The following is a 57,671-nucleotide window of genomic DNA, read 5'->3' on the forward strand; positions in this document are numbered from 1 at the left end:
TCGCCACGTTCCCGCTCATCCGCGAGAAGCTCGCGCGCATGGCCACGCTCGTCTACGCGGTGGAGAGCATGACGTACCGCACGGCGGGCCTGGTGGACGGGCGGCTTGCGTCCAAGGAGCGCTCGGACGCGGACTACGACGCGCACGTCATCGCCGCGATGGAGGAGTTCGCCACCGAGGCCTCCATCATGAAGGTCTTCGGCTCGGAGGCCCTCGGCTTCTTGGTGGACGACGCGGTGCAGGTGCACGGCGGCGCCGGCTACATCGAGGAGTACCCGGTGGAGCGCGCCTACCGCGACGCGCGCATCAACCGCATCTTCGAGGGCACCAACGAAATCAACCGCATGCTGATCACCGGCATGCTGCTCAAGCGCGCCGTGAAGGGCGACCTGCCGCTGTTCGCGCAGGCGCGCTCCGTGGCGGAGGAGCTGGGCCGCGGCGAGCGTCCCCGCGCGGGCCGCCAGGACGCGCTGGCCCACGAGGAGATCGCCGCGGAGTGCGCCAAGCACTTGGCCATCCACGGCATGCGCCTGGCCGCGGAGAGCTTCGGCACGGAGCTGGACAAGCACCAGGAGGTCATGGCCGCGCTGGCGGACGTGGTGATGGACGCGTACGCGCTGGACTCCATGGTGACGCGCACCCGTCAGGCCGCCACCGGCGGCGTGCTGGACCCGGCGCGCGTGGCGCTGGTGCGGCTGTACGCGATGGAGTCCACCGCCCGCGTCTTCGAGCGCACCCGCCGCGCGCTCTGCGCCACCCTCAAGGGGGACGCGCTCACGCTGGAGTTGAAGCGCCTGTCCGCGCTGGACGCCTTCACGCCGTACGACCCGGCGGAGCTGCGCGAGACCATCGTCACGGGCCTGGAAGAGGCCGGCGGCTACCCGTACAACCCGCTGTAACGGCCTCGAGCGCGGGTGCCCTGGACGGAAACGTCAGGGCATCCGCGACACGGCATCCAGGCCGAAGCTGACCCGGGCCCGCCAGGGCGCGGGCGGCAGGTGCTCCAGCGCCATCAGGTCCTCCAGCCGCTGGAGCATGTCCGGCCGCAGCCGGCCGAACGTCGCGCCGAAGCCCGGCGTCACCGCCTGCGCCACGCCCTTGCGCGGCACGGACGACGTCCACGCCACCTCGCCGTGGAGCAGGAGCGGCCCCTCCGTCATGTCCATCTCCATGAAGAAGGGCGTGCCCACCTGCACCTCGCGGGGCAGGGCGGGGGCGTCCACCTCCAGGCCCACGCCGCCCCGGGAGATGTCGCGCACGTAGAAGAACGGCGCCCGGGGGTCGGCCTCGCGCGCGCGCAGGTGCAGCGGCAGGCGCGGGAAGCGGCGCAGGCCGTTCTGCTCCTCCTGGGCGAAGATGAACTGGAGCACCGCGTCCAGCGCGCTGCGATCCTCCGCGCCGTCGTAGCGCACGGTGAGCATGAAGCGCTCGCCGGGGCGCGGCTCCACCTTGACGACCTCGCCCAGCACCTCCACCGGCCGCGGCATGCCGCCCGCGTGCAGCTCGAAGGTGAAGCGGGTGCCCAGCGGCAGGGCCCTGCGCGTCTCCAGGGTGACGCCGCCCTGACCCACGCTGCGGGTGTACTCGCCGACCAGCGACTGTGGCGTCTTGTAGGCCACCTTCAGTCGAACGTTCGTGTTCACGTGCCCGTCAGTCTCAGCCTGGGAGCGAAAGAACTCAAGTTTACCCCACCCCCCAAGGTAGGCCGCGCGGCGTGTGCCCTGGCGGATGTCCGGCGCCGGGCGCGCCGTGTTCCAGCCTGTTGCGCGCTTTCTTGACCCCCCTGGGGGGGGCGCGTATGTATGCCCGCCGCAGAGGGGTAAGAAGTGGGAAGGAGTGGTGGTCCGTCCCGTGTCGGGCTGAAAAGGTGGATCGTCCCGCGTGTTCCGAGGCGTCTATGAGCACCAGATCGACGCGAAGGGGCGCACCAGCCTCCCGGCGAAGCTCCGGGAGACGCTGGTGGGTGCCTACGACGAGCGGCTCATCGTCACCACGGCCCTGGACCCCTGCCTCCACGCCTACCCGGTGCGGGAGTGGGAGGCGTTGGAGACCGCGCTCGCCCGGCGCAACCCCATGGAGCCGGGGGTCAAGACGTTGATGCGGCTGTACGTGGCCAGCGCGCAGGAGTGCCCGCTGGACAAGCTGGGACGGTTGCTGATTCCGCCGTCGCTCAGGGCGTACGCGAAGCTGGAGAAGGACGTGGTGTGGGCGGGGATGGTGAAGGTGATTGAGCTTTGGAGCCAGGAAGGCTGGGCGAAGGCGCAGGAGGACGCGCGCCAGGAAGCCACCTCCCCGGACGTGTTGCGGGTGCTGGGCGAGCTGCGCCAGCCGTAGCCAGGAAGTCGACAGCTTCAGGTTTCGCAAAGAGAAGGGTGGGCAGGCGCATGGACCAGGTGCAGGAGGTTCGTCGGAACAGGGCGGTGGTGGCGGCGTCCGAGCGCGTGGAGACGTTGATGCTGGAGGGCGAGCTGGAGGAGGCGGACCTGCTCAAGCTGTGCGAGGACCTGATGCACCGGCTGCACCGGGGCACCCGTCAGGTCGTCCTCGACTTCGCGGACGTGTCGCACCTGAACTACCGCGGCGTGCGCCCGCTGATGGCCCGCACGGACGCGTTCCGCCGCGCCGGTGGCGACGTGAAGCTGTCCGGGCTGTCGCCGTACCTGGCCGCCATCTTCCGCGCGGCCGGCGCCCATGACGCCTTCGAGCTGTACCCGCACATGAACGATGCCCGGGCCGCCTTCCAGCTCGCGCGCGCTCCCTTCGTCTGACCCGCACCCCAAGGCCCCCTCCCGTGGACTTCCAGCACCAGACCGTCCTGCTCCACGAGACGGTGGAGCTGCTGAACCCGGCGGAGGGCAAGGTCATCCTCGACGGCACGCTCGGCGGCGGAGGCCACACCCAGGCGCTGCTCGCCCGGGGCGCCACGGTGGTGGGCGTGGACCGGGACCCGGTGGCGCTCGCCGCGGCCACCGCCCGCATGGGCGGCAACGCGCGCTTCCAGGCCCGGCAGGGCAACTTCGCGGACCTGCCCCGCGTGGCGCAGGATCTGCTCCCCGTGGACGGCGTGCTGGTGGACCTGGGCGTGTCCTCGCCCCAGCTGGATGTGGCCGAGCGCGGCTTCTCCTTCATGAAGGACGGCCCGCTGGACATGCGCATGGGCGACAGCGGCATCACCGCCGCCCAGCTCATCGCGGAGACGGACGAGCGCGACCTGGCGCGGCTGCTCAAGGATTATGGAGAAGAGCCCTTCGCCCGCCCCATCGCGCGGGAGCTGAAGAAGGCGCTGCCCCAGCGCACGCTGGAGGCCGTGGAGGTGGTGAAGCGCGCCGTGCCCCGCAAGGCGTGGCCGGACCGCATCAACGTCGCCACCCGCACCTTCCAGGCGCTGCGCATGGCGGTGAACGGGGAGCTGGAGGCGCTGGACGCGCTGCTCGCCGCGCTGCCCTCGCTCCTCAAGGTGGGGGGCCGCGCCGCGGTCATCTCCTTCCACTCCCTGGAGGACCGGAAGGTGAAGGAAGCCTTCCGCGCCCTGGTGGGCGGGTGCACCTGTCCGCCGGGCTTCCCGGTGTGCGTGTGCAACAGCCAGGGTGACTTCGCCCTCGTGTCCAAGAAGGCCGTCGCGGCTTCCGAAGCGGAAGTCGAGGCCAACCCCCGCTCTCGCAGCGCGCACCTGCGCGCGGTGGAGAAAATCCGATGAGCAAGGCCCTCTCGCGTCCCTCCGTGTCCGTGGCCGGCGTGCTGATGCACCTGTTGCCCGCCGTCATGCTCTTCACCCTGTTCGCTGGCGTGGGCATCCTCCACGTCACGAGCCGCGTGCTCGTGGTGGACATGGGCTACCGCCTGTCCAACGCGGAGGGCGAGAGCCGCTCGCTCACCCGGGAGAACGACCGGCTCAAGCTGGAGCTGGCCACGCTCAAGGCGCCGGCCCGGCTGGAGCGCGTGGCGCGTGAGCAGTTGGGCATGGCCATGCCCAGGGGCGGCGCGGTGGTGTCCCTCGCGGACGAGCACGTGAAGGGCTCCAGCACCGCGCAGGCCCGTTCGGCGGCCCCGGCCGTCCGCGTGGCGGAGCGGGGGACCGGGCGGTGAGGGACCTCAAGAGCGCGCGGATCCCGGAGTCGAACACGAAGGGGCTCAGGCTGCGGGTCCAGCTCCTGTTCGGGCTGTTCCTCGCGCTCCTGGGCACGGCGTTCGGCCGCGCGGTCTACCTCCAGGTCTTCCAGCAGGAGAAGCTGCGCGGCATGGCGCAGGACCAGTACGTCCGGCAGATCGACATCCCGGCCCGGCGCGGTGACATCTATGACCGGCGCGGCACGCCGCTCGCGCAGAGCGTGGAGGTGGACTCCATCTGGGTGGACCCGTCCATGCTCCCCGACGTGCCGCAGGCGGCCCGTCAGCTCGCCCGCGCCGTGCACATGGACAGCGGCGACCTGGTCGCGCGCCTGTCCCGCGCCAAGCGCTTCGCGTGGGTGAAGCGCCAGGCGAAGCCCCAGGAGGTGGAGGCGGTGAAGGCGCTGGGCCTGCCGGGCCTGGGCTTCACCAAGGAGCCCAAGCGCTTCTATCCCCAGCGCGAGCTGGGCGCGCACATCGTGGGCATGGTGGGCACCGACGGGCACGGCCTGGAGGGCCTGGAGCTGGCCTTCGAGGACGAGCTGTCCGGGCAGAACTCGCGCACCTCCGGCTTCCGGGACGCCAAGGGCCGCAAGCTGATGGTCCAGGGTGCCCTGGACCCCCTGGAGCGCCAGGGCGCCACCGTGACGCTCACGCTGGACCGCCACCTCCAGTACGTGGCGGAGAAGGCGCTGGCCAAGGCCGTGGACGACGCCAAGGCGGCGGCGGGCATGGCGGTGGTGCTGGACCCGCGCACCGGGGAGATCCTGGCGCTGGCCAACAACCCGCGCTTCAACCCCAACACGCCGGAAGACGGCGTGAAGAACGCCATCCGCAACCGCGCCGCGCTGGACGCCTTCGAGCCCGGCTCCACGATGAAGGCCTTCGTGGTGGCCGCCGCGCTGGAGCAGAAGGCCATCACCGCGGATCAGCTGTTCTTCTGTGAGAACGGCGCCATGCGCATCGGCCGGCACACCATCCGGGACACCCACCCGCACGGCTGGCTCAACGCGCAGGGCATCCTCCAGGTGTCCTCCAACATCTGCGCCGCGAAGGTCGCCGAGGCCCTGGGCCGCGAGAAGTTCGTCGCCGCCTACCACGCCTTCGGCTTCGCGGAGCGCACCGGCCTGGCGCTCACCGGCGAGAGCCGCGGCGTCATCCCGTTTCCGAAATCGGACATCTCCCTGGCCACCCAATCCTTCGGCCAGGGGATGACCTCCACCGCCGTCCAGCTGACGGCGGCCTACGGCGCGCTGGCCAACGACGGCATGCTGATGCGCCCGTACCTGGTCTCCAAGGTGGTGGACCCGGACGGCGTGGTGCTGCTGGAGAACCAGCCCACGGAGCTGCGCCGGGTCGTTTCCCAGAGGGTGGCGCGCCAGGTCGTGGGCATGCTCGAGAGCGTGGTGGTCAAGGGAGGGACCGCGCCCAAGGCCGCCATGGACGACTACCGGGTGGCCGGAAAGACGGGCACGGCGCAGAAGGCGGACCCCGTGGCACGGGGGTATTCCGACAAACGCATCGCGTCGTTCGCGGGCATGGTGCCAGCCGAGGCCCCGCGCGCCGTGATTCTCGTGGTGGTGGACGAACCCAAGACAGACGTATACGGGGGGAACGTGGCTGCCCCTGCCTTCAAGGAAATCGCTACCGCTGCCATGGCCCACCTGGCCGTGCCCCCGTCCCGCACGGTGGCACCCGCCGAGGTGGCCGCGGCCGCCGCGCCCGTGGTGCCCCCTCCGGCACCAAAGGCGATGGCGAAGGCCGTGCCCGTCCGGGCCGGCCTGGAGGATGCGGTGACCGAGACCCCGGAACCCGGCACGGTACGTGTGCCGGACGTCCAGGGTCAGGCGGGACGCGAAGCCGTGGTGAAGCTGCTCGCCTCGGCGTTGGAGCCACAGCTGCAAGGAAGTGGACGAGTCGTATCTCAGACCCCCCCCGCCGGTGCGCTGGTGGAGAAGGGGGCCCGGGTGACGCTGGAACTGGCGACGCGGCAATGAGGCCGTGTCCTTTCCAGGCCCCGCAAGCAATGCGTGTGAAGGGGAAGAGATGAAGCTGACGGATGTCCTCGCAGGGTGTGGAGCCGAGCAGACCTCGGGCGGCCGTTCCGCGGTCGACGTCACGGGAGTGACGCAGGATTCGCGGCGCGTGAAGCCGGGGGATCTCTTCATCGCCGTGCCGGGCCTGAAGGAAGACGGGGCCCAGTTCATTGGTGAAGCCGTGTCGCGCGGCGCTGTCGCCGTCGTGTCGGAGAAGCAGGGGCAGTCTTCGCAGGTGCCGTTCTTCAAGGTGAGCAGCGCGCGCAAGGCGCTGGCCCTCATCGCGGCCAATTTCCACGGCCGTCCCGCGGACAAGCTGACGCTCCTGGGCGTCACCGGCACCAACGGGAAGACGACCACCACGTACCTCCTGGAGGCCATCCTCGCGACCGCCGCCATGTACACCGGCTCTCCGGCGCCGGGCGTCATCGGTACGCTGGGCTACAAGTTCGGCGGCAAGACGACGGAGCTGGCCAACACCACCCCGGACCCGCTGGAGCTGCACCGCATCTTCCGCGAGATGGTGGACGCGGGCGTGGAGACGGTGGTGATGGAGGTCTCCAGCCACGCGCTCGCGCAGGAGCGCGTGCACGGGCTCACCTTCAAGGCCGCGGGCTTCAGCAACCTGTCCCGCGACCACCTGGACTACCACAAGGACCTGGAGGAGTACTTCCAGGTGAAGCGCAAGCTCTTCCTGGAGAACCTGGGCGCCTCCGGCACCGCCGTGGTGAATGGCGACGACACCTTCGCCAGCCGCATCTACACGGAGCTGCGCAACCAGAAGCGCATGGCGTGGAAGTTCAGCCGCACGGGCGCGGGGGAGATCTCCGCCGCGGACGCCAGCTACTCGCTCAAGGGCATCGAGGCCACCCTGAAGACGCCCGCGGGCGACATCAAGGTGAAGAGCAAGCTGCTGGGGCCCCACAACCTGGAGAACATCATGCTCGCCGCCGGCATCGCGCTGGGCGCGGGCATCAGCCGCTCGGACGTGAAGAGCGGCATCGAGCTCGTCACGGGCGTGGCCGGCCGCATGGACCGCGCGGAGAACCACCGCGGCGGCCCGGCTCCGGCCGTGCTGGTGGACTACGCGCACACGGATGACGCGCTCAAGCGCTCCATCGAGGCGGCGCGCGCGCTGGCCAAGGGCCGCGTCATCGTCGTCTTCGGCTGCGGCGGCGACCGCGACAAGGGCAAGCGCCCGCTGATGGGCACGGTGGCCGCCGAGGGCGCGGACCTGGTGATGGTGACCAGCGACAACCCGCGCACGGAGGACCCGGAGACCATCATCTCCGAGGTGACGCCGGGCCTGGAGAAGGGCGGCCTGCGCCGCATCTCCGAGGGCAAGGCGAAGAACGGGGAGAAGGGCTACCTGGTGGACGCGGACCGCCGCGCCGCCATCGAGCAGGTCATCAACCTGGCCAAGGACGACGACGTCGTCCTCATCGCGGGCAAGGGCCACGAGACCTACCAGACGGTGGGCACCGAGAAGCTCAAGTTCGACGACCGCGAGGTCGCCGCGCGCGCGCTGGCCAACCGCATCCCGGGCTGAACCTTCTCAAGGCCACCCCCCCTCCATGGCCGTTCGATTCTCCGATGACGAGGTGGTGCAGGCGACGGGTGCGACCCGGCGCGGGGAGCCCGTGGAAGCGGGCTTCCCCGCGGTCTGCACCGACACGCGGTCGCTCACCCCCGGGTGCCTCTTCGTGGCGCTGCAGGGTGAGCGCTTCGACGCCCACGACTTCGTGGACGGGGCCCAGCGCCAGGGAGCGGCCGGGGCGGTGGTGAAGCGGGGGAGGGCGCTGCCAGCCCTGCCCCCGGGCTTCGCCTTGTACGAAGTGGAGGACACCCTGGCCGCGTTGGGCGGCCTGGGCGCGCTGCACCGCCGCCGCTTCCACATCCCGGTGGCGGCGGTGGGGGGCTCCAACGGGAAGACGACCACCAAGGAGATGGTGGGCGCCATCCTGGCCACGCGCGGCCCCGCGCTGAAGACGGAGGGCAACTTCAACAACGAGGTGGGCGTCCCGCTCACGCTCTTCCGGCTGGAGCCGTCCCACGTGGCGGCCGTCATCGAAGTGGGGATGAACCAGCCGGGCGAAATTGAAAGGCTCACCCGCAAGGTGCAGCCGGACGCCGGGGTCATCACCGTCGTCCAGCCGGAGCACCTGGAGGGGCTGGGCAGCCTGGAGGGCGTGGCGGAGGCGGAAGGCGAGATGTTCCGCGAGCTGCTGCCCCAGGCCACCGCGGTCGTGAACCTGGATGACGCGCTCATCGTGCGCCAGGCCGCGCGCAGCGGCGCGAAGCACCTGACGTTCGGCCGGGCGGAAGGGGCGGACGTGCGCCTCACCTCGGTCCACACGCTGGGCCGCGACGGCATGGTGGCCACCGTGCGCTACCAGGGCAAGGACTGGCCGGTGCGCCTGCACTTCGTGGGGCCGCACAACGCGCAGAACGCGACGGCGGCGTTCGCGACGGCGCTGGCCCTGGGCTACTCCCCCGAGGAGTGCGTGAAGGGCCTGGAGTCCGCGCGGCCGTACGCGCGCCGGCTCAACATCGTGGATGGCAAGCACGGCATCACGGTGGTGGACGACTGCTACAACGCCAACCCGGCCTCCATGGAGGCCGCGCTCATCACGCTGGGCACGCTGGTGCCCGAAGGTGGCCGGGCGGTGGCGGTGCTGGGCGACATGCTGGAATTGGGCGCGGGCGAGGCGGAGGAGCATGCCCGGCTGGGCGAGCTCGTCGCGCGGCACGCGAAGCTGGTCGCGTTCTTCGGCCCCCGCTCGTCGGGCGGCCTGGGCAGCGCGGACATGGGAGATTCCGCCGCCCACTTCACCGAAGTGGAGCCATTGGTGGCGTGGTTGACGCCCCGGCTTCAGCCCGGTGACGTGGTGCTGGTGAAGGCCAGTCGCGGCATGCGACTGGAGCGCGTGGTGGCGGCCCTGACGGGCGCGTCCCCCCCCGGAGGGAGTCACTAGTGCTGTACCTTCTGTACGAGCTCATCCAGAACACCGAGGCCGGGCGCGTCCTCAACTTCCTGCGCTACCCGACCTTCCGCATCATCGCCGCGGGCGTCTTCGCCCTGCTCCTGGGGATGCTCATCGGCCCGCGCCTCATCGCGCGGCTGCGCCTGAAGCAGCACGGGCAGAGCAACGTGCGCGAGGACACCCCGGACAGCCACCAGAAGAAGAAGGGCACGCCCACCATGGGTGGCGCGCTCATCCTCATCTGCATCGCGGCGGGCACGCTGTTGTTCGCGGACCTGAAGTCCCGCGGCGTCTGGGTGATGATCCTCCTCACCTTCGGCTACGGCTTCATCGGCTTCCTGGACGACTGGCTCAAGCTGTCCAAGCGCAACTCCAAGGGCCTGGCCGGGCGCAAGAAGATGGCGCTGCAGACGCTCTTCTTCCTCGTCGCCATCTTCGGCCTGATGTGCACGTGGACGAAGCCGGACGGCTCGTTCGGGCCGCAGCTGCTCATCGACACGCGGCTGACGCTGCCGTTCGTGCCGTCCCATTGGTTCAACCCGGACCTGGGCTGGTTCTACGTCGTCTTCGCGTGGATCGTCATCGTGGGCACGTCCAACGCGGTGAACCTCACGGACGGCCTGGACGGCCTGGCCATCGTCCCCACCATCGTGTCGGCGGTGACCTTCTGCGTGCTCTGCTACGTGGCGGGCACCACGCTGCACATCGCGGACACGGAGACGGTGAACGGCGTCACGCGCCTCACGGCCACGCCGCTGTACCGCTACCTGGGCATCCTCCAGGTGCCGGGCGGCGCGGAGCTGGCCGTCTTCTGCGCGAGCATCGTGGGCGCGGGCATCTCCTTCCTCTGGTTCAACACCTACCCGGCGTCCGTGTTCATGGGCGACATCGGCTCGCTGGCCCTGGGCGGCGCGCTGGGCGGGCTGGCCGTGTTCTCCAAGAACGAAGTGGTGTCCGCCATCATCCACGGCATCTTCTTCGCGGAGGCGCTCTCCGTGATGATCCAGGTGGCGTCCTTCAAGATGACGGGCAAGCGCGTCTTCAAGATGGCGCCCGTGCACCACCACTTCGAGCTCAAGGGACTGGCCGAGCCGAAGATCATCGTGCGTTTCTGGATTGTCGCCATCCTCTGTGGTGGCGTGGCCCTGCTGTCCCTGAAACTGCGCTAGTCGCTTTGCCCCACAAGAGGTCGGCCCGCCCCATGAATCCCTCGCTGTCCGGTCGGAATGTCGCGGTGTTCGGGCTGGCCAAGAGCGGCGTCGCGGCGCTGCGGCTGCTGGTCCAGCACGGCGCGAAGGTGACGGCGCTGGACGCGCGCTCCGAGGACGCGCTCGGCGACGTCGCGAAGGAGCTGCACGCGAAGGGCGTGACGCTCGTCACCGGCGCCACGCCCCCGGGGCTGCTCACCCGCCAGGACCTGGTGGTGGTGAGCCCGGGCGTTCCGCTGTCCCTGCCGGAGCTGGAGGCCGCGCGCACGTCGGGCGTCCCCGTCTGGGGCGAGATTGAACTCGCGGGCCGCCTCCTCACGGGCACGCGCTTCCTGGGCATCACCGGCACCAACGGCAAGAGCACCACCACGGCGCTCACCGGCGAGCTGTACGCGAAGGCGGGCTTGCGCACCTTCGTGGGCGGCAACCTGGGGCGCCCGCTGGCCGAGGCCGCCATGTCCCCCGGGGAGTGGGACGCGCTGGTGGTGGAGCTGTCCAGCTTCCAGCTGGAGGGCATCCACCAGCTCAAGCCCACGGGCGCGGCCATCCTCAACCTCACGCCGGACCACCTGGACCGCTACGCCAACCACGCCGAGTACGGCGCGGCCAAGGCGCGCATCTTCATGAACCAGGACGCCGGCAGCGACTTCGCCGTGGTGAACGCGGACGACGCGGCGGTGATGGGGCTGGCCGCTTCCGCGCGCGCGCCCGTCTACGGCTTCTCCATGACGGGCCGCCCGGTGGTGGACGCGCCGAAGCTGGCGGGGCTGGCCATTGCCCGGCCCGGCGGCTTCGAGCTGGAGTTCGCGGGCGAGTCCTACACGCTCACCAACCGCTCGCTCCGGGGCGCGCACAACGCGCAGAACGCAATGGCGGCGGCGCTGCTGGCGCGGCTGGGCGGCGTGGCGAAGGACGCGGTGCAGGCGGGACTGGACAGCTACCCGGGCCTGGCGCACCGGCTGGAGAGCGTGCGCGTGCTGGACGGCGTGGAGTGGGTGAACGACTCCAAGGCCACCAACGTGGACTCCGTGCTGGTGGCGCTCAAGGCGTTCGCCGGTGACGTCTGGCTCATCGCGGGCGGCAAGGGCAAGGGCGCGCCGTACGCGCCCATGGTGGAGGCGGGGCAGGGCAAGGTGAAGGGCGTGCTCACCATTGGCCAGGACGCGGACGCGCTGGCGCGGGCGTACGCGAACGACGCGCCGGTGCACGCGTGCGCAACCCTGGCCCAGGCGGTGGCGAAGGCGCGCGAGGTGGCGAGGGCGGGGGACACGGTCCTCTTGTCCCCGGCGTGCGCGTCGTACGACCAGTTCAAGAACTTCGAGGACCGGGGCGACACGTTCAAGCGCCTCGTCGGGGCGCTCTGACCGTGATGAAGACCTCTCCTCCGGCCGCCCCCGTGCGGTTCGATCCGATTCTTCTCTGCGCGGTGCTGGCGCTCGTGGCGCTGGGCCTGGTGATGACGTACTCGGCCAGCGCCGTGCTCGCGCAGGACAAGCTGGGCGACAGCCTCTACTTCCTCAAGCGCCAGCTGTCCGCCGCGGGCCTGGGGCTCGTCGCCATGGCGGTGGCCATGAAGCTGGGGTGGCGCAAGCTGGCGCGGCTGGCGTACCCGCTGCTGCTCGTCGCCATCGTGCTGCTCATCGCCGTGGCCATCCCCGGCATCGGCACCACGGCGGGTGGCGCGCGGCGGTGGATCCGCCTGCCGGGCTTCAGCCTCCAGCCGGCGGAGATCGCCAAGTTCGCGTGGCTCGTCTACCTGTCCTATTCGCTGGCGAAGAAGCGGGAGAAGGTGGCCACGTTCTCCATCGGCTTCCTGCCGCACCTGGCCCTGTGCGGCATCCTGGTGCTGCTGTGCATGCTCCAGCCGGACTTCGGCAGCAGCGTGCTGCTGGTGTTCATGCTCTTCGTGCTGCTGTTCGCGGCGGGCACGAAGCTGTCGTACCTGGTGGGCTCCGTGCTGCTCGCGCTGCCGCTGGCCTTCGTCGCCATCGCGACCAGCCCCTACCGCATGAAGCGCATCCTCGCGTTCCTGGACCCGTGGGCCCACCGGCACGACGTGGGCTACCAGGTGGCGGAGTCGCTGATGTCCATCGGCTCGGGCGGCATCACCGGCCTGGGGCTGGGGGACGGCCGGCAGAAGCTGTTCTTCCTGCCGGAGGCGCACACGGACTTCATCTTCTCCATCCTCGGCGAGGAGCTGGGGCTCATCGGCGTGGGGCTCCTGGTGGTGCTGTACGCCATCGTCCTGTGGCGCGGCATCCGCGCGGCCCTGGCGGCGGGGGAGACCTTCGGCACGTACCTGGGCCTGGGCATCAGCTCCATCATCGCGTTCCAGGCCACGGTGAACATGTGCGTGGCCATGGGCCTGTTGCCCACGAAGGGCCTGACGCTGCCTTTCGTGTCCTACGGCGGCACGTCGCTGGTGGTGCTGATGGGCTCGGCGGGCGTGCTCCTGTCGCTCAGCGCGAACACGCAGGGCGCGACGCGGCCGGTGCGCACGGGCACGACGGACCTGCGGGAGGTGACGGCGTGAAGGTGCTCATCGCGGGCGGCGGCACCGGCGGCCATCTGTTCCCGGGCATCGCGCTGGCGGAGGAGGTCGTCACCCGCCACCCCGCCAACGAAGTGGTGTTCGTGGGCACGGAGAAGGGCCTGGAGGCGCGCGTCGTGCCCAAGGAGGGCTACCCGCTGGAGTTCGTGAAGGTGCAGGGGCTCAAGGGCAAGGGGCTCTTGGGCCTCATCAAGGGGCTCCTCGCTCTGCCCCTGGCGTTCCTCGCGTCGTTCCGCATCCTGTCGCGCCAGAAGCCGGACGTGGTGGTGGGCGTGGGCGGCTATGCGAGCGGGCCGGTGGTGCTGGCCGCGTGGATGATGGGCATCCCCACCGCCATCCAGGAGCAGAACGCGCTGCCCGGGCTCACCAACAAGGTGCTGGGCCGCATCGTGAAGGTCGTCTTCACCGCCTTCGAGGAAGCGCGCGCGTTCTTCCCCGAGGCCAAGGTGCAGATGATTGGCAACCCCATCCGCAAGAAGCTGATGGACAACTACCTGCGCAGCAGCTCCGCGCACGAGAAGTTCACCGTCCTCATCTTCGGCGGCAGCCTGGGCGCGCGAGGCCTCAACAACCGCGTGCTGGAGGCGCTGGACTCGCTGGGCGACCTGAAGGAACAGATTTCCATCGTCCACCAGACGGGGAAGCTGGACCTGGAGACCGTGAAGAAGGGCTACGCGGACAAGGGCTTCGCGGACGTGGCGCAGGTGGTGGAGTTCATCGACGACATGTCCTCCGCCTACGCGAAGGCGGACCTGGTCATCTGCCGCGCGGGCGCCACGTCGCTGGCGGAGCTGACGGTGTGCAAGAAGGCCAGCATCCTGGTGCCCTTCCCGCACGCCACGGACAACCACCAGGAGGTCAACGCCCGCGCGCTGGTGGACGCGGGCGCGGCCCTGATGTTCCGCGAGTCGGAGCTCACCGGGCAGAAGCTGGCGCAAGAGCTGCGCGGCCTGATGACGGACCCGGCGAAGCTGAAGCAGATGGCGAAGAAGGCGGGCATCCTCGGCCGCCCCGCCGCCGCGAAGGAGCTGGCGGACGTGTGCGTGGACCTCACGACCCAGGCCTGGGGCCCGGGCGGGCGCGACCGCGGACCGAAGGACGTGAAGAAGGCACCCGGGAGCAAGGCATGAGCAGCAAGACCGTCAGCAACAAGCCCGGCAGCCTCTTCAAGACGCGCCACGCGGCGCACGTGCACTTCGTGGGCGTGGGCGGCATCGGCATGAGCGGCATCGCGGAGGTGCTGCTCAACCTGGGCTACCGCGTGTCCGGCTCCGACCTGCGCGAGAGCGACATCACCCGCCGCCTGGCGAAGCTGGGCGCCACGCTCTACGAGGGCCACAAGGCCTCCAACCTGGTGCACGCGGACGTGGTCGTCATCTCCTCCGCGGTGCGCAAGGACAACCCGGAGGTGGTGACGGCGCGCCAGCGCAAGATTCCCGTCATCCCCCGCGCGGAGATGCTCGCGGAGCTGATGCGCCTGAAGTACGCGGTCGCCGTCGCCGGCAGCCACGGCAAGACGACGACGACGTCCATGGTGGCCACGGTGCTGTCCGCGGCGGGCCTGGACCCCACGGCGGTGGTGGGCGGCAAGGTGAACGTGCTCGACTCCAACGCCAAGCTGGGCAAGAGCGAGCTGATGGTGGTGGAGGCCGACGAGTCCGACGGCAGCTTCCTAAAGCTGCACCCGTCCATCGCGGTCGTCACCAACATCGACCCGGAGCACATGGACCACTACGGCGACCTGGAGACGCTCCAGTCCGCCTTCGTGGAGTTCTGCAACCGCGTTCCCTTCTACGGCCTCAACGTGCTGTGCCTGGACAACCCCAACGTCCAGGCGCTGCTGCCGCGCATCGAGAAGCGCTTCGTCACCTACGGCAGCTCGCACATGGCGGACTACCGGCTGGAGGGCATCTCGCTGGACGGCTTCACCACCACCTTCCGCGCCTTCCGCCGCGACGAGGACCTGGGCGAGTTCCGCGTGCGCATGGTGGGCGCGCACAACGCCTTCAACGCGTTGGCGGTGGTGGCCATCGCGGAGGAGATGGACATCCCGCTGGAGACGGTGCGCGGCGCGCTGGCGGAGTTCGGCGGCGTGCAGCGCCGCTTCACCGTGCGCGGCGAGGTGGGCGGCATCACCGTGGTGGACGACTACGGGCACCACCCCACGGAGGTCATGGCCACGCTGTCCGGCGCGCGCCGCGCCTTCGGCCGCCGGGTGGTGGCCGCCTTCCAGCCGCACCGCTACACGCGCACGCACGACCTGATGAAGGAGTTCGCCACCGCGTTCAACGACGCGGACGTGCTCTTCGTCACCAGCGTCTACGCGGCGGGCGAGGAGCCCATCCCCGGCGCCACCGGCGACGCGCTGGCGGAGGCCATCCGCGCGCACGGCCACCGCGACGTGACGTTCGTGGAGAAGCGCGCGGACGTGGCGAAGGCGCTCCACGAGCGCGTGCGCGAGGGCGACCTGGTGCTGACCCTGGGCGCGGGCGACATCACCCAGGTGGGCCCGGACCTGCTGAACCTGATGGGCGCGGCGAAGGGCGGGTAGGGGATGCAGCCGGGCGAGGTGACACCGCTGGCGGCGCGCGTGGCGCGGCTGCCGGGCCTGGACGTCAAGCCGGGCGAGCCCCTGGCGCCGCTCATCAGCGTGCGCGTGGGCGGACCGGCGGAGGCGCTGGTGCGCCCGCGCTCACCGGACGCGCTGGTGGACTTGCTGCGCCTGGCCCGCGACGAGGGCATCCCCGTGACGGTGCTGGGCGGCGGGGCCAACACGCTGGTGGGCGACGGCGGCGTGCCGGGGCTCACCGTGAAGCTGCCCCCGGATTTGTTCCCGGAAGGCCTGGACGTGGGCCCGGACGACGGCCGGGTGACGCTGGGCACGGGCGCGGCCATTGCGCGGCTGGTCAACGTGATGCGCGCGCAGGGCCTGGTGGGCGCGGAGTTCCTCGCGGGCATCCCCGGCACCCTGGGCGGCGCGGTCACCATGAACGCCGGCACCAAGAACGGCGAATGCTTCCGCGTGGTGGAGGCGATTGAGGTCGCCACCGCGGACGGAGTGGGGTGGCTGACGAAAGCGCAGGTGCCTCACACCTACCGTCACGCCACGCTGCCCGCCGGAGGTATCGTCACCCGCGTGCGCTTCCATCTTCCCAAGGGCGATGTCGTGGCCAGCAAGGCGGCCATGGACGCGGACCTGGGCTACCGCAAGCGCACGCAGCCCTTGAGTCAGCCCAACTTCGGCAGCGTGTTCACCAACCCGCCGGGCGACCACGCCGGGCGGCTCATTGAACTCGTGGGCCTGAAGGGGCACACCCTGGGGCGCGCGCAGGTGTCCACCCTGCACGCGAACTGGATCGTCAACCTGGGCGGCGCGGCCGCTCGCGACGTGCGGGGCCTCATCACCCTGATGCAAGAGCGGGTGAAGGAAGCCTCCGGCGTCGTCATGCACCGCGAAGTCAAATTCGTCGGAGTCTTCCTGCCATGACCACCGGTCCCCGAGGCTTCACCCCCGCTGAGTTGAAGGCCAAGCGCGTCGGCGTGCTGTATGGCGGCCTCTCCAGCGAGCGCGAGGTGTCGCTGCGCACGGGCGCCGCGGTGTCGGGCGCCCTCAAGGGGATGGGCTACGACGTGGTGGAGATCGACGTGGGCAAGGACCTGCCCGCGCGCCTCATCGCGGAGAAGGTGGACGTGGCGTGGCTCGCGCTGCACGGCCGCTTCGGCGAGGACGGCTGCATCCAGGGCCTCCTGGAGGCCATGTTCATCCCCTACACCGGCAGCGGCGTGATGGCGTCCGCCGTGGGCATGGACAAGGTGTACGCGAAGGAGATCTTCGTCGCGCGCGGCATCCCCACGCCGCCCTACCGCGCCTTCGACTCGGCGGAAGCCGCGCTCGCGGAAAGAGACCGGCTGCCGTTCCCCTTCCCGGTGGTGGTGAAGCCCAGCCGCGAGGGCAGCAGCATGGGCGTGCACATCTGCAAGACGCGCGAGGAGTACACCGCCGCCGTCCAGGACGCCGCGAAGTACGCGGGCACGCTCCTGGTGGAGCAGTTCATCAAGGGCCGGGAAGTGCAGGGCGGCGTGCTGGACAACGAGGCCCTGGGCGTCATCGAAGTGAAGGCCGCCCGCGAGTTCTACGACTACGAAGCCAAGTACAAGGCCGGCAGCGGTACTCAGTATCTCTTCCCCGCGCCGCTGCCTCCGGACCTGTACGCGCGCGTCAACGAGGTCTCCCTGGGCGCCCACAAGGCGCTGGGGTGTTCCGGCGGCTCGCGCTCGGACGTCATCGTCACGGAGAGTGGCGACGTGTTCCTGCTGGAAATCAACACGCTGCCCGGAATGACGGCCTCCAGCCTCCTGCCCAAAATCGCGGCGGGGCGGGGCATCGACTTCCCGGCGCTCTGTGAGCGGCTGCTCCAGGGCGCTTCACTCAAGGCCTGAGCCGCTGCGCGTTCTTTCCTGGAGTTCCGGCCTCTTGTGAGGCCGGCGTGTTCCCCCGTGCCGCTACAGCGACGTGCCTGTAGCCAAAAACTGGCGTGGTTCGACGTCCGCACGCAGCATGCGCCTCCCTAGTCATGGCCTTCGGAAAATCCAAGAACCGCCGCCGCCTGGACGCCGCACCGCGCAATGACGCGGTGAAGGGCGCGGTCCGTTCGCACGGGCCGTCGGTGGCGAAGGCGCTGGGGCTGGCGGTGGCGACGGCGGGGCTCATCTGGGGCTCCATGGAGCTGCGTGCGTGGGCGGTGGTGTCGCCTCGCTTCGCGCTGGAGTCGGTGAACTTCACCGGCCTGGAGCGCGCGTCGCGCCCGGAGCTCTTGAAGCTGTCCGGCCTCACGGCGGGCCAGAACCTGTGGACGCTGGACACGGCCGCGCTGGCGCGGGCCATGGGGCAGCACCCGTGGATTCGCACGGTGGAGGTGACGCGGCGGTTTCCGCGCGGGGTGTCCGTGGAGGTGACGGAGCACGCACCCGCGGCGCTGGCGGTGCTGGGCGACCTCTACGTGCTGGACGAGGAAGGCGAGCCCTTCAAGCGCGTCACCCCGGGGGACGGGCTGGATTTGCCGCTCGTCACCGGCATGGAGCGCGATGCGTACGTGGCGGACCCGGACGCGGTGCGTTCGAAGTTCCGCGAGGCGCTGGATGTAACCCGTGCTTATGCGCGGCTGTCGCCGGGGCGATCCGACCGGCTGTCCGAGGTGCGCCTGGAGAACACCGGGCTTGCGCTGGTGACGGCGACGGGGCAGGAGGTGCGCCTCGGTGCTGGCGACACGGAAGTCAAGCTCCAGCGGCTGGCGCGTGTTCGACGCGAGCTCAGCACAAGGGGGCTTGCAGCCGCGATCATTCGCCTGGATAACCGTGCCCGACCGGGTTGGGTGGCGGTGAGGCTTTCGAGTGGGTCCGACTCCGTGCGGAGCGGGGACTCGACGCAGTGAGGATGCTTCCTTCACGAAAGTGAGGGAGCCTGGGAGGAGTCATGGCGAAGCAGAAGTCGGGGGAGATCATCGTCGGCCTCGACATCGGCACGACGAAGATCTGCGCCATCGTCGGCGAGCTGACCGATAGCGGTATCGACATCATCGGTATCGGCACGCATCCGTCGAAGGGATTGCGCAAGGGCGTCGTGGTCAACATCGAGGCCACGGTGTCGTCCATCCGGCGCGCCGTGGAGGAAGCCGAGCTGATGGCCGGGGCGGAGATCTCCCACGTCTACACGGGGATCGCCGGCGGCCACATCAAGGGCTTCAACTCCCAGGGCATCGTCGCGGTGAAGGACAAGGAGGTCCGCGACGCGGACATCGCGCGCGTCATCGACGCGGCGAAGGCGGTGGCCATCCCGCTGGACCGGGAGGTCATCCACGTCCTGCCGCAGGAGTTCATCATCGACGACCAGGGCGGCATCAAGGAGCCCCTGGGCATGGCCGGCGTGCGCCTGGAGGCCAAGGTGCACATCGTCACGGGCGCCGTCTCCAGCGCGCAGAACATCGTCAAGTGCGCCAACCGCACGGGCCTGAACGTCTCCGACATCGTGCTCCAGCCGCTGGCCTCCGCCGAAGCGGTGCTGAGCGAGGACGAGAAGGAGCTGGGCGTGTGCCTCGTCGACATCGGCGGCGGCACCACGGACATCGCCATCTTCTCCGGCGGCTCCATCGTCCACACGGCCGTCATCGCCCTGGGCGGCAACAACCTGACGAGCGACATCGCCATCGGCCTGCGCACCCCCGCGCACGAGGCCGAGCGCATCAAGCAGAAGTACGGCTGCGCGCTCGCGTCCATGATCAACAAGGACGAGACGATTGAAGTGCCCAGCGTGGGCGGCCGTCAGCCGCGCGTCCTGGGCCGGCAGATTCTGTCGGAGATCCTGGAGCCGCGCGTGGAGGAGATCTTCCAGCTGGTGCACCGGGAGATCCAGAAGTGCGGCTACGAGGACCTGCTCGCGTCGGGCATCGTCATCACGGGTGGCTCCACGCTGCTCGCGGGCATGCCGGAGCTGGCGGAAGAGGTGCTGGGCCTGCCGGTGCGCCGGGGCATGCCGCGCGGCATTGGCGGCCTAGTGGACGTGGTGAAGAGCCCCATGTACGCCACGGGCGTGGGCCTGGTGGTCTACGGCGCCAAGCACATGGACCGCCGCATGTTCCGCATCCGCGAGGACGGCAACGTCTACAAGAAGGTGAAGGGCCGGATGCGCGAGTGGCTGGAAGAGATCTTCTAGGCCGGCTTCCGGAAGCTGTAACGCGCTGAGCCAAGGGGCCCCTTCGGGGGCCCTTTCGCGTTTCTGGAGGCCGTGTCCGGGACGTGGATTGACGTGTCAGAGGGAGACGCTGACGCGTCCATCCGGGACGCCGACATTTTCCAGATTCCGGAATCCGGATCCGGCTTCCGGACTCTCGCCTTAGGTACGGGCGGCCAACCGTGCAAGTTCCAGGATTTGGACGGATTGGGAATTCGACAGAGGATGGCTTCCGGCTTGCTACGGGGAGCCCTCGGCTCCCGGACCGGATTCCTCCGCGTTCCCGGTGAGCCTCTGAACCTATGACTCCACAAAAGACTTCGCGGTTGCTGACGCCCCTCACGGGACTTCGCCGCTCCGCCGCGGGCCTGTTGGCCCTGCTGTGTGCCGTGCTGTTGGCGTCGCCCGCCTCCGCGGAACCGGACACCATCGGTCTGGGTGATGGCCACAGCGGCGCGCTGACCGTCAACACGGCCAACACGGTCGTCAACACGTACACGCGACTGACGGCGAACGCGCCCGTCGGCCAGAACTTCGTGACGGTGAGCACCACGGCGGGCTTCGCCGTCGGCGACCTGGTGATGATCTACCAGTCCACCGGTTTCACGGGCACGGTCACCTCCGGTGCGACGGGCCCGTTCGACTTCAACGCGAACGCGGTGGGCAACTGGCAGTTCGTGCGCGTGACGGCGCTGACGGGCACGCGCCTGACCTTCACGGGCACGCCGCTCACGGCGGCGTTCACCGGGAGCTCCAGCACCGCCAACAACGCCGCGCTCCTCCGGTCCTCGGCGCAGGCCATCCGGGTGCCGGAGTATACGAACGTGACCATCAACGCGGGCGGGAGCATCGTCGCCCGGCAATGGTCCGACCAGAACGTCGACTACAACGACCCGCTGGGCGGAATCGTCGTCTTCCTCGCCACGGGGACGGTGACGAACAATGGCGCCATTTCCGCCTCGGGCAGGGGTTTCCGCGGCGCGGAGTACTTCAACGGAAATGGCGACAACTGCGCCGCGACCGGCCTGGATCTGGCTCACCCCGCGGGCGCCATGAAGGGGGAGGGGTTTGTTCCTGCCCGCTACAAGCAGCCCACGGTGTTCTTGCAGACCGCGCAGCTTTCGGGCCGGGGCAACACCTTGAACGCGGGCGGTGGCGGCATCTGCCACAACTCCGGCGGTGGTGGTGGTGGCAATGGTGGTGCGGGCGGCATCGGCGGCCGGACGTGGACCGGTGATACCGGGCCTTCGCGTGCGGTGGGCGGTCTGCCTGGCGGCAAGATGCTGTTCAGCCCTGCGACCCGCCTTCTGTTCGGCGGCGGTGGTGGCTCGGGTCACGGCAATGACGACGTGGGCTCCGGCGGCGGAAACGCGGGCGGCGTCGTCTTCGTGCGCGGCGCGGCGCTCGCGGGAACGGGCAGCATCACCGCGGACGGCAGCTCCGCGGCGGACTCCCAGAACGACGCGGCGGGCGGCGGTGGCGCGGGCGGTACCATCTCCCTGCGGTTCACGGGCGCCCTGGCTTGCAGCGGTACTGGCGCGCTGTCCGCGAAGGGTGGCAACGGCGGCAACAGCACCTTCGTGGAGTCGCCGCACGGCACGGGCGGTGGCGGTGGTGGTGGCTACATCCACATGCAGGCCAGCTCCTACGCCTGCCCCACCTCGGTCACGGGCGGCGCCGCGGGCACCCAGCCCACGGCCAGCGCTCTGGATGGTCCGACCTACGGCTCGGCGCCGGGCAACCCGGGTGTCATCACCCAGGGCCAGGCTCCCACGGTGCTGACTCCGGCCAATGCTTCGTCCACGTCGAACCCCACGCCCCCCATCACGGGCACGACGCCGAGCCCGAACCAGACGGTCCGCATCTACATCGACGGGCAGCCCCAGCCCGTGACGGTGACGTCCGACGCGTTGGGCAACTTCTCCTTCACGCCGTCGACGCCGCTGACCGTGGCCACGCACACCGTCTACGCGGTCACGGTGGCCAACGGCTTCGAGAGCGCCCCGAGCAACACCAACACCTTCACCGTCACCGCCGCGACGACGCCGACGGTGGCCATCACCGCGCCGGCCAATGGCGCCACGGTGACCAACCCCACCAACGTGACGGTGACGGGCACGGCGGCCAACGCCACCTCCGTCACGCTCACGGTCAACGGGACGAACTACGGGCCCATCACGGTGACCGGCGGTGCCTGGAGCCAGGTGCTCAGCCCGAGCCCGCTGCCCAACGGCACCTACAACGTGTCCGCGGTCTCCACGAACGGCACGACCAACAGCACGGCGGCGACCTCCACCTTCACGGTGGCGGGCCCGACGGTGACCATCACCACGCCGGCCAACGGCTCCACGGTGACGAACCCCACCAACGTGGTCATCGCTGGCACGGCCGCGAACGCGACGTCCGTCTCGTTCACGCTGAACGGGACGAATTACGGCCCCTTCACGGTGACCGGAGGCAACTGGACTGCCACGGTGCCGGGACCGCTGGCGAACGGCACGTACACCGTGAACGCGGTGTCCACGAACGGCACGAATAACAGCACCACGGCGACCTCGACCTTCACGGTGAATGTGCCCACCCCCACGGTGGCCATCACCGCGCCGGCCAACGGCTCCACGACGAGCAACCCCAACGTGACGGTGACGGGCACGGCCGCGAACGCGACCAGCGTGACCGTGACGTTCCAGGGCACCAACTACCCGGCCACGCTGACCGGTGGTACCTGGACCGTGGCGCTGCCCGGCCCGCTGGCCAACGGCACGTACACCGTGACCGCGGTGTCCACGAACGCCCAGGGCACCAACAGCACGACGGCGACCTCCACGTTCACGGTGGCGCGTCCGACGGTGGCCATCACCGCGCCGGCCAACAACTCCACGGTGACCAACCCCACCAACGTGACGGTGACCGGCACGGCGGCGAACGCCACCAGCGTCACGCTCACGGTCAACGGAACGAACTACGGCCCCATCGCGGTGACCGGTGGCACCTGGAGCCAGGTGCTCAGCCCAAGCCCGCTGCCCAACGGCACCTACAACGTGTCCGCGGTCTCCACGAACGGCACGACCAACAGCACGACGGCGACCTCGACGTTCACGGTGAACGTGCCCACGCCGACGGTGGCCATCAGCACCCCGGCCAACGGCTCCACGGTGAACACCCCCAATGTGACGGTGACCGGTACGGCCACGAACGCCACCAGCGTGACCGTGACCTTCCAGGGCACGAACTATCCGGCCACGCTGACGGGCAATAACTGGACCGTGGCGCTGCCGGGTCCGCTGGCCGCCGGCACGTACACCGTCACGGCGGTGTCCACGAACGTCCAGGGCACGAACAGCACCACGGCTTCCTCCACCTTCACGGTGGCGCTGCCGACGGTGGCCATCACCACGCCGGCCAACGGCTCCACGGTGACGAACCCGAACGTGACGGTGACCGGCACGGCCGCGAACGCGACCAGCGTGACCGTGACCTTCCAGGGCACCAACTACCCGGCCACGGTGACTGGTGGCTCCTGGTCCGTGGCCCTGCCGGGCCCGCTGGCCAACGGCACGTACACCGTGACCGCGGTGTCCACGGACGGCACGAACAACAGCACCCAGGCGTCGTCCACCTTCACGGTGGCCGTGCCCGCGCCGACGGTGGCCATCACCACGCCGGCCAACGGCTCCACGACGACGAACCCGAACGTGACGGTCACCGGTACGGCCGCGAACGCGACCACGGTGACGGTCACCTTCCAGGGCACCAACTACGGTCCCATCACGGTGACCGGCGGCAACTGGAGCCAGGCGCTGCCCGGCCCGCTGGCGGACGGCACGTACACCGTGACGGCCGTGTCCACGAACGCCCAGGGCACCAACAGCACGACCGCGACCTCCACCTTCACGGTGGACCAGACGCCTCCGGAGGTCGCCATCAGCACCCCGGTGGACGGCTCCACCCTCAACACCCCCAACGTGACGGTGACGGGCACGTCCGTGGGCGCCTCGTTCGTGACGCTCACCTTCGACGGCGCCAGCTACGGCCCCATCCCCGTGGACCCCACCACGGGTGATTGGAGCTACCCGCTGCCCGGCCCCCTGGCCGAGGACACGTACACCGTGACCGCGACGGCCACGGATGCGGCGGGCAACACCAGCACGCCGGACAGCTCCACCTTCACGGTGGACCTGACCGCGCCGGGCGTCGCCATCAGCTCGCCGGCCGACGGCGCCGTCATCGGCACCGACACGGTGACCGTCACCGGTACGTCCACGGGCGCGACGTCCGTGACGCTGACCTACGGCGGCACGAACTACGGTCCCATCCCCGTGGATGCCTCCGGCAACTGGAGCTTCCCGCTGCCGGTGACGCTGCCGGAAGGCCCGAACACCGTGACCGCGGTGTCCACGGACGCGGCGGGCAACACCAGCACGCCCGCGACCTCCACCTTCACGGTGGACCTGACCGTCCCCACGGTCGCCATCAGCGCGCCGGCCAACAACACCTCGGTGAACACCGCCACGGTGACCGTCACCGGCACGACGACCAACGCGACCTCCGTGACGCTCACCTTCGATGGCGCCAGCTACGGCCCCATCACCGTGAATGGTGACGGCACCTGGAGCTACACGCTGCCCGGCCCCCTGGCCGAGGACACGTACACCGTGACCGCGGTGTCCACGAACGGCGCGGGCACCAACAGCGCGACCGCGACCTCCACCTTCACGGTGGACCTGACCGCGCCGACCGTCGCCATCACCACCCCGGCGGACGGCTCGACGGTGAACACCCCCAACGTGACGGTGACCGGCACGTCCACGGGCGCGACGTCCGTGACGCTGAACTACGGTGGCACCAACTACGGCCCCATCCCCGTGGATGGCGCTGGCAACTGGAGCTACCCGCTGCCGGTGACCCTGCCGGAAGGCTCCATCACCGTGACCGCGACGGCCACGGACGCGGCGGGCAACACCAGCACGCCGGACGACATCACCTTCACGGTGGACCTGACGGATCCGGAGGTCGAAATCACCGCGCCGGTGGACGGCTCGACCGTGGCCTCCGGCACGGTGACCGTCACCGGTACCTCCGTGGGCGCCACCTCCGTGACGCTCACCTTCGAGGGCAATGACTACGGTCCCATCCCGGTGGATGCGTCCGGCAACTGGAGCCAGGCGCTGCCCGGTCCGCTGGCGGACGGCACGTACACCGTGACCGCGGTGGCCACGGACGCGGCCGGCAACGAGAGCACGCCCGACTCCGTCACCTTCACGGTGGACGTGACCGCGCCGACGGTGGCCATCACCACGCCGGCCAACGGCTCCACGGTGGGCGCCAACGTCACGGTCACCGGTACGACCGCGGGCGGTGCGACGAGCGTGACCGTGTCCTTCCAGGGCACGGACTACGGCCCCATCCCCGTGGATGCGTCCGGCAACTGGAGCCAGGCGCTGCCCGGCCCGCTGGCCAACGGCACGTACACGGTGACGGCGGTGGCGGTGGACGCGGCGGGCAACACCAGCACGACCGCGACCTCCACCTTCACGGTGAACACGGCCGCCCCGACGGTGGCCATCACCTCGCCGGTCAACGGCTCCACCGTCACCAACCCCAACGTGACGGTGACGGGCACGTCCGCGAACGCCACGTCCGTGACGGTGACGTTCAATGGCACCAACTACGGCCCCATCTCCGTGAACGCCTCCGGCAACTGGAGCCAGGCGCTGCCCGGCCCGCTGGCGGACGGCACGTACACCGTCACGGCGGTGTCCACGAACGGCGCGGGGACGAACAGCACGACCGCGACCACCACCTTCACCGTCAACACGTCGGGGACGGTGGACTCGGACAACGACGGCCTGACGGACGACGAGGAGGTCCTCGCGGGCACCGACCCGAACAACGCGGACTCCGACGGTGACGGCATCCCCGACGGCATCGAGGTCAAGGTCGGCGGCACGGATCCGCTCGACAGCGACTCGGATGACGACGGCATCCTCGACGGCAACGAGGACAAGGACCACGACGGCATCGTCGACGCCGACGAGACCGACCCGAACAACGCGGACACCGACGGCGACGGCCTGACCGACGGCGTGGAGCTGGGCCTCACCGAGCCCCAGGGTGACGACACCGACCCGTCCAAGTTCGTGGCGGACAAGGACCCGTCGACGAAGACCAACCCGCTGGACGACGACTCGGATGACGACGGTCTCACCGACGGCAACGAGGACGCCAACCACGACGGCAAGGTGGACCCGACCGAGACCGACCCGAACAAGAGCGACACCGACGGCGACGGCCTGACGGATGGCCTGGAGCTGGGCCTCACCCAGCCGCAGGGCACGGACACCGACCCGACGAAGTTCGTCGCGGATCAGGACCCCGACACCAAGACGAACCCGCTCGACCCCGACACCGACAAGGGTGGCGTGTTCGACGGCATCGAGGACCGCAACCACAACGGCCGCGTGGACGTGCAGGAGTCCGACCCGCTCAACCCGGCGGACGACCAGGACGCGGACGGTGACGGCATCGACAACGCCACGGAGCTGGAGAACGGGACGGATCCGTTCGACTCCGACACCGACGACGACGGCGTGCCGGACGGCATCGACGGGCTGACCGACACGGACGGCGACGGCGTCATCGACGCGCTCGACCCGGACAGCGACAACGACGGCATCAACGACGGCACGGAGATGGGCGTCACGGTGGAGACCGCTCCCCCGGGCACCGACACGTCGTCCCCCAACTTCAAGCCGGACGCGGATCCGACGACGAAGACGGACCCGAAGAACCCGGACACGGACGGCGACGGCCTGAAGGACGGCGAGGAGGACCGCGACCACGACGGCCGCCGTGACGCCACGGAGACGGATCCGAACATGAAGGACACCGACCAGGGCGGCATCGACGACGGCACGGAGGTGAAGGGCGGCTCCGACCCTCTCGACGCCAACGATGACTTCCTGGTGGTGGGCCACGGCTGCAGCACGGGCGGCTCCGGTTCGCTGGCGCCCTTCGCGCTGATGCTGCTGGCGCTGCCCCTGGTGGGCCGCCGCTTCCGCCGCGCCGGGGAACTCCTGGCGCGCGCGGGTGGGGCGCTGGCGGTGTTCGTCACGGCGCTGTTCGCGGGTGGCACCGCCCACGCGCAGGCCACCGCGGTGTCGCAGGCCATCGATGTGCAGCAGTACAAGCCGGGCCCGGGCGTCGCGGATGTGCTCGCGGTGCACGGCGCGAAGGTGCAGCGGCACCTGGGGTGGAACGTGGGGCTGTCGGTCAACTACGCCGACAAGCCGCTCAACTTCTTCGACCCCCGCTCGGACACGTACGTCACCTCCCTGGTGAAGAGCCAGGTGGGCTTCGACCTGATGGGCGCCGTCGGCCTCTTCGACCGGTTCGAAATCGGCGTGGTGCTGCCCATCACCATCCAGGGTTCGGAGAACTCTCCGGCCGTGGACTCGTCCTTCGCCAACGGGGTGAGCGGGGGCGGCATCGGCGACCTGCGCCTCATCCCGAAGGCGCGGCTCTTGGACGGTGACGACTACGGCGTGTCCGTGGTGCTGCCCATCTCGCTGCCCACGGGCGGCGCGTCGGACTTCCTCGGCGGGTCCGGCGTGTCCGTCAACCCGCGCGTGGTGGCCGAGTACGGCAAGCGCTTCCGCATCCTCGCCAACGTGGGCGTGGACATCCGCAAGTCGGAGCAGCTGCGCAACCTGAACGTCGGCAGCGCGCTGGCGTACGGGGTGGGCGCGGAGGTTCCGCTGGGGGATTCGCCGCTGGCCGCCCAGGCGTCGCTGGTGGGCGCCATGGGCTTCAAGCAGCAGAACGAGGAGGAGCGTCCCCTGGAGCTGCTCGCGGCCCTGAAGTACCGCGCGCCGACCGGTCTGTCCGCGCAGGTGGGCGCGGGCCCGGGCCTCACGCACGGCTACGGCACGCCCACCTTCCGCGTGCTCGCGTCCGTGGCCTACACCGCCCCGGAGCGCGCCGCGGCGCCGCCCCGGCCGGTGTGCCCGGAGGGCCCGGAGGACTTCGACGGCTTCCAGGACCAGGACGGCTGCGCGGACCCGGACAACGATGGTGACGGCATCCTGGACACGGCCGACCGGTGCCCCAACGAGCCGGAGACGGTGAACGGTTTCGAGGACGAGGACGGCTGCCCGGACACGAAGCCCGTGCCGCCTCCGCCCGCGCCGGTGGACTCCGACGGCGACGGCATCCTGGACCCGGACGACAAGTGCCCCAACGCGCCCGAGGACAAGGACGGCTTCCAGGACGAGGACGGCTGCCCGGATCCGGACAACGACAAGGACGGCATCCCCGACACGGCGGACAAGTGCCCGCTGGAGCCGGAGACCATCAACGGCGTGGATGACGAGGACGGCTGCCCGGACAAGGGCAAGGTCAAGGTGCTCGTCGAGGGCGAGCGCATCTTCATCCTGGAGAAGGTCTACTTCGCCACGAACAAGGACGTCATCCTGCCGCGCTCGTTCCCCATCCTGAAGCAGGTGGCCGCCGTGCTGCGCGCCAACCCGCAGGTGGAACTGCTGCGCATCGAGGGCCACACGGACAGCCAGGGCAACGACGCCGCCAACCTGGACCTGTCCAAGCGCCGCGCCGCCAGCGTGAAGACGTTCCTCGTCAACGAGGGCATCGCCGCGGAGCGCCTGGACTCCGAGGGCTTCGGTGAGTCGAAGCCGGTGGACACGAACAACACCGCGGCGGGCCGTGAGAACAACCGCCGCGTGGAGTTCAACATCGTGAAGATGGGCAAGGTGGAAGTGGAGAAGCCCGCCCCGTAGCGCTTCGCTCCCGGAATGAAGCACGGAAGGCCCGGTTCCCCCATGGGAGCCGGGCCTTTTCGTCATCCGCGCCCCGCCCTGTCACGTCACGTGTGCGCGGAAGGTGCGCACAACGGGTCACGGCGAGTCACCGGACGCGAGTCAAGAGGGTGTTTACATCCGCGCGATGTCCGCATGGCCGCTGATGCCATTCGCGTAAGTGGGCGTCAGGACTCGGGCGCGCAGCAGGGCGCTACAGGCTGGTAGCGGAATACTTGCCAAAGCGCCCGACTTCCTGATGATTGTCGAGGGTGGGTGTTTCCGCGGACGGCGCCGCGGTGCTTCCGCCACGAGGACGACATGGACCAGTTCGAGCAGAACAAGCAGGCCGCGAAGATTCGTGTCGTGGGCGCGGGCGGGGCGGGCTGCAACGCGGTCAACACGATGATTCTGTCGAAGCTGGATCGCGTCGACTTCATCGCCGCCAACACCGATGTCCAGGCGCTCGCCGCGAGCAAGGCGCCCACCCGGCTGCAGCTGGGCCAGGCGCTCACCAAGGGCCTGGGCGCTGGCGCCAACCCGGAGATGGGCCGCGAGGCCGCCCTGGAGTCGCGCGATCAGATCGCCGCGGTGCTGGAAGGCGCCGACATGGTCTTCGTCACCGCGGGCATGGGCGGTGGCACCGGCACGGGCGCCGCTCCCATCATCGCGGACATCGCCAAGAGCCTGGGCTGCCTCACGGTGGGCGTCGTCACCAAGCCCTTCCTCTTCGAGGGCAACAAGCGCCGCAAGCAGGCCGAGCAGGGCATCGTGGAGCTCAAGGCCGCGGTGGACACGCTCATCACCATCCCCAACCAGCGCCTGCTGTCGCTCTCCAACGAGCCCATGCCGCTGCTGGAGACCTTCAAGCGCGCGGACGAGGTCCTGCTCAACGCCGTGCAGGGCATCAGCGACCTCATCCAGTACCACGGCTACATCAACGTGGACTTCGCGGATGTGAAGACCATCATGAGCGACAAGGGTCTGGCGCTCATGGGCACGGGCCACGCGTGTGGCGACCGCCGCGCCATCACCGCCATGCAGCAGGCCATCTCCAGCCCGCTGCTGGAGGACGTCTCCATCGACGGCGCCACCGGCCTGCTCATCAACATCACCGGCGGCCGTGACATGACCCTGCAGGAGGTCAACGAGGCGCTGACGCTGGTGCACGACTCGGCGGACGGCGAGGCGGAGATCATCTTCGGGTCGCTCATCGACGAGCAGATCCAGGACGAGGTGAAGATCACCATCATCGCCACGGGCTTCGTGCACCGGGACGCGCCCAAGGTGCGCTCCATGCCGCAGGTGGTGCAGGTGCCGCTGGTGGGCCGTCCCTCCACGCCGCCGTCCGTGCTGTCCTCCACGCGTGAGGAGGTGGCCAGCCTGGTGCCCGCGAAGAGCGCGCCCCGTCCGACCATGTCCTCGGTGGAGGCGCCCAAGTCGTCCATGCAGAGCGCGCGCACGGCCGTGGTGAAGGACGCGGCGCTGCCCCTGGACGAGGACCAGTTCGACATCCCCACGTTCCTGCGCCGCCAGGGCCAGACGGAGCTGCCGTAGTCAGGCAGCGGCGGGGATGCTAGCGGGGGAGGCGGGCGACGCTCGCCGTGCCCCTGCCGGTGAGGCGGTCGCATTTGGTGAACAGTCCGTCCACCTCGTCGTAGAGCGCGTCGATGCGCTCCGACGCGCTGGGGGCGGGCAGCAGCCCGTCTCCGGACAGCTCCTCCAGGCGGGTGCCGGCGCGCTGCAAGAGCTGCAGGGCCTTGAGCAGCGAGCGGCCCTGCTGCGTGCCGTCGGGCGTGAAGAGGGTGCCGCCCTCGTAGAGCGTCACCAGATTGGCGCGGGTGTCCTGCTGCCGCTGGTTGAGCCGGTTCCGGTACAAGTCCAGACGGCGGGCGCGACGGGCACCATGCAGGTCCACGACGCTGTGCGTTCCTGTCGACGGGGGATTCACGTCGGGCAAGGTACGCCAGGCCCTCGCAAGCCCGCAAATTTACGGGACTGTACGGACCTGTTGCGCGACTGCCCGGACGCTTGTCAGTCAAGGGGGTGGGGGTTAGTTTGGCCGCCCTTCGTCAAGCCAGGGTGCCCGCCATGTTCCAGAAGCTGCTCATCGCCAACCGGGGAGAAATCGCGCGTCGCATCGGGGCGGTGGCCCGGGGCATGGGCGTGAAGACGGTGGCGGTGCACTCGGACGCGGACGTGAACCTGCCCTTCGTGAAGGAGGCGGACGAGGCCGTGAGAATCGGCCCCGCGCCCGCGAAGGACAGCTACCTGAGCATCCCCGCCATCCTGGAGGCCGCGAAGAAGACGGGCGCCCAGGCGGTGCACCCGGGCTACGGCTTCCTGTCGGAGAACGGCGAGTTCGCCCAGGTGTGCGCGGACGCGGGCCTGACCTTCGTGGGCCCGCCGCCGGAGGCCATGGCGCGGATGAAGGACAAGAGCCAGGCGCGCAAGCTGGTGTCCGCCGCGGGCGTGCCGGTGGTGCCGGGCAGCGACGGCGTCCTGCCGGACGTGCAGAGCGCCCTGGAGGCCGCGGAGCGCATCGGCTACCCGGTGCTGTGCAAGGCCGCCAGCGGCGGTGGCGGCATCGGCATGGCGGCGGCGAACAACCCCGCGGAGCTGGAGAAGGTCTACCGCCAGTGCACGGACCGCGCGAAGGCCGCCTTCGGCCGCGAGGGCGTGTACCTGGAGCGCTACTTCCCGGCGCCCCGCCACATCGAAGTGCAGATTCTGGGCGACACCCACGGCCACCTCATCCACGGCCTGGAGCGCGAGTGCTCCATCCAGCGCCGGCATCAGAAGGTGGTGGAGGAGGCCCCGTCGGTGCTGTTCGCCAATGGACGCAACGCGGGCCTGGCGGACACGCTCTTCACGGCGGCCGTCAAGGCGGCGAAGGCGTTCGGCTACGCCAACGCGGGCACGGTGGAGTTCCTGTACTCCGACGGGCAGGTGTACTTCATCGAGATGAACGCCCGGCTCCAGGTGGAGCACCCGGTGACGGAGCTGACCACGGGCCTGGACCTCATCGGCTGGCAGCTGCGCATCGCCGCGGGCGAGAAGCTCACCGTCAAGCAGGAGGACGTGAAGCGCAAGGGCGCGGCGCTGGAGTTCCGCATCTACGCGGAGGACCCGGTGAAGTACTTCCCGTCCCCCGGCCCGCTGAAGGTGTTCCAGCCGCCCACGGGCGAGGGCGTGCGCCTGGACTCCGGCTACGCGGAAGGGGACGTGGTGACGCCGAACTACGACCCGATGATCGCCAAGCTCATCATCAGCGGTGCGACGCGCGACGAGGCCATTGCCCGCGCGGTGAAGGCCCTGGAGTCCTTCCGCATCGAAGGCATCAAGACGAACATCCCGCTCCACCTGCGCATCCTGAAGGACCCAGCCTTCAGCGCCGGCGAGCTGGACACGCACTTCCTGGATCATCACGCGAAGCCTTAAGTATTCCCACCCGAGGAGGGACGGTTCATGGCGGACGTTGCGGCGCACATCACGGGCACGGTGTGGAAGATCGAGGTGAAGGTCGGCGACAAGGTGGATGCCGGCACCACGCTCGTCATCCTCGAGTCCATGAAGATGGAGATGCCCGTGGAGGCCGAAGAGGGCGGCACGGTGAAGGAGATCCGCTGCACGGAGGCGCAGCCGGTCAACGAGGGCGACGTCCTCGTGGTGCTCGGGTAGCCACGGGCCGCACCGGATGGAGCCCACGCTGGAGGTGGAGGATCGCGAGGGCGGTGTCCGGGTGCTCACCGTCTCCAACCCGTCGCGGCGCAACGCGCTGAATGACGCGTTGCTGGCCCGGCTGGACGCGGCGCTGGAGCCGGCCGCCCACGTGCGCGCGCTGCTGGTGCGCGGCCAGGGCGGGCACTTCTGCGCGGGCTATGACTTGACGCACCTGGGGCCGCCGGGCGCGGACGGGCGGCTGCCGGATGACCCGCTGGTGGCGTGCCTGCTGAAGCTGGAGCGGCACCCGGCGCCGTCGGTGGCGCTGGTGCAGGGCGGCGCGGTGGGGGCGGGCTTCGACCTGGCGGCCTCCTGCGACTTCCGCGTGGGCGCCGCCGACGCGTTCTTCCTCATGCCTCCGGCCCGGTTGGGCATCGTGTACTCGCCGGAGGGGCTGGCGCGGGCGGTGCGGCTGGTGGGGCTGTCGCGCGCCAAGCAGCTGTTCCTCACCGCGCGCCGGCTGCCGGCGGCGGAGGCGCTCGCGTGGGGCCTGCTGGACGAGTGCCCCGAGGACGCGGAAGGACGCGCGCTGGCGCTGTGCGCGACGCTGGCCGCGGGGGCGCCCAGGGCGGTGTCGGGGATGAAGGAGGCGTTCGGGCTGCTGGCGCGCTCCGGGTTGTCCCCGGAGGACGTCGCGCACCTGCGTCAGGTGCGCGGCGAGGCGTTTGGCAGCGAGGACGCGAAGGAGGGGCGCGCGGCCTTCCTGGAGAAGCGCGCGCCCCGGTTCAGCGGCTGCTAGGTGTCGCCGAACAGCTCGCCCATGCGCAGCTGCAGCGCGGAGGCGATCTTGTAGAGCGACGAGATGGACGCGGAGGACTCCGCGCGCTCGATTTGGGACAGCAGGGACACGGACAGGCCGGTGCGGCGGGCCAGCTGCTTGAGCGTGAGCTCCTGCGTCTTGCGCGCGTCGCGGATGGTGCGGCCGATGGCGCGGTGCAGGTCGGCTTCCGGGTCCTGGGACAGACCCTTCTTCTGCAACGCGTTGCGCACGGCGGCCGTGAACTGCTCCGGCTCCATGGGCTTCTTCACATAGTCGGACGCCTGCGCCTTGAGCGACGCGACGGCCGTGTCCACGGTGGGGTAGGCCGTGGCGACGATGACCGCGATGTCCGTGTCGTACTTGCGGATCAGCTCCAGCACCTCGGTGCCGGACATCTGCGGCATCATCATGTCGAGGATGACGAGATGGAAGTCGGAGCCACGGAGGATGTCCACCGTCTGCGTGGGGTCCGTGGTGGTGACGACCTCGTAGCCTTCACGGGTCAGCACGAGCTTGAGGTAGTCGCAGTTGTCCTGCTCGTCATCAACTACCAGGATGCGAATCTGCACAGCGTCTCCTCGCTGCAGGGTTGAGGGAAGTGCTGCGGGGATCTACTCGCCAGTGTCGGCGGCGGGGGGTTATTGAGCCTGGGACTGGGCCTGGACCTTGCTCAGGGCTTTGATCACCAGGTCGCGCTTGGGATAGCCGTCGGACGTGAGCGTGAGGAATTCCTTATAGGCCTGCTCACTCGCTTTGTAGTCCTTGAGCGCGGCTTGCACCACGCCCAGCATGAGGTGGCACTCGGGAACCTTGGGCGCGAGCAACGCGCAGTCCTTGGCGATCTCCAGGGCGCTGTTGCGCTCCTGGGTCTTGGTCAGATCGAGGACCCGGGCCTGGATTTCTTCGATGTTCTTGCTCACGTCCGCCGGCTTCATGTTCCGCATGAAGTCGGACGTGGGCTTGGCATTCGGGTTCTTGGGCGCGGTGGCTGTTGCCTCCGGCTCCTCCTGCGCGGGGGGCTCCGTCACGGGGGCGGTCTGCGCGGCCTGGGCCTGAGCGGCCTCCAGCTGGTCGTTCAGGGTCTTGCGGTCCTCCGCGAAGACCACCGTGTCCGCGGGGATGGCGCTGAAGCTCTTGACCGCGTTGTCGACCTCCTTGGCACCGAGGGCCTTGCGGGTCGCCTGGATGGCGGTCTCCGCCTTCTTCTCCGTGGTCAGCCGCGTCTGGAGTTCCTCCAGCTTCGCGGGCGGGAGCGCCTTGGACTTGCGGAGTGAGTCGAGCGCGGAGGCGGCGATGTTCAACTTGCCCGCCTGCAGCGCGTCCTGGAACGCCTGATCCGCCGGAGGCTCGGGCGGCTTCTCCGGCGTCGCGGGCGGCTTCGCGGCCACGGTCTCCGGGGGCTTCGTCTCCGGGGGCTTCGTCTGCGGAGGCGGCTCCGGGATGGGCTGCGGATCCGCGGCGACCACGGGAGGCGTGTCGTCCGGCGGCTTGGGCAGCAGGTCCTGGCCCTTCACCACGAAGAGCGCCGCGCCCGCGCCAATGGACAGGAACACGATGACCGCGGCCACCCACATCTTCTTGGAGCCGCCGCGGCCCTGCGCCGCGATGTCCTCTTCCAGCGACCCGGGGCCCACGAAGCGCAGCTTCACGTGGCCCATCTCGATGATGTCACCGTGGGCGAGCGTCGCCTGCGCGTAGCTCTCCCCGTTGACCGTCATCCCGTTGGCCGACTGCATGTCGATGACGCGCCACTCGCCGGTCTCCTCGCGCACGACCTTCGCGTGCGTGCGGGACAGCGAACGGTGGTCCAGGGCCACGTCGTTCTCCGACGTGCGGCCGATCCGCAGCTCCGTGCGGTTGCAGTCGAACTCCTGGCCCTTGAACTCGGCGGGGCCGAGCACCACCAGCCGGGGCTGCTCGTCCTCGGGCACGCGCTCCACGCGCCGGGGCCGGTCCGCCTCCATCTGGTCCATGCGGATGATGGACGTGGCGTTGCGGCGCGCCTCCGCGGACACGGGCGTGTGCTCGTGCTCGTCCCCGGAGTCGTCCTCCGCCTCGTCCTCGCCGTCCACCATGGTGTCGCGGGGACGGGGACCGCTGGCGACCTCGTCGTCGTCGTCCTCCTCCTCGGGCTCCGGCTCCGGCCGGCGGGAGGCGGGCACCTTGGCGGTGATGGCGCCAGTGGGGGCGCCAGCGTTGGCCGCGCCCTCGACCTGCAACGCCAGATCGTAGTCGCCGATCTGGATGAGGTCGCCCTCCTTGAGAGGGAGCTGGCCTGCGACGCGCTCGCCGTTGATCCGGGTGCCGTTGTAGCTCCCCAGGTCTTCGAGCACGACGTGTCCATTGAGGCGCACGAGCCGGGCGTGTCGACGTGACACGTTGCGCTCGGTCAGGCGGATGGTGTTCCCCTCCTGACGGCCAATGGTGATTTCGTCGCGCACGAAGGGAACAACGGTCTTGCGCCCCTCGTCGTCTTCGATGATGAGCTTCAGCACGGGTCCGGTCCGAGTACAGCTATAGCAGAATGCCCTTCACCGAGACAAGCCATGTATCCCCCGAGAACAACAGGGTTTTTCGCCCATCCCAGGGTCAGGAAGGCACTGTTGTCCATCGGTCGATTGGCCGGAAAGGGTGGGGAGGGCAGGGTACCTGGGCTCACGATAGCGCTGATCGCGGCGCAGGCCATTCTGTACACCTGGATGGCGTCCGGAGGCCCGCCCGGAGTGGATGTGTTGATCCACTGGGGGGCGAAGTCCGGCCCCCTGGTGACGGACGCGGGGCAGGGCTGGCGGCTCTTGACGGCCAACCTCCTGCACCGGGACGCCCTGCACCTGGGCCTCAACCTGCTGGTGTTCGCGGGGGCGGGCACGGCGGTGGAGCGCTCGTGCCGGTGGTGGGACTACGTGGCGCTGCTCGTCGTGTCGGGGCTGGCGACGATGGCGGGCTCGCTCTGGTGGTCTCCGACGGTGAGCGTGGGCGCGTCCGGGTGGGTGTTCGGGTGCGTGGGGACGCTGCTGGTGCTGGGGCGGCGCGCCCGGACCGGGGCGAAGGGCGCACGGATGGGGTGGTTCTCCGGGGAGAACGCGCTGCCCACGGTGCTCGTCTTCCTGTGGCTCGGCTGGACGAGCGTGGGCGTGGACAACGCGGGGCACATGGGCGGGCTGATGGCGGGGCTGCTCGTGGGCGTCCTCTTGCGCTCGCGGGCGTGGGGGGCGGGGGCCTTCCGGGCCGTGGCGCTGGTGGGGCTCGCGGGGCTGGGCGCGGCGGTGGTGGTGACGGAGCGGTCCAGGTGGCGGGTGGAGCACGACGACGGCTTCGGAATGTCGGTGCTGCTGCCGGACGGCTGGCGCCGCGAGGAGGACGGCCAGGAGCGCAGGGCCTTCTCCAACGGCCTGAAGGGCCTGGGACGGGCCACGCTCACGGCGGAGGCCATCGAGGCGGGTGAGCCCGGGGACGGCTCGGCGCAGGCCCAGCACTTCCTGGACGCGTCGCTGGTGCCGGGGCGGGCAGGGCCGGAGGGGCGCACCGTGTCCGTGGGCGCCGTCGAGCCCGCGTCCCTGGGAGGCAGACCCGCGCAGCGGATCCGCGCGGAGCTGGACGGGGTGGGGGGGCGGACGCACCTGATGGCGTGGTTCGTGCCGCGTGGAGAGTGGGTGTACCGGCTCGTCTTCACCTGGCCCCAGGCCTACCCGGCGTACGCGCGGGTGGTGGAGCGGATGACGGCGGACGTGCGCTTCGAGGAGCCCGCGAGCCTGAGGGTCGCCCGGGCCCGGGCGCTGCTGGTGCCGGGCGTGGCGGGGCCGCTGCGGGAGCTGGGCCATGCCCTGCGGCGGTGGGGGCTGCCGGCGGATGCCGTGGAGCCGCTGGCGTCGGCGGTGCGGCTGGCGCCGACGCAGGTGGACACGCGCGTGGAGCTGGCCCGCGCGTACTTCGAGTCGGGGCAGGTGGAGGAGGGCTGTCACTCGGCGGCGGAGGCACGGGTGTATGGACCGTCCGACACGGGCGCCCTGGAGGCGGGCGTGCGCTGCGCGCTGGCGCGGGGGGACACGGCCGAGGCCCTGCTGCGCCTGGAAGAGGCCCGCCGCGTGGACCCCCGGGATGCGCGCCTGCGCGCGGCCGAGGGGGCCTTGAAGGCGGCGGTCGAGGCCCCGGGGACGTCTCCCTAGAGGCGGTGACGTGGGAGCTCAGCGCTCGCCGAACGGGCGCACCGCGAGCCCCACCCCCAGCATCCCCTCGTCGCGCCGGTAGAGGCCCGCGTCGTCGCGCACGCCCGTGGCCGTGAGCCGCGCGAACACCGGCGCGTCGTTGACCGCGAGGAGCACGTGCTCCAGCGCGACCTCCCCCCGCGCCCGGAAATGGGCGCCGCCGTCGAAGTCGAAGCTCCAGCCAGCGAGCCCGGTCGCGCGCAGGGCCCACCTGCCATCCCGCGTCTCCCAGCCCGCGTCGAGCAGCAGGGACGTGAAGGGGGACACCTCGTTCCGCGTGCCCTCCGGCGCGTGCCGCAGCGCATGGCTCGCGGCGGGGCCCACGGCCAGCCAGCCCCACTCCGTGTTCGTGCGGAGCGGATCCAACAGCAGCCCCACGCGGCCCGTCTCCAGCGTCCAGCCCGGGCCCTCCCAGACGCGCCGCTCCAGGTGCGCCGCGCGCACGGCGAGGGCCACGTCGAACGGGAAGGGGATTTGCCGGGGCCGGCCGAGGGTGACGAGCAGGGAGCCTTCCTCCACGTGCCTGCGCAAGAGGCCGTCGTACGCGGTGAAGGTCAGCCCCTGGTGCTCGCCGCCCCACGCCTCCGTCATGAGCAGCCGGTGCGAGTCGAGCCACAGCGAGTCCGTCTTGCTGCCGCTCAAGCGCACCGAGCGGACGAGGAACCCCGTGCGCACGGCGAGGGCCTCCGCGTCGTCCTGCACGCGCAAGCCGGTGCCCAGCACCCAGCCGGTGCCGGGGTCGAAGCAGGTGGGGAACGTCTCCCCGGCCGCCGTCTGGCCCTGACAGGGCAGGCCCGGCGCGGTGCCCAGGAGCAATGCCAGCGCGAGCGCCACCATCCCGGACCTAGCCCTTTCCAGGAGCGGACGTCGGCGCGGTCCTTCTGGCCGGGGCCCACATGGAGAAGCGCAGGCCCGCCTGCGCGGACCACTCCCAGCCGGCGGGCGCGTTCGCCACGTCGTCGCGCCACGTCCCGCGTCCATCCAGCGTCACGCTCACGGGCTGGTCGTTGATGGCCAGCGCGATGAACTCGTAGCCCGCGCGCAGCCTCAGCCGCTCCGGACGCAGGGGCCGGCCCTCCACCGCCTCCGCGAAGAGCACCTTCTGGGCCTCCGCGCCGAAGCGCACGTGGTGGAAGCCGTCCCGGTCCAGCGTGAAGTCCCCCTCCAACGCCGCCGCCGGAACGAGCGTGAAGAAGCCGTTCGTCCGGTCGCGCTCCACGGCGGGCCCGGTCCGCACGCGCACGTAGGACACGAGGTCGCTCGAGTGCCACAGGTCCAGCGTCACGTTCATCGCGGCCAGGGAGAGGAAGTCCGCGTGCGCGTCCTCGCGGCGCACCTGCTCACCGTGGAGCAGCTCCATCCAGAAGCCCAGGTTGGCGTAGATGTCGAAGCGCCGGGGGCGGCCGTAGAAGGTCGTCACCCGGAAGAGCGGCGCGTCGTTCTGGCTGCGGAAGTCGTAGCGCAGGAGCGTGGCCTCGTAGGAGTCCGCGTCCCCCAGGTACAGCTCCGTGTCCAGCAGCGTCAGCCGGTGCAGCCGGTCCGAGTCTCCCGGCCACTCGATGTCCACGCCGAAGTCCACCCGCACGCGCTGGTCCAGGCGGTCCGTCCGCTCCAGCCAGCGCGGCGCCCAGGCCCCGCCCACGTAGACGCGCCGGTGCAGGTCGAAGTTGTACTGGAGCACCCGCCCGCGCTCGTCGCGGTACCAGCCCGGTGGCGCCTCCGCGATGGCGGGCACCATGCGGTACTGGCGCGCCAACTCCGTGGGCATCAGGTTCGTGACGCACCGGTCCACCCGCTGCATCGGCTGGTCCTTCTCGTGGCCCTCCGAGTCCAGCTCGTAGGCGGGCGACACCAGGCACTCCTTCTTCGCGTCGTCGCAGCGGGCGCGCCACGCTCCGGAAGGCACGGCGGGCGTGGGCGGCAGGGTGAGGCACCGAGCCTGCCCGGCGTCGGATTGCCGGGGGGAGGACGCATCCGGAACGGCCATCTGGAAGTCCCAGGGCTCCGCCTCCACCTGCCCCAGCACGAGGGCACATCCCAGGGTCACCGCTGAAACCAGCATCACGACTCCTCATCGACGTTGAGCGGCCCTGCGCGTTCCGGCCACGCGGTCAGGCTTCGTGATGGGGGGCCTCTTCAAGGCCCGTGCCCCCTGGCTGGAGGACGGCCTTCCGCGGACTTGCCCGTGCGGCTGTACAGGCGCCTGCACAGCCCCTGTGCACGCGGATGCGCGTGCGCTGGCGCGAGAACGACGCACCCCCTTCCAGGTCGGTCGACCGGCGGGGGTGGCGGGGGTATAAGCCCCCCGGCCCCATGGGGTTCACGGTGGCCCGTCCCGGACGACGAAGGAGCACTCGCGCGTGGCAAGCGACGGCGAAAAGAACTCGCAGGGGGATTCCACCTTCACCCAGGCCATCCTCGGTGAGGACACCCTGACGTCTTCATGGGGGCGGCGGTGGCTGTCCCTGTCCTTCAGCGCGCGCGTCGTGCTCGCGACCGCGGGCTTCGCGGCGCTGCTCTTCGTGCCCTACCTGGGCGCGGTCGGCCTGTGGGACCCCTGGGAGACGCACTACGGCGAAGTGGGCCGGCAGATGATCCAGCGCTCCGACTACGTCTATCCCTTCTGGGAGAACGCGTGGTTCTTCTCCAAGCCGCCGCTCACCATGTGGATGCAGGCGCTGGGGATGAACATCGTCGGCGCGCTGCGCGGCGACGGCGCCATGGGGCTCTACACGGAGTGGGGCATGCGCATGCCCTTCGCCCTGCTGAGCATCACCGCCGTGGCGCTCCTGTCGCTGGCGGTGGCGCGCACGGTGAACATGCGCGCGGGCCTGGCCACGGGCTTCGTGCTGGCCACCATGCCGCTGTACTTCCTGCTCACCCGGCAGACCGTCACCGACACGCCCTTCGTCACCACCTTCGTGTGCGCCATGGCGTGCGCCATCATCGGCCAGTTGGATGACACCACGAAGCACCGCGCCGGCTGGTGGTACGCGTTCTACGTCTTCGCGGGCCTGGCCACGCTGGCCAAGGGCCTCTTGGGCGTGGGCCTGCCCGCGGTCATCCTGGTGCTGTACGCGGTGGCGGGCGTCATCCCGTGGAGCCGCGAGAGCCTGGAGGCGCACCTGCGCTGGCTCACCAGCGGCGAGGTCCGCGCCCAGGTGCGCGCGGGCACGCGGGCCATGCCCGTGCTGTGGGCGCAGATGTACCGGATGAAGCTGGGCACGGGCATCCTGGTGTTCGCGGCGGTGGCGGTGCCCTGGTACCTGACGCTGGTGCTCTTCGACGGCGTGGACGACGAGGGCAAGCTGTTCTGGTACCGCTTCTTCATCCACGACCACCTGAACCGCCTCACCGCGGGCGTGCACACCACCACGCCCGGCGGGTCGTTCACCTACTTCATCGAACAGGGTGGCTTCGCCATCTTCCCGTGGGTGGCGCTGGTGCCCGGCGCGTTCGCGGTCGTGTCGCGGCTCAAGCTGCGCTCGCGCGACAAGGCGGACCACCTGGCGCTCATCGCCGTGCTGTGGGTGGCGTTCGCGTTCTACCTGCTGGCCTCCAGCGCCACGAAGTTCCACCACTACGTGTTCCCCATCCTGCCGGGCCTGGCCATCCTCATCGCGCTGTTCGTGGACCGGTTGTGGAAGGACGGCATCCACGAGCACGCGGTGAGCCTCATCTTCGGCCTGGTGCTCTTCATCCTGGTGGGCAAGGACCTGGCGGAGAACCCCAAGGACTTCACCGACCTGTTCGTCTACAACTACGACCGGCCCTATCCGCAGGACCTGGTCTCCAAGCCCATCGCGTTCTTCTCCTCGCGCCCGCTGTGGATGGGCGACCTGGTGACGCTGGTGCTGCTGGCCTTCGGCGTGTACCTGGCCTTCGACGCGTTCTCCTCCAAGGCGAAGCTGGAGCGCCCGGCCGCGGCGCGCGCGGTGGCGCTGGGCCTGCTGCTCACCGGCGGGGCCACGCTTGTCGCGGTGGCGTCACAGGGGCAGGTGTCCGCGATGGGGCTGTGGGGCGTGGCGCTGGTGGCGCTCGCGGGCTTCCTCTTCTGGCAGGCGTCGCGGCCGGAGGAGGCGCCGGGGCGCACGGTGCTCCAGGCGGTGGGCTTCGGCCTGGCGCTGGTGGGCGTGGCGCTGGCGGTGCGCGGCTTCAAGGGGCCGCCCGCGTCGGACGCGCTGTTCAAGGCCCTGTCCGGGACCATCAACGTGAAGGTGGGCATGGGCTTCGCGTTCGGCGTGGCCGGCGTGCTGGCGGCGGTGGCCGCGCTGCAGCGCTCGCGCGTGCTCTTGTTCAGCACCTTCTGGGGCCTGGCCGCGGCGTTCGCGCTCTGGTTCAACTGGGGCCACTGGGTGGACCTGTCCCACCACTGGACGCAGCGCGACCTGTTCTGGCGCTACTACAACCAGCGCCAGCCGGGGGAGCCCATCGCCGCGTACATGATGAACTGGCGCGGGGAGACGTTCTACTCGCGCAACACGGTGGAGCAGTTCCGCGCCAACGACGCCAACACGCGCATGCGCCAGTACGCGGCGCGGCCCGGCCGCGAGTGGGCGCTGGTGGAGCACAACCGCGTGAACCTGCTGCGCAACGCGGTGGGCGCCGACAAGAACGTCACCCTCATCGACCGGGACATCAACAACAAGTTCGTCCTGGTGACCATCGAGTGAGCATCCTCGTCCCGCCCCCGCTCGCGGAGCCCCTGGCGAGGGGCGGCCTGCGCGTGCGCGGCCTGGCGAAGCGCTTCGGCGAGCGCACCGCCGTGGAGGACCTCACCTTCGACGTGCGGCCCGGGGAGGTGTTCGGCCTCCTGGGCCCCAACGGCGCGGGAAAGACGACGACGGTGCGCATGCTGACGGGGCTGCTCAAGCCCTCCAGCGGCGACGCGGAGGTGTGGGGCCACTCCGTCACGCACGACGGCGAGTCGCTGCGCAAGGTGGTGGGGCTGCTCACCGAGCAGCCCGGGCTCTACGACCGGCTCACCGCGCGGGAGAACCTGCGCTTCTTCATGAAGCTGCATGAGATGGACGAGTCCGTCGCGTGGCCCCGGGCGAAGCACTACCTGGACCGCTTCGGGCTGGGGGGCCGCGAGGACGACCCGTGCGGCGGCTTCAGCAAGGGCATGCGCCAGAAGCTGGCCATCGTGCGCACGCTGGTGCACGACCCGCGCGTCATCTTCCTGGACGAGCCCACCAGCGGCCTGGACCCGGAGTCCGCGCGCACCGTGCGCGACGCGGTGGCGGAGCTGGCCTCCGAAGGGCGCACCATCGTGCTGTGCTCGCACAACCTGTCGGAGGTGGAGCGGCTGTGCGAGCGCGTGGCCGTGGTGCGCCGCCGCCTGCTGGCGCTGGGCCCGGTGCGCGAGCTGCGCCGCGCGGGGCAGTCGCTGGACGTGCGCGTGGAGGGCGACGCGCGAGGCTTCGTCACCGCGCTGGCGGCGCTGCCCTTCCGGCCCAACGTGCTGGTGGAGGGCGGGCGCCTGCGGGTGATGCTGGCGGATGAGGCGCGGGCGCCGGACGTGGTGGCGTGCCTGGTGAGGGCGGGGGCCCGCGTGCACAGCGTGGTGCCCGCGCAGCGCCCGTTGGAAGAGGTGTACCTGGACCTGCTGCGGGAAGAGGGGACGTGAGCATGGCCTTCCGGCCGCGACGCGCGTTGGCGGTGTTCTGGAAGGACTCGCTGGACCTGCGCAAGAACGTGGGCCTGCTCGTGTCCATGGCGGTGCTGCCCCTGGTGATGGTGACGGTGCCCATCGGAGTGGTGTGGACGTACGTGCGGCAGCCGGACCAATCGGACCTGCGCATGGTGGCGCTCTTCTACGACCCCACGCTGCCCCTGGGCGCGAGCGCGGCGCGCTTCCTCATCGACAAGTCGCTCACCGACTGGTTCGGCATGTTCCTGGTGATGCCCGTCTTCATCCCCATCCTCATCGCGTCCCAGAGCGTGGCGGGGGAGAAGGAGCGCCGCACGCTGGAGCCGCTGCTCGCGTCGCCCGTGTCCGCGGCGGAGCTGGTGGCGGGCAAGTGCCTGGCCGCGCTGGTGCCCGCGGTGGTGCTGACCTGGGTGGCCTTCGCGCTGTTCTGCGTGGGCGTGGACTGGGTGGCGTGGCCGCTGGTGGGCGCGCCGCTGATGCCCAACGCGCTGTGGGGCTTCGGCGTCTTCGTGCTCGCGCCGCTGTTCGCCTTCTTCGGCAACGGCGTCGCGGTGCTCATCTCCGCCCGGGTGAGCGAGGCGCGCATGGCGCAGCAGCTGTCCGCGCTGGTGGTGCTGCCGCTGGTGGGGCTGGTGGGGGGCCAGGTGGCCGGCGTGCTCAAGGCGGGCATGGGCTACTACGCCATCCAGGGCGGGGTGGTGGTGGTGCTGGACGTCATCCTGCTGGCGGCCAGCATCCGGTTCCTGGACCGGGAACGTCTGGTCAGCCGCTGGGGTTGAGTCACTGGCGGGTTGGAGAGTGGACTGCCAGGGGGCCGGCCGGACGGGCAGGCGCCCGTGAAGCTGGTATGTTCCAGAGGAGGATGCCGGGGCGGCAGCGCGGTGGCGCTTTCGCGCCGGGGGCCCCGCATTTAGGGGTAGGCGTTACGAAGCTTTGAAGACCTGCCGCCCAGGCGGCCACGGAGGCGCTGAAACAGACATGGGGATCTTCGACAGCATCAAGGGCGAGGCGCAGCGGAACTTCATCGCCCGCGCGGACAGCGCGAAGGGTGAAATCGTCTACAAGTATCCGGAGAAGAACGTCCGGATGAAGACGCAGCTCACCGTGGACGCGGATGAGGTGGCGCTGTTCGTCAAGGACGGCAAGGTGGAGGGCAAGCTGGGGCCCGGCCGCCACACGCTGGACACCAACAACATCCCGTTCCTGTCGCGCCTGCTGGAGAGCTTCACCGGCGGCAACATGTTCATGGCGGAGATCTTCTTCGTCTCCAACCGTGAGCACACGGGCGTGAAGTTCGGCGGCCCCATTGGCGACGTGCGCGACCCGGAGACGGGCCTGGGCATCGGCACCATGGTGTACGGCGACTTCTCCATCCGCGTGACGGAGCCGGAGAAGCTCGTGGTGGGCCTGGTCGGCATGGGCCGCGCCACCAACGAGGAGTTCCTGGGCTGGTTCAAGGGCCAGGTGCTCAAGGTGACGCGCGACCGCACCGCCGAACTCCTGGTGAAGAAGAAGTGGCCGCTGCTGGACGTGACGAGCGGCGCCTACGTGGAGGAGATGGAGCAGGAGATCCTCGCCGGCCTCAAGCCGCACGTGGACTCCTACGGCCTCACCATCGTCCGCATGGGCAACTTCGTCGTCAGCATCAAGCCCGAGGACGAAGTCACGCTGAAGAAGCTGTCCAAGGACGTGGCGTACTCGCGGCTGGCGGGCGGCTTCCAGCAGTACGCGCAGGGCCAGGCGATGCTCGGCGCGTCCGAGGGCATGGCCAAGGGCGGTGGCGGCTCCGACGGCGCCATGCAGGGCATGGGCATGGGCATGGGGTTCGGCATGGCGCAGATGTTCGCCAACCAGCAGAACCAGCAGCAGCAGCAGCGCCCCGCGGAGCCCGCGCAGGCGGCCGCTCCCGCGGACACGCGCAGCCCGGCGCAGCGGCTCAAGGAGATCAAGGAGCTGAAGGACGCGGGCGTGCTCTCCGACGAGGAGTACGCCGCCAAGCGCGCGGAGTTGATGAAGCTCTTGTAGTCCCGCCGCTGCCCGCGCTGACTTGAACGAGGGCCCTGTCTCCCATGAGGAGGCGGGGCCTTCGCTTCTTCAAGGGGCGGTCGTGCCCGGCACGGCGAGGCGCAGCTGTTCGTGCAGCGTCTCCGCGCGCAGGTAGAGGAACTGCACGTCGCCGAAGGCCAGCGTGGCGCCGTCGTGGAGCATCACCTGGGCCTTGAAGCCCAGGGGCGCGCCGTTGATGAAGGTGCCGTTCATGGACTGGGCGTCGCGCACGGAGAAGTCCCCGGCGCCCGCGTTCCAGCGCAGGGTGGCGTGGTGCTGGGAGACGGAGGGCTCCGGCACCATCAGGTCGCACGCGTCGGTGCGGCCCACGGTGAACTCCTCGCCGTCCTGGTTCGGCTGGAGGAAGTGCACCTCCAGGTTGTCGAAGTCGCGCAGCATCGCGAGCAGCCGCTCCTCCATGCGCGAGCGGTGCGCCATCCCCACCGTGCGCATGCCCACCATGCCCGGGGCCACCACGGCCTGGAAGGCGGCGTCCACGGGCTGCTGGATGAGGGCGATTGCACCGGACGCGGACCGGAAGGACTCCAGCGAGGCGCCCGCGAAGGGGCGGAGCTGTTTCACGGACACCATGGCTTGGGACCCTACGTGCAAGAGGTGGGGACGGGAAGGGGCCGCGGGTGCCTACGAGGCCAGGGGCGTGGCGTCCGCCCGGGGCATCTGGGGCACCGTCGAGGCCGGCGTCGTCGCGGGGGCCGCGGGCGCCGGCGCGGGCGTGTCGTCCAACCGGCGCAGGTCTAGCTTCATGGGCACCTGGAGCGTGGTGCTCAGCCTCAAGAGCAGCACGTCCGGCGCGAGGCCGTTCTCACCAATGGCCTGCGTCACCTCGCGCGCGGAGGGCGCGCTGCCCCGGGCCCAGAGCTCCTTGAGGAACGCGCCCGCCTCCGGCGCGTGCCACCACGCGGGACCGAAGCGCGCCTTCAGCTGGCCCTGGAGCTGCCCGGCGAGGAACCACGCCCGGAAGCTGTCGGCGGACTGGTAGAAGTCCTCCTGGTCCACGAGGTAGCGCTCCACGTCGTCCGCCGTCATCGGCATGGCGCCGGTGCGCGCCATCAGCGCGCGGTAGAGCTCGCGCGGATCCACGTCCGTGCGGCGGTGCAGCTCCAACTGGTAGAGCAGCCGGCCCGCCGCGTGGCGGATGAGGTACAGCTTGTGCGCGCTGGAGGTCGCCAGGTACTGGGCGCGCTTGTCCGCGTCCCCCAGCACGCCCGCGTTCTCCTCCAGCCACACCGGGTCCTCCAGCAGGTCCTCGAAGAGCGCGGAGTACGCCTCGCCCACGGTGGGGTTGCCCAGCCGCGCCAGCTCGAAGCGGGTCTCCTGCGTGAAGGCCGTGTGCAAGAGGTGCCCCACCTCATGCAGCACGCGGCCCTGGTGCAGCACGCCCGTGCCCGGCTTGAAGGACAGCCGCACGTCGGACGGCACCTTCACCGACAGCGCCAGCGGGCGCGGGTTCTTCTGCGGCAGGTCGCGCGCGTCCACCTTCACGTTGGGCAGCGCGTTCAGGTCGATGCCCAGCCCCGCCACCGTGGCCTGCGCCTTCGCCAGCGACTCGCCCTTGGGGAACGCGTCCTCCACCTCGCGCGAGCGGAACAGGCGCGGGATGTCCGCGCGGGTGATTTGCGCGAAGGGCAGCCCCAGCTCGCGCTGCGAGAGCCGCTCCATCACCAGCCGGTACGGCTCCTGGGTGGCCTGGAGGACCTCCTCCGCCAGCTGCGCCAGCCGCTCCAGGTCCGCCTGCCGCAGCTCGCTGCCGAAGGCCTCGTAGGACTCGAAGCCCATCTGCGTCACCAGCTCGCGGGTGCGCGTCTCGCGGCGCAGGAGCGTCTGGTTGAGGCGGGTGAGCGCGGGCGTGGCCGCGGCGTAGAGCGCCCTGCGCTTGAGGGCGCTCTTCTCGTTGGCGAGCAGCCGCTCCAGGTCGTGGTAGCGCACCTCGCGCCCGTCCACGTTCAGCTTGAGGGACGCCTCCAGGTTGGCGGACGCGTCGTTGTGCTCGGCCAGTTCGCGCGACAGGAACTCACCGGCGAAGTGGCCGTGGAGCGCGGTGAGGGCGCGCAGCTCGCGCGGGTCCTTGGTCAGGTGCCGCAGCCGGTCGATGCGCCGCAGGTTCTCCAGACTGAAGAGCGCCTGCTTGCCGCTGTAGGTGGCGGCGATGTCCACCGCCTTTCCCTCCGTCCAGAAGTCCCAGACGAGCCGGTGCTGCTCCTCCAGGAGGAGCGCGGCCTCCGAGGACAAGGCGTTCACCTCGCCGGTCAGCAGTTCTTCCTCGCTGGGAGGGGGGACCACGGCCGGGGGCGGCGCCTTGTGACAGGCGCTCAGCAAACACACGGCGGCGGCGAGGAGGGACGGAATCCTTGGGGACATGGGCCGCCCATGTTACTTCCGACCTGCCGATGCCCAACGTAAACCCATGGCGAGCGGCCCGAGGACGCCAGGGCCTCTACTCCGCCCTGCGACGGTTCTTCGCCAGCCAGGGATACCTGGAAGTGGAGACGCCGCTGCTCGTGCCCACGCCCGGCATGGAGCCGTACATCTCCGCCTTCGAGACGCCCTTCGTCCCGGAGACGGACCTGGGCAGGGCGCGCACGCTCTACCTGCACACCAGCCCCGAGTACGCGATGAAGCGCCTGCTCGCGCAGGGCGCGGGGCCGCTGTTCCAGATCTGCAAGGTGTTCCGGAACGGCGAGGTATCCCAGACGCACAACCCGGAGTTCACGCTGCTGGAGTTCTACCGGCCGCATGCGGACTACCACGCCATCATGGATGACCTGGAGGGCGCGCTGGCGGCGGCGGGCCGGGCGGCGGCGGACGCGAAGGAAGGCGAGATGGGCGCGGACCCCGCCTTCTTCACGCGCACGCCCTATGAGCGCGTGACGGTGCGGGACGCCGTGCTGCGCGCCACGGGCGTGGACATCCACGTGCACTCGGACGGCGCGTCGCTCAAGCGGGCCGCGGACGCGGTGGGCGTGCACACCGGAAGCTCCACGTCCTTCGACGACGTCTTCTTCCACCTCTTCCTGGAGCGGGTGGAGCGGGGCCTGGGCCACGAGCGGCCCACCTTCCTCATCGAGTACCCCGCGTCCATGGCGGCCCTGTCCCGGCTGAAGCCCGGCGATGGCCGCGTGGCGGAGCGGGTGGAGCTGTACGCGAAGGGGCTGGAGCTGGCGAACGGCTTCTCCGAATTGACGGACGCGGTGGAGCAGCGCGCGCGGCTGGTGGAGGAGCAGGAGCTGCGCCGCAAGCTGGGCCGCGCCGTGTATCCCCTGGACGAGCGCTTCCTGGAAGCGGTGGGCCGCATGCCGCCGTCCGCGGGCATCGCCGTGGGGCTCGACCGCATCCTGATGCTGCTGCTCGGGGTCCAGCGCATCGAGGACGTCCTCCTGTTCCCCGCGCACGGGTTCGTCTGATGCTCAAGGTGCTCCAGACGGTGTTCTCCGGCACGGCCACGGTGGGCCTCACGGGCGCCGCGGCCGCGACCATCACGGTGCTGTCGGAACTCAATCAGCACCCGGCGGCGGACAAGGTGCTGCGCGCGTGGGCGCTGTCGGGCCTGGCGTCCGCGGGCGTGCGCCATGAGGCCCATGGCCTGGAGAACATCCCCCGCGAGGGCAACGTCGTCTTCGTGAGCAACCACCAGTCGCACTTCGACGCGCTGGTGAACTTCGCGCACATCGACAAGCACACGCGCTACGTCGCCAAGGCGGAGCTCTTCAAGGTGCCCGTGTTCGGCCGGGCCATGCGCGTCGCGGGCAACATCCCCGTGCATCGCACTGGCGGCGCGGACGACCGGGCCCGGCTCCAGGAGGCCGTGACAGCGCTGCGCGAGCGCGTCAGCGTGCTGTTCTACGCGGAGGGCACCCGCAGCCCGGACGGCGAGCTGAGGCCCTTCAAGAAGGGCGCCGCCACGCTGGCCATCCAGGCGCAGGTCCCCGTCGTGCCCCTGGCCGTGTCCGGGACGCGGCTCATCCTCCCCAAGGGCGGGCGGGCCATCCAGTGGGGCCAGCGGGTCGCGTTGGTGGTGGGCAAGCCGGTGCCCACCGAGGGGCTGACCCTGGCTGACCGCGATACCCTGACCCGCCGCCTGGAAGAGGCGGTGGCCGGGCTGTACGCCGAGGCGCGCCAGCGCTCGGGAGACACTCCATGAAGAAGAGCACCCAGACCACGTCGCAGGCCCACCCCTGGCACGGCATCTCGCCAGGGCCGGAGGCCCCTGAAGTCGTCACCGCGTACATCGAGATCGTCCCCACGGACGCCGTGAAGTACGAGATGGACAAGGAGTCCGGCATCCTGATGCTGGACCGGCCGCAGCGCTTCAGCAGCCAGTGCCCCACGCTCTACGGCTTCATCCCGCGCACGTACTGCGGCGAGCAGGTGGCGAAGCGCTGCGCGGAGCGCACCGGCGTGAAGGAGATCCGCGGCGACGGGGACCCCATCGACATCTGCGTGCTGACGGAGAAGGTCGTCTCCAACGGCAACCTGCTGGTGCACGCGGTGCCCGTGGGCGGCTTCCGGATGATCGACGGCGACGAAGCCGACGACAAGATCATCGCGGTGCTGGAGTCGGACCTCGTGTACGGCGAGCTCCAGTACATCGCGCAGCTGCCGCGCCCGCTGCTGGACCGCCTGAAGCACTACTTCCTCACCTACAAGCAGATTCCCGGCGAGGGAAAGCGCAGCGTGGAGATCGCGGAGGTCTACGACCGGCAGGAGGCCATGGAGGTCATCCGCCGCAGCATGCGCGACTACGACAAGCTCTTCGTGGAGCCGGAGGCGAAGCCAGCGAAGAAGTCCGCGCCGGCCGCGCGCCGCAAGACGGCCGTGTCGAAGTCCGCCGCCAGGGGCCCCACGGGCCGCGGCAAGAAGTAGCCGCTTCGTGAGGTTCCACCGCGAGGGAAGGGCAGGGCCCCTTCCTTTCGCGCGTGGACCGTGAGTGCTCGCGCCTTACGAGCGGCGGGCGCGCTTGGGCGCGGAGGTGGCGGCGCGCTTGCCCCGGGCCGGAGCGGCGGGCTTGCGCGCCGTCTTGGCCTTGGCGGCGGAGGTGGTCTTCGCCACCGCCTTCCCAGCCTTCTGGGAGGCCTTCTTCGCCGCGGTCTTCACGCGGGCGGCGGCCTTCTTGGCCACGGCCTTCACCTTGCCCACGACCTTCTTCGCGGCCTTCTTCGCCGGGGCCACGGCCTGGCGCACGGAGGGCTTCCTGGTCGCGGCGGCCTTCTTCGCCGGCTTCGAGGCGGGGCCGGGGACGGCGGTGCCCCGGGCGGGCAGCTGGTCCACGAGCTTCTTCGGCGCGATGGCGCGGTAGCTCTCGTCGATCCACGCCTTGATGACGGGCACCGGCACCTGCGAGGCCTCGTCGAAGTGAGCGGTCACCCAGCCGCTCTTGCCCAGGCCGTACTCGGTGGGCTCGGTGAAGGGCAGCGTGAGGGCGGCGTCCTTCGAGTCGGGCAGCTTGGCGGAGAGGTTCAGCTTCTCGCCGTCGACGGTTATGAAGAGGAAGGTCTTGTCATTGACCTTCATCGCGCGGTGGCCCCAGGGAAAGTCCTCGTGGGCGCCGGGGTAGCTCATCGCATGTTCGCGCAGTACGGCTTCGACCTTCTGCGTCTCGTTCTCTGCGGGCATGGGCACCTGGCTTCGTTGTGGGTCGCGACAGCTTAACCGCACCTGTCGCATCCAGCGTATTCCCCAATGTGTCGGTTGCTGACGGAAGGACGGGTAGCGGGTCACCCGTGGTTTCCCGCAGCCATCAGCGCCCTTGGTCCTAGGTACGGGATGGGGCGCACGCATAGTCTCGCGGTCAACGATAAGGAGCCGCTTCCCAATGCCCCAGTCCCTGCTCGCCACGGATGGCTACAAGTTCAGCATGGCGGAGGCCGGCTGGCCCCTGCGGAAGGAAACGTTCTACTACTCGCACCGCAAGGGCGGTCCCCAGGTGATGCCGCTGGACCTGGAGGCCTGGGTGAAGGGCCTGCTGCCGGAGCCGCACCCGGACGACTACGCGTTCCTCGCCCGCCACGACTACGAGATGGGCGTGGGCTTCAAGGCGGCCATCCTGCGCAAGGCGCAGCTGTCCGTGCGCGCCGTTCCTCGCGGCGCGCTGTTCCTGCCGCGCGAGCCCATCCTCACCCTCACGGGCCCCTCCGCGCTGGTGTCCTGGCTGGAGCCGCTGCTGTTGCAGCTCAACTACCGCGTCCAGGTGGCCACGCAGGCGCTGCAGGACCGCGAGGCCCTGGCCCGGACGCTGGCCACGGTGACGTGCGAGGAGGAGAAGCGCATCGCCCTGGAGACGCTGGACCAGGTGGGCGTGCGCGCCGTGTCCATCCAGGTGGACACGGAAGGCTACGTGCGGCGCGTGCGGGCGCAGGTGAAGGAGCTGGTGGACATCGTCGAGGACCCCTCGCGCATCTTCGAGGTGGGCCTGCGCGCGGCGACCTGTCTGGAGCAGCACGAGCTGGCCCTGCGCGCGTGCCAGGAGGAGGGCGTGCAGCGCACGAGCAACGTGGAGGGCGCTCGGGTGCTCAACATGATTCCCGTGGGCACCATGGGCCACGAGCACGTGCAGCGCTACGGCTCCGACGACGCGGCCTACCGCGCGATGCACGAGCGCCGGCCGCAGCGCTCCAGCTACCTGCTGGACACCTTCGACACGCTGACGTCGGGCATCCCCGCGGCGTTCAAGCTCATCTCGGAGGAGCCGCAGGGTGGGGACTCCATCCGGTTCGACTCCGGGAACAAGAAGCTCCAGTACCTCTACGCGGTGACGCGCGCGCGGGATTTGGGCATCAAGCCGGTCATCATCCTGGAGGACGGCCTGGACGCGCAGATGACGCGCGAGTTCGAGGAGCTGCGCAAACAGGTGGGCTGGGAGCCGACGACGCAGTTCTACGGCTACGGCGGCCACATCGTGGCGCGCACCATGTCCCATGCGCTGACGCGCGACCGGGTGGCGGCCATCTACAAGCTGTCGTGCTCGGGCGCGACGCCGGTGATGAAGTTCGGCAACGAGCTGGCGGAGGGCAAGCAGAGCGTGCCGGGCACGCCCGTCCTCTTCCGCCGCCGCACGGGCACGGGGCCGCTGGGGCTGGTGGGGCAGGCGGGGGAGGCGACGCCCCAGGGCTACTTCCCGCTGATGGAGTCGGCCCCGTCCATGCCGTCGCTGGTGGGCAGCGAAGGCCTGACGCCGGAGGAGCAGCGCATCGGGTACACTGCCACCACGCAGGCGCTGGTGGAGTCCATCACCCGGCGCCACTTCCCGCAGGGCCGCTGACGCCAGGGGCCAGGGCGGCACCGGGCGGGCCTGGAGAGCACGTCATGCCGCTGCCGCTTCCCCGTTTCCACGACGACGCACGTGTCGGCCAGCTCTACCTGGAGCGCGTGGCGGAGGTCTCTCAAGAGGCCTGGCGCTACGCCGCCGAGCACCGCGTGCGCCCGGCCCGCGAGGACAAGGTCCGCATCGCGGCGTTCGGCATCGACGCGCAGGTGGCCTTCTGCACGCCGGGCGCGAGCCTCTTCGTCCCGGGCGCGGTGGAGGACACGCAGCGCACGCTGCGCTGGCTGTACACGCACCTGGAGCGGCTGACGGGGCTGGTGTTCTCGCTGGACACGCACCGGGTCTTCCAGATCTTCCACCCGGCGTGGTGGCAGGACGCGGAGGGGCGGCCGCCCGCGCCCATGACGGTCATCACCGCGAAGGACGTGCGGGAGGGCCGCTGGCGGGCCACGCGCCATCCGGAGGAGAGCCTGGCGTACTGCGAGGGGCTGGAGGCGAGCGGCCGGTACGTGCTGGCCATCTGGCCGTACCACGCGCTCCTGGGCGGGCAGAGCCACGCGCTGGTGCCCGCGATGTACGAGGCGAGCCTCTTCCACGCGCTGGTGCGGGACACGCCCACGCACTTCGAGTTGAAGGGTGAGCACCCGCTGACGGAGAATTACTCCGTGATGGCGCCGGAGGTGACGCAGGTGAAGGGCCAGCGCGTGGGCGAGTTCAACGCGCGGCTGATGGAGCACCTGCTGTCCTTCGACCGCGTCTACGTGTTCGGGCAGGCCAGCTCGCACTGCGTGCTGTCCACGCTGCGCGACCTTCAGCAGTCCCTGGAGCGCACGGACAAGTCGAAGCTGGGGAACATCTACATCCTGGAGGACGCGATGAGCCCCGTGCCCGCGCCTCCGCTGGAGCCGCTGCCCGCGGCGCTGGACTTCCCGCGCGTGGCGAAGGAGGCGCTGGAGGGCTTCCGCGCCGCCGGGATGCGCGTGGTGCGCACGACGGATCCGCTGGAGTAGGGTAGGGCCGTCGCTACCGGCCCAGGTGCGCGAGCGCCCACTTCGCGGTGGCGTCGCGCAGCGTCTCCCTGGCGGTGGCGCCGGGGCGGGCCTGTCCGTTCAGCTCCACCACCTCGCGGAAGAGGGACAGCTCCGGTCCGTTGTCCCGCTGCACGACGCCCGCGAAGAGCACCACGTGCGTGCCCTGCGCGCGCGCCAGCCTCGCGAGCGCCACGGGGCCCTTGCCCATGGACGTCTGCCGGTCGAAGCGGCCCTCGCCCGTGAGCACCAGGTCCGCGAGCAGCACGCGCCGCTCCATCCCCAGCGCTCGCGCCACCAGGTCATACCCGGACGTGAGCTTCCCGCCGCCGAGCGCCGCGAGCCCGTAGCCCAGGCCTCCCGCCGCGCCCGCGCCGGGGAGGTTCGCGGCCTCCTCGTCCACGATGCGGCAGAAGGTGGCCAGCGCCGCCTCCAGCTCCTCCACCATCGCCGGATCCGCGCCCTTCTGCGGACCGAAGAGGCGCGCGGAGCCGTCCGCGCCCAACAGCGGCGTCGTCACGTCCGTGGCGATGAGCAGCTCCACCTGCTCCAGGCGCGGGTGCTTGCCGCTCGCGTCCACGCGCGAAAGCCTGGCGAGGCTCGCGCCCCCCGGCGGCAGCGGCGCTCCATCCGCGTCCAGGAAGCGGAAGCCCAGCGCCTCCAGCGCGCCCTTGCCGCCGTCCGTGGTGGCGCTGCCGCCCAGCCCGACGATGAGCCGCTCACAGCCCGAGTCCAGCGCCGCGCGCAGCAGCTCCCCCGTGCCGTGCGTGCACGCGGCGCGCGCGTCCCGCTGCTCCGGGGGCACCAGCGCGAGCCCCGAGGCCTGCGCCATCTCCACCACCGCCGTGCGCCCGTCATCCAGCCGCGCCCAGCAGGCCTCCACCGGCGTGCCCAGGGGGCCGCGCACGGTGAGCCTGCGGCGCTCGGCGCTCGGCGTGCCCGCGAGCAGCGCGTCCAGCGTGCCCGGACCTCCGTCCGCCAGCGGCGCCACGTCCAGCACCACGTCCAGCGAGGCCTGCCGCAGCCCCTCCGCCATGGCGTCCGCGGCCTCGGCCGCGCTCAAAGTGCCCTTGAACTCCTGGGGCGCAAGCAGCCAGCGTGGGGGGATCATGCTCGGGCACCTACGGGCTTGGACGGCGCGGACACGATGCGACTCCGGTGGGCGCTCCGCCACCGCGTCTGCGACATGGGCTTCATCGTTCCTCCCGGGCCGGGGTGGTACTGACCCCGGCATACCATTCCAGGAGGGGACGCGGCCCCCGCAGCGACGGCATCACGCGTTGTGAAATCCGCTCCAACCGCAGGAGGAGCCGGGACACCTCGTCCGACGGCTGCCGGGCGGGGCCCTGGATGCGCTGACAGAAGAACGTGCGGCATCCGAACGGCCGGTCCGCGTACACGGTGCAGCGCAGGCCCGCGGCGTCCAGGTAGGGGCAGGCGCCGTCGGCGCGAGGGGGCGGAAGGGGCTTGCTGCGCTTGAGCAGCTCCCACTCCGGGAGCCACAGCCAGGGCTGGCGCTTCGTGACGGCCAGCTGGCAGCACTCACCGCTCGCGGGGCACGAATACGGGGCGTACGCCGCGTCCGCCTGGCGGTAGACGGTGCGCGTCTCCTGGAGGGCGCGCTCCAACGCCCGCGTACCGGACGCGGGGGCCTCGTCGTCTGCGTCGTCCCAATCCCGGCGTGCCATGACTGAACCGTTCCCGCACGTCGGGGTCCGCTCGTTGGACCCCTTGGATGGGTCCTACCCTATCTCACAGCATGCGCAGCACGAAACATTTCAGGTAGCGGGTTTCGCGCAGGTTGAGGAGGACGGGGTGGTCGCGGCCGGCGCCCCGGCGCTCGATGATCTGCACCCGGCGCTTCGCGTCCGCCGCCGCGGAGGCGAGCATCTCCTCAAAGGCCTGCTCGTCCACGTGGTACGTGCAGCTCGCGGTCACCAGGATGCCGCCGGGGCGCAGGAGCTGGAAGGCGCGCAGGTTGAGCTCCTTGTAGCCGCGCACCGCCGCCGGAATCGCGTCCTTGTTCTTCGCGAAGGAGGGCGGATCAATCACGATGGTGTCGTAGCGCTTGCCCTCGTCCACCGCGTCGCGCAGGAAGTCGAACGCGTTGGCCGTCACGACCTCCAGATTGGAGAGCTTGTTGGACTGGGCGTTGTCGCGCAGCTGCGCGGAGGCCGCGTCGGAAATCTCCACCGCCGTGACGTGCTTCGCGCGCGTGGCCAGTTGGAGCGCGAACCCGCCCACGTAGCTGAAGCAGTCCAGCGCGTCGCCGAAGGCGTACTGCGCCGCCATCACGTGGTTCTCGCGCTGGTCGAGGAACGCGCCCGTCTTCTGGCCCTCCAGGAGGTCCGCGCGCATGCGCACCAGCCCCTCGTCGAAGGAGACGGGACCCGGCGGCAGGGTGCCGCGCAGCAGGCCCTTCTCCGGCGTGAGGCCCTCCAGGTGGCGCACGCTCACGTCGGAGCGGTTGACGATGCCCTTGGGGTGGAAGAGCTCCTCCAACAGGTCCGCGATGAGCGCCTTGCGCTGCTCCATGGCGGGGACCAGGAACTGCGCGCTCAGGTAGTCGCCGTAGCGGTCCACCACGAGCCCGGGCAGGCCGTCCGCCTCGCCGTGCACCAGCCGGTACGTTGTCTCGCCGGGCAGCGCCAGCTTGCGCAGCGCCTCGGCGGACTGGAGCCGCTGGCGGAAGAAGTCCGCGTCCACCGCGACGTCGTCGTTGGTGAGCCAGCGCAGGGAGATCTTCGACTGCTTCGAATAGAAGGCCTTGCCCATGAACCAGCCGCGGCCGTCCACCACGCGGACGACTTCACCGCCCTGGAGGCCGGGGTCGCCGTTGAGGTCCGCGCGGTAGATCCACGGCGGGCCCGCGAGCCAGCGGTCGGAGCCGCGGCGCAGGAGCATCACCTGGGGTGTGCCGTCCGGGCCCAGCTCCGGCGACGTGCGGTCCGCGCGCATCTTCTCGGGGCGCTGGCCGTGCTTCTCCGGGCGCGCGCCGGGCTTGCCGCCGCGTCCGGGGGGAGGGGCGCCGGGCCGGCCGGAGCGGGGGGGAGAGGAGGGCTTCATCGAGGCATTCTCGGAGGCAAAGAGGCGGGAACGACCGGGCGGCGTATACTCGCAACCCGCGTGAGTTACGAGTTGGTCCTTCAGGCGCGGACCCCAGGCGCCCCCTTCGACATGGCACGGGTGGACGCCCTGCTGGCGGCACGCCCGGGGACCGGCCGCCCGGACGGCGTGCGCGAGTGGGACCTGGGCGTGGGCACCGTGGAGGTGCTGCCCCTGCGCGACGGCAAGCGGGTGGTGGGCGCGGAGCTGCGCGTGCCCCTGGTGGACGGTGAGGCGCTCATCCGCGAGGCGCTGACGGAGGCCGCCGGACTGGCCCATCAGGCCCAGCTCCGGCTGTTCGACCCGCAGCTGGGAGAGGTCCTCACGGGCGCCGCCACGGAGCGGGTGGTGGAGCAGTACCTGCGCACGGAGCACTACCGGCGCACCGCGAAGCCCATGGAGATCACCCCCGGCCTGGCCGAGGCGATGGACCGGGCCGAGCGCGTGAACAGCCGGGGCCTGGCGTCCGAGCCCATGTCGATGGGCTCGCGGCTGGTGCTCTTCGCGGTGGGTGGCTTCGCCATCCTCTACTTCGTGATGAGCTTCCTGATGGAGAAGCTCAACGGGGAGTGAGCCGGGGGGCGCCGGGGACCCTGGTGGGTGGGAACACGGCGAGTCCGGCCGACAATGAGCGCGGGAGTGAATCTGGCGTTAACGTGCCAGCGTGCTCAAGGCCCTCGTCATCGTCTGCATCCTGTTGCCCCTGGCGGAGCTGTACCTGTTGATCACCCTGGGGCACCACATCGGGTTGGCATCCACGCTCGGGCTGCTGGCGGTCTCCGCCGTGCTGGGGAGCCTCATCGCCCGGAGGCAGGGCGAGAAGGTGTTCCGCAACTGGCGCGAGGCCATGGCTGGAGGGGGCGTGCCCGAGGAGGGCCTGCTCAACGGCGTGCTGGTGATGGTAGGCGGCGCGCTGCTCATCGCGCCGGGGTTCATTTCGGACGTGATGGGGCTCTTGCTGATGGTGCCGCCGGTGCGCCGCGTGGTGACGGCGCGGGTGCGGCGCTCGCTGGAGCAGACGCTGCGGTCGGGCACCGTGCGCTTCACGCAGGTCGGGCCCATTCCGGGCGAGGATCCGTTCCTGGACGCGCGGCGCTTCGAATCGCCGGAGACGACCGCGAAGGTGGAGCCCACGGAAGAAGAGCCCACCGCCTTCCGCCGCCCCCGGAGCGAAGGGGGCGAGGTCGACGCGGAGTTCACCAGCGACGAGGAACCCCGGGGCTGACGGGGACGCGCTGGGGCGAGCCGTTCCAGCGCGGCGTCACGGGCGGAGGCAGGGGCGCGGGCTTCCGCGGGAGGGCGCCGGGCTCGGGCTCGGGGGACATGCCCAGGGCGATGCGGGCCTCGGTGGCGTAGTGGCCGTTGGGGAACTCGCGGAGGTACTGGCGGAACTCGTCCTCCGCGTCCGCGGGCAGGTGCTGTTTGGTGAGGCAGCGGCCGCGCAGG

At 70.5% G+C, this 57,671-nt stretch carries 47 protein-coding genes (2 of these 47 cut by a window edge); 34 read left to right on the plus strand and 13 right to left on the minus strand.

What is annotated here, in order from left to right; genetic code table 11:
• Positions 1–899 carry the 3' end of an acyl-CoA dehydrogenase family protein gene (locus JYJ93_RS12800; protein ID WP_206790326.1) on the plus strand. Its footprint begins 910 nt before the window's first position, so only the last 899 of its 1,809 coding nucleotides appear in the window; the start codon falls outside the window, past its left edge; its stop codon occupies positions 897–899.
• A 33-nt stretch (positions 900–932) separates the two neighbouring features.
• On the opposite strand, the gene JYJ93_RS12805 is transcribed toward JYJ93_RS12800, so the two are convergent.
• Positions 933–1,643 carry a PilZ domain-containing protein gene (locus JYJ93_RS12805; protein WP_206790342.1) on the minus strand — a complete coding sequence of 237 codons (711 nt, stop codon included), beginning with the start codon at positions 1,641–1,643 and terminating at the stop codon, positions 933–935.
• 238 nt (positions 1,644–1,881) lie between these two features.
• On the opposite strand from JYJ93_RS12805, the gene mraZ reads away from it, so the two are divergent.
• From mraZ to ftsZ, 18 genes are all read left to right on the plus strand, one after another.
• Positions 1,882–2,334: a division/cell wall cluster transcriptional repressor MraZ gene (gene mraZ / locus JYJ93_RS12810; protein WP_120548791.1), complete on the plus strand. Its 453-nt coding sequence runs from the start codon at positions 1,882–1,884 to the stop codon at positions 2,332–2,334.
• A 50-nt stretch (positions 2,335–2,384) separates the two neighbouring features.
• A complete protein-coding gene (locus JYJ93_RS12815) occupies positions 2,385–2,768 on the plus strand; it encodes an STAS domain-containing protein (RefSeq protein ID WP_014398892.1) in 384 nt (127 codons plus the stop codon).
• A gap of 23 nt (positions 2,769–2,791) precedes the next feature.
• Positions 2,792–3,697, plus strand: coding sequence for a 16S rRNA (cytosine(1402)-N(4))-methyltransferase RsmH (gene rsmH / locus JYJ93_RS12820; RefSeq protein ID WP_206790352.1), 906 nt, complete (start codon positions 2,792–2,794; stop codon positions 3,695–3,697).
• Positions 3,694–4,086, plus strand: coding sequence for a cell division protein FtsL (ftsL, locus tag JYJ93_RS12825; RefSeq protein ID WP_206790361.1), 393 nt, complete (start codon positions 3,694–3,696; stop codon positions 4,084–4,086). The genes rsmH and ftsL overlap by 4 nt, the downstream gene beginning before the upstream one ends.
• Positions 4,083–6,104: a penicillin-binding protein gene (locus JYJ93_RS12830; protein WP_206790362.1), complete on the plus strand. Its 2,022-nt coding sequence runs from the start codon at positions 4,083–4,085 to the stop codon at positions 6,102–6,104. Before ftsL ends, JYJ93_RS12830 begins: the two co-directional genes overlap by 4 nt.
• Before the next feature lie 49 nt (positions 6,105–6,153).
• On the plus strand, positions 6,154–7,692 hold the full coding sequence (locus JYJ93_RS12835) for a UDP-N-acetylmuramoyl-L-alanyl-D-glutamate--2,6-diaminopimelate ligase (RefSeq protein WP_206790364.1): 1,539 nt from the start codon (positions 6,154–6,156) through the stop codon (positions 7,690–7,692).
• Between the two features lie 25 nt (positions 7,693–7,717).
• A complete protein-coding gene (gene murF / locus JYJ93_RS12840; protein ID WP_206790366.1) occupies positions 7,718–9,118 on the plus strand; it encodes a UDP-N-acetylmuramoyl-tripeptide--D-alanyl-D-alanine ligase in 1,401 nt (466 codons plus the stop codon).
• Positions 9,118–10,296: a phospho-N-acetylmuramoyl-pentapeptide-transferase gene (gene mraY, locus JYJ93_RS12845; protein WP_206790368.1), complete on the plus strand. Its 1,179-nt coding sequence runs from the start codon at positions 9,118–9,120 to the stop codon at positions 10,294–10,296. Before murF ends, mraY begins: the two co-directional genes overlap by 1 nt.
• A 32-nt stretch (positions 10,297–10,328) precedes the next feature.
• Positions 10,329–11,699, plus strand: a complete 1,371-nt coding sequence (murD, locus tag JYJ93_RS12850) for a UDP-N-acetylmuramoyl-L-alanine--D-glutamate ligase (protein WP_206790370.1) — start codon at positions 10,329–10,331, stop codon at positions 11,697–11,699.
• Positions 11,700–11,704: 5 nt separating this feature from the next.
• Positions 11,705–12,868 (plus strand): putative lipid II flippase FtsW, encoded by a 1,164-nt coding sequence (gene ftsW, locus JYJ93_RS12855; protein ID WP_206790380.1) that lies wholly within the window; start codon positions 11,705–11,707, stop codon positions 12,866–12,868.
• Positions 12,865–14,016, plus strand: a complete 1,152-nt coding sequence (murG, locus tag JYJ93_RS12860) for an undecaprenyldiphospho-muramoylpentapeptide beta-N-acetylglucosaminyltransferase (RefSeq protein ID WP_206790383.1) — start codon at positions 12,865–12,867, stop codon at positions 14,014–14,016. Before ftsW ends, murG begins: the two co-directional genes overlap by 4 nt.
• Positions 14,013–15,437 carry a UDP-N-acetylmuramate--L-alanine ligase gene (gene murC, locus JYJ93_RS12865; protein ID WP_206790385.1) on the plus strand — a complete coding sequence of 475 codons (1,425 nt, stop codon included), beginning with the start codon at positions 14,013–14,015 and terminating at the stop codon, positions 15,435–15,437. The genes murG and murC overlap by 4 nt, the downstream gene beginning before the upstream one ends.
• A 3-nt stretch (positions 15,438–15,440) precedes the next feature.
• On the plus strand, positions 15,441–16,373 hold the full coding sequence (murB, locus tag JYJ93_RS12870) for a UDP-N-acetylmuramate dehydrogenase (protein ID WP_206790388.1): 933 nt from the start codon (positions 15,441–15,443) through the stop codon (positions 16,371–16,373).
• Complete coding sequence (locus JYJ93_RS12875; protein ID WP_206790390.1) at positions 16,370–17,326, plus strand: D-alanine--D-alanine ligase; 957 nt, start codon at positions 16,370–16,372, stop codon at positions 17,324–17,326. The genes murB and JYJ93_RS12875 overlap by 4 nt, the downstream gene beginning before the upstream one ends.
• Positions 17,327–17,460: 134 nt before the next feature.
• The gene (locus JYJ93_RS12880) at positions 17,461–18,318 is read left to right on the plus strand and encodes an FtsQ-type POTRA domain-containing protein (RefSeq protein ID WP_206790392.1); all 858 of its coding nucleotides are present in this window, start codon (positions 17,461–17,463) and stop codon (positions 18,316–18,318) included.
• Positions 18,319–18,359: 41 nt separating this feature from the next.
• Positions 18,360–19,595, plus strand: coding sequence for a cell division protein FtsA (ftsA, locus tag JYJ93_RS12885; RefSeq protein WP_014398878.1), 1,236 nt, complete (start codon positions 18,360–18,362; stop codon positions 19,593–19,595).
• Positions 19,596–19,939: 344 nt separating this feature from the next.
• Positions 19,940–28,408 (plus strand): Ig-like domain-containing protein, encoded by an 8,469-nt coding sequence (locus JYJ93_RS12890; RefSeq protein ID WP_242543784.1) that lies wholly within the window; start codon positions 19,940–19,942, stop codon positions 28,406–28,408.
• Positions 28,409–28,747: 339 nt separating this feature from the next.
• Entirely contained in the window at positions 28,748–29,983 is a 1,236-nt protein-coding gene (gene ftsZ / locus JYJ93_RS12895; protein WP_206790396.1) for a cell division protein FtsZ, read from the plus strand.
• Positions 29,984–30,002: 19 nt separating this feature from the next.
• On the opposite strand, the gene JYJ93_RS12900 is transcribed toward ftsZ, so the two are convergent.
• On the minus strand, positions 30,003–30,344 hold the full coding sequence (locus JYJ93_RS12900) for a hypothetical protein (protein ID WP_233591908.1): 342 nt from the start codon (positions 30,342–30,344) through the stop codon (positions 30,003–30,005).
• Between the two features lie 173 nt (positions 30,345–30,517).
• On the opposite strand from JYJ93_RS12900, the gene JYJ93_RS12905 reads away from it, so the two are divergent.
• From JYJ93_RS12905 to JYJ93_RS12915, 3 genes are read left to right on the plus strand one after another with little or no spacing between them, the layout of a single operon-like run.
• Entirely contained in the window at positions 30,518–31,867 is a 1,350-nt protein-coding gene (locus JYJ93_RS12905) for an acetyl-CoA carboxylase biotin carboxylase subunit (protein ID WP_206790398.1), read from the plus strand.
• A 27-nt stretch (positions 31,868–31,894) separates the two neighbouring features.
• Entirely contained in the window at positions 31,895–32,107 is a 213-nt protein-coding gene (locus JYJ93_RS12910; protein ID WP_206790401.1) for a biotin/lipoyl-binding carrier protein, read from the plus strand.
• A gap of 16 nt (positions 32,108–32,123) precedes the next feature.
• The gene (locus JYJ93_RS12915) at positions 32,124–32,888 is read left to right on the plus strand and encodes an enoyl-CoA hydratase/isomerase family protein (RefSeq protein WP_206790403.1); all 765 of its coding nucleotides are present in this window, start codon (positions 32,124–32,126) and stop codon (positions 32,886–32,888) included.
• On the opposite strand, the gene JYJ93_RS12920 is transcribed toward JYJ93_RS12915, so the two are convergent.
• Both JYJ93_RS12920 and JYJ93_RS12925 read right to left on the minus strand, forming a co-directional pair.
• Positions 32,885–33,478 (minus strand): response regulator, encoded by a 594-nt coding sequence (locus JYJ93_RS12920; protein ID WP_014398871.1) that lies wholly within the window; start codon positions 33,476–33,478, stop codon positions 32,885–32,887. The genes JYJ93_RS12915 and JYJ93_RS12920 overlap by 4 nt on opposite strands.
• Before the next feature lie 69 nt (positions 33,479–33,547).
• Positions 33,548–35,404, minus strand: coding sequence for an FHA domain-containing protein (locus JYJ93_RS12925; RefSeq protein ID WP_206790412.1), 1,857 nt, complete (start codon positions 35,402–35,404; stop codon positions 33,548–33,550).
• A 228-nt stretch (positions 35,405–35,632) separates the two neighbouring features.
• Here JYJ93_RS12925 and JYJ93_RS12930 point away from each other — a divergent pair, with 228 nt between their 5' ends.
• Positions 35,633–37,075, plus strand: a complete 1,443-nt coding sequence (locus JYJ93_RS12930; protein WP_330166748.1) for a rhomboid family intramembrane serine protease — start codon at positions 35,633–35,635, stop codon at positions 37,073–37,075.
• An 18-nt stretch (positions 37,076–37,093) separates the two neighbouring features.
• Here JYJ93_RS12930 and JYJ93_RS12935 read toward each other — a convergent pair whose 3' ends face one another.
• On the minus strand, positions 37,094–37,951 hold the full coding sequence (locus JYJ93_RS12935; RefSeq protein ID WP_206790423.1) for a hypothetical protein: 858 nt from the start codon (positions 37,949–37,951) through the stop codon (positions 37,094–37,096).
• 7 nt (positions 37,952–37,958) lie between these two features.
• Positions 37,959–39,176 carry a hypothetical protein gene (locus JYJ93_RS12940; RefSeq protein WP_206800277.1) on the minus strand — a complete coding sequence of 406 codons (1,218 nt, stop codon included), beginning with the start codon at positions 39,174–39,176 and terminating at the stop codon, positions 37,959–37,961.
• A gap of 298 nt (positions 39,177–39,474) precedes the next feature.
• Here JYJ93_RS12940 and JYJ93_RS12945 point away from each other — a divergent pair, with 298 nt between their 5' ends.
• The 4 genes from JYJ93_RS12945 to JYJ93_RS12960 all read left to right on the plus strand — a co-directional run bounded on the left by JYJ93_RS12945 (position 39,475) and on the right by JYJ93_RS12960 (position 44,792).
• Entirely contained in the window at positions 39,475–41,787 is a 2,313-nt protein-coding gene (locus JYJ93_RS12945; RefSeq protein ID WP_206790425.1) for a glycosyltransferase family 39 protein, read from the plus strand.
• Entirely contained in the window at positions 41,784–42,743 is a 960-nt protein-coding gene (locus tag JYJ93_RS12950; protein ID WP_206790427.1) for an ABC transporter ATP-binding protein, read from the plus strand. Before JYJ93_RS12945 ends, JYJ93_RS12950 begins: the two co-directional genes overlap by 4 nt.
• A gap of 2 nt (positions 42,744–42,745) precedes the next feature.
• On the plus strand, positions 42,746–43,546 hold the full coding sequence (locus tag JYJ93_RS12955) for an ABC transporter permease subunit (protein ID WP_206800279.1): 801 nt from the start codon (positions 42,746–42,748) through the stop codon (positions 43,544–43,546).
• A 199-nt stretch (positions 43,547–43,745) separates the two neighbouring features.
• Complete coding sequence (locus JYJ93_RS12960; RefSeq protein WP_206790434.1) at positions 43,746–44,792, plus strand: SPFH domain-containing protein; 1,047 nt, start codon at positions 43,746–43,748, stop codon at positions 44,790–44,792.
• A gap of 69 nt (positions 44,793–44,861) precedes the next feature.
• Here the strand turns inward: JYJ93_RS12960 and JYJ93_RS12965 are convergent, their stop codons facing one another.
• A complete protein-coding gene (locus JYJ93_RS12965; protein ID WP_206790436.1) occupies positions 44,862–45,404 on the minus strand; it encodes an FHA domain-containing protein in 543 nt (180 codons plus the stop codon).
• 51 nt (positions 45,405–45,455) lie between these two features.
• Positions 45,456–47,192, minus strand: a complete 1,737-nt coding sequence (locus JYJ93_RS12970) for a chromosome segregation protein SMC (RefSeq protein ID WP_206790438.1) — start codon at positions 47,190–47,192, stop codon at positions 45,456–45,458.
• A gap of 29 nt (positions 47,193–47,221) precedes the next feature.
• On the opposite strand from JYJ93_RS12970, the gene epmA reads away from it, so the two are divergent.
• From epmA to JYJ93_RS12985, 3 genes are read left to right on the plus strand one after another with little or no spacing between them, the layout of a single operon-like run.
• Positions 47,222–48,235, plus strand: coding sequence for an EF-P lysine aminoacylase EpmA (epmA, locus tag JYJ93_RS12975; RefSeq protein ID WP_206790440.1), 1,014 nt, complete (start codon positions 47,222–47,224; stop codon positions 48,233–48,235).
• Positions 48,235–48,972, plus strand: a complete 738-nt coding sequence (locus JYJ93_RS12980; RefSeq protein WP_242543785.1) for a lysophospholipid acyltransferase family protein — start codon at positions 48,235–48,237, stop codon at positions 48,970–48,972. Before epmA ends, JYJ93_RS12980 begins: the two co-directional genes overlap by 1 nt.
• Complete coding sequence (locus JYJ93_RS12985) at positions 48,969–49,694, plus strand: inorganic pyrophosphatase (protein WP_206790441.1); 726 nt, start codon at positions 48,969–48,971, stop codon at positions 49,692–49,694. The genes JYJ93_RS12980 and JYJ93_RS12985 overlap by 4 nt, the downstream gene beginning before the upstream one ends.
• Before the next feature lie 75 nt (positions 49,695–49,769).
• On the opposite strand, the gene JYJ93_RS12990 is transcribed toward JYJ93_RS12985, so the two are convergent.
• Positions 49,770–50,444: an MmcQ/YjbR family DNA-binding protein gene (locus tag JYJ93_RS12990; RefSeq protein ID WP_206790443.1), complete on the minus strand. Its 675-nt coding sequence runs from the start codon at positions 50,442–50,444 to the stop codon at positions 49,770–49,772.
• Positions 50,445–50,643: 199 nt separating this feature from the next.
• Here JYJ93_RS12990 and JYJ93_RS12995 point away from each other — a divergent pair, with 199 nt between their 5' ends.
• Both JYJ93_RS12995 and JYJ93_RS13000 read left to right on the plus strand, forming a co-directional pair.
• Positions 50,644–52,089: a nicotinate phosphoribosyltransferase gene (locus tag JYJ93_RS12995; protein ID WP_206790445.1), complete on the plus strand. Its 1,446-nt coding sequence runs from the start codon at positions 50,644–50,646 to the stop codon at positions 52,087–52,089.
• A 44-nt stretch (positions 52,090–52,133) separates the two neighbouring features.
• Positions 52,134–53,102, plus strand: coding sequence for a nicotinamidase (locus JYJ93_RS13000; protein WP_206790446.1), 969 nt, complete (start codon positions 52,134–52,136; stop codon positions 53,100–53,102).
• Between the two features lie 13 nt (positions 53,103–53,115).
• Here JYJ93_RS13000 and JYJ93_RS13005 read toward each other — a convergent pair whose 3' ends face one another.
• The 3 genes from JYJ93_RS13005 to JYJ93_RS13015 all read right to left on the minus strand — a co-directional run bounded on the left by JYJ93_RS13005 (position 53,116) and on the right by JYJ93_RS13015 (position 56,186).
• Complete coding sequence (locus tag JYJ93_RS13005) at positions 53,116–54,231, minus strand: glycerate kinase (RefSeq protein WP_206790448.1); 1,116 nt, start codon at positions 54,229–54,231, stop codon at positions 53,116–53,118.
• An 82-nt stretch (positions 54,232–54,313) separates the two neighbouring features.
• On the minus strand, positions 54,314–54,808 hold the full coding sequence (locus JYJ93_RS13010) for a YkgJ family cysteine cluster protein (protein WP_206790450.1): 495 nt from the start codon (positions 54,806–54,808) through the stop codon (positions 54,314–54,316).
• Between the two features lie 64 nt (positions 54,809–54,872).
• Complete coding sequence (locus JYJ93_RS13015) at positions 54,873–56,186, minus strand: class I SAM-dependent rRNA methyltransferase (RefSeq protein WP_206790452.1); 1,314 nt, start codon at positions 56,184–56,186, stop codon at positions 54,873–54,875.
• Between the two features lie 111 nt (positions 56,187–56,297).
• Here JYJ93_RS13015 and JYJ93_RS13020 point away from each other — a divergent pair, with 111 nt between their 5' ends.
• Both JYJ93_RS13020 and JYJ93_RS13025 read left to right on the plus strand, forming a co-directional pair.
• Positions 56,298–56,798: a hypothetical protein gene (locus tag JYJ93_RS13020; protein WP_206790454.1), complete on the plus strand. Its 501-nt coding sequence runs from the start codon at positions 56,298–56,300 to the stop codon at positions 56,796–56,798.
• Between the two features lie 91 nt (positions 56,799–56,889).
• Positions 56,890–57,450 carry an FxsA family protein gene (locus JYJ93_RS13025; RefSeq protein ID WP_206790456.1) on the plus strand — a complete coding sequence of 187 codons (561 nt, stop codon included), beginning with the start codon at positions 56,890–56,892 and terminating at the stop codon, positions 57,448–57,450.
• Here JYJ93_RS13025 and JYJ93_RS13030 read toward each other — a convergent pair.
• Positions 57,422–57,671: the 3' end of a FecR domain-containing protein gene (locus JYJ93_RS13030; protein ID WP_206790464.1), read on the minus strand. Its footprint extends 1,790 nt past the window's final position; 250 of the gene's 2,040 nt are visible here — the last part of the coding sequence; its start codon lies beyond the right edge, outside the window — the gene reads right to left on this strand; the stop codon is at positions 57,422–57,424. The genes JYJ93_RS13025 and JYJ93_RS13030 overlap by 29 nt on opposite strands.

This window comes from Corallococcus sp. NCSPR001, assembly GCF_017309135.1.
Lineage (GTDB): Bacteria > Myxococcota > Myxococcia > Myxococcales > Myxococcaceae > Corallococcus.

Excerpts from the sequence above, each read along its gene's own strand:
- ftsL (WP_206790361.1), top strand. The coding sequence starts at position 3,694 with ATGAGCAAGGCCCTCTCGCGTCCCTCCGTGTCCGTGGCCGGCGTGCTG.
- JYJ93_RS12960 (WP_206790434.1), top strand. The coding sequence starts at position 43,746 with ATGGGGATCTTCGACAGCATCAAGGGCGAGGCGCAGCGGAACTTCATC.
- JYJ93_RS12955 (WP_206800279.1), top strand. The coding sequence starts at position 42,746 with ATGGCCTTCCGGCCGCGACGCGCGTTGGCGGTGTTCTGGAAGGACTCG.
- JYJ93_RS12940 (WP_206800277.1), bottom strand. The coding sequence starts at position 39,176 with ATGCTGGTTTCAGCGGTGACCCTGGGATGTGCCCTCGTGCTGGGGCAG.
- ftsZ (WP_206790396.1), top strand. The coding sequence starts at position 28,748 with ATGGACCAGTTCGAGCAGAACAAGCAGGCCGCGAAGATTCGTGTCGTG.
- JYJ93_RS13005 (WP_206790448.1), bottom strand. The coding sequence starts at position 54,231 with ATGATCCCCCCACGCTGGCTGCTTGCGCCCCAGGAGTTCAAGGGCACT.
- murF (WP_206790366.1), top strand. The coding sequence starts at position 7,718 with ATGGCCGTTCGATTCTCCGATGACGAGGTGGTGCAGGCGACGGGTGCG.
- JYJ93_RS12910 (WP_206790401.1), top strand. The coding sequence starts at position 31,895 with ATGGCGGACGTTGCGGCGCACATCACGGGCACGGTGTGGAAGATCGAG.
- murB (WP_206790388.1), top strand. The coding sequence starts at position 15,441 with ATGCAGCCGGGCGAGGTGACACCGCTGGCGGCGCGCGTGGCGCGGCTG.
- JYJ93_RS12905 (WP_206790398.1), top strand. The coding sequence starts at position 30,518 with ATGTTCCAGAAGCTGCTCATCGCCAACCGGGGAGAAATCGCGCGTCGC.
- murD (WP_206790370.1), top strand. The coding sequence starts at position 10,329 with ATGAATCCCTCGCTGTCCGGTCGGAATGTCGCGGTGTTCGGGCTGGCC.
- JYJ93_RS12815 (WP_014398892.1), top strand. The coding sequence starts at position 2,385 with ATGGACCAGGTGCAGGAGGTTCGTCGGAACAGGGCGGTGGTGGCGGCG.
- JYJ93_RS12915 (WP_206790403.1), top strand. The coding sequence starts at position 32,124 with ATGGAGCCCACGCTGGAGGTGGAGGATCGCGAGGGCGGTGTCCGGGTG.
- murC (WP_206790385.1), top strand. The coding sequence starts at position 14,013 with ATGAGCAGCAAGACCGTCAGCAACAAGCCCGGCAGCCTCTTCAAGACG.
- JYJ93_RS12995 (WP_206790445.1), top strand. The coding sequence starts at position 50,644 with ATGCCCCAGTCCCTGCTCGCCACGGATGGCTACAAGTTCAGCATGGCG.
- JYJ93_RS12970 (WP_206790438.1), bottom strand. The coding sequence starts at position 47,192 with ATGTCCCCAAGGATTCCGTCCCTCCTCGCCGCCGCCGTGTGTTTGCTG.
- epmA (WP_206790440.1), top strand. The coding sequence starts at position 47,222 with ATGCCCAACGTAAACCCATGGCGAGCGGCCCGAGGACGCCAGGGCCTC.
- JYJ93_RS13015 (WP_206790452.1), bottom strand. The coding sequence starts at position 56,186 with ATGAAGCCCTCCTCTCCCCCCCGCTCCGGCCGGCCCGGCGCCCCTCCC.
- JYJ93_RS13020 (WP_206790454.1), top strand. The coding sequence starts at position 56,298 with ATGGCACGGGTGGACGCCCTGCTGGCGGCACGCCCGGGGACCGGCCGC.
- JYJ93_RS13000 (WP_206790446.1), top strand. The coding sequence starts at position 52,134 with ATGCCGCTGCCGCTTCCCCGTTTCCACGACGACGCACGTGTCGGCCAG.
- JYJ93_RS12980 (WP_242543785.1), top strand. The coding sequence starts at position 48,235 with ATGCTCAAGGTGCTCCAGACGGTGTTCTCCGGCACGGCCACGGTGGGC.
- JYJ93_RS12985 (WP_206790441.1), top strand. The coding sequence starts at position 48,969 with ATGAAGAAGAGCACCCAGACCACGTCGCAGGCCCACCCCTGGCACGGC.
- JYJ93_RS12875 (WP_206790390.1), top strand. The coding sequence starts at position 16,370 with ATGACCACCGGTCCCCGAGGCTTCACCCCCGCTGAGTTGAAGGCCAAG.
- JYJ93_RS12935 (WP_206790423.1), bottom strand. The coding sequence starts at position 37,951 with ATGGTGGCGCTCGCGCTGGCATTGCTCCTGGGCACCGCGCCGGGCCTG.
- ftsA (WP_014398878.1), top strand. The coding sequence starts at position 18,360 with ATGGCGAAGCAGAAGTCGGGGGAGATCATCGTCGGCCTCGACATCGGC.
- JYJ93_RS13010 (WP_206790450.1), bottom strand. The coding sequence starts at position 54,808 with ATGGCACGCCGGGATTGGGACGACGCAGACGACGAGGCCCCCGCGTCC.
- JYJ93_RS12835 (WP_206790364.1), top strand. The coding sequence starts at position 6,154 with ATGAAGCTGACGGATGTCCTCGCAGGGTGTGGAGCCGAGCAGACCTCG.
- ftsW (WP_206790380.1), top strand. The coding sequence starts at position 11,705 with ATGAAGACCTCTCCTCCGGCCGCCCCCGTGCGGTTCGATCCGATTCTT.
- JYJ93_RS12965 (WP_206790436.1), bottom strand. The coding sequence starts at position 45,404 with ATGGTGTCCGTGAAACAGCTCCGCCCCTTCGCGGGCGCCTCGCTGGAG.
- JYJ93_RS12880 (WP_206790392.1), top strand. The coding sequence starts at position 17,461 with ATGGCCTTCGGAAAATCCAAGAACCGCCGCCGCCTGGACGCCGCACCG.
- JYJ93_RS12990 (WP_206790443.1), bottom strand. The coding sequence starts at position 50,444 with ATGCCCGCAGAGAACGAGACGCAGAAGGTCGAAGCCGTACTGCGCGAA.